Consider the following 56756-nt stretch of genomic DNA (forward strand, 5'->3'; position numbering starts at 1 on the left):
CTTCCACGTCAGCGGAATGGCGCCGCCGGTGTAGCCGGTGCCGCCCCCACGGGGAATGATGGTCAGGCCCAACTCGATGCAGCCCTTGACCAGGCCGGCCATCTCGACCTCGGTGTCGGGGGTGAGCACCACGAAGGGGTACTCCACACGCCAGTCGGTCGCGTCAGTCACGTGGCTCACGCGCGAGAGGCCGTCGAACTTGATGTTGTCCTTGGCCGTGAGGCGGCCCAGGGTTTTCTGGATCTGGCGGCGCAGCTGCGTGGCCTGCTCGAACTTGGCATCGAATTCGGTCACGGCGCGGCGCGCGGCCACGACCAGCTCGCCCACCAGGCGGTCACGCCCGGCGTCATCGGCCGGGGTGCGGCGCTTTTCGATTTCGGCCAGGCGGTGGTGCAGGGCCTCCACCAGCAGCTTGCGGCGGCCGGGGTTGTCCAGCAGGTCGTCCTGCAGATAGGGGTTGCGTTGCACCACCCAGATATCGCCCAGCACCTCGTACAGCATGCGTGCCGAGCGGCCCGTGCGGCGCTCCTTGCGCAGCTGGTCCAGCACATCCCAGGAGGCGGAGCCCAGCAGGCGGATCACGATCTCCCGGTCGGAGAACGAGGTGTAGTTATAAGGAATTTCACGCAGACGGGCGGGCTCGGCGGCCTGCGTCTGCAAGGCCGCCAACGCGATCGGTACATTCATGGGGGTCTACCTGGGGTGGGGGCGCGATTTTAAGCCACCGGCCTCCGCCCTGCCGGGCAGGGGGAAGCCACACAACGCCAAACGGCCGGGCAATGCCCAGCGCCAACGTCAGAACAGCACGCGGCTGCGCAGGGTGCCGCCGACCTTGGCCAGCTTGTCCAGCGCCAGGTCGGACGAGGCGGCGTCGATGTCGATCACCACATAGCCGATCTTCTCGTTGGTCTGCAGGTACTGGGCCGAAACGTTGATCTGGTTGTCCGAAAAAATGCGGTTGATTTCAGACAACACCCCTGGCACGTTGCGGTGGATGTGCAGCAGGCGGTGCTTGCCGGGGTGGGCGGGCAGCGCCACCTCGGGGAAGTTGACCGAGGACGTGCTGGTGCCGTTGTCGCTGTACTTCACCAGCTTCTCTGCCACCTCCAGGCCAATATTGGCCTGGGCCTCCATGGTGGAGCCGCCGATGTGCGGTGTCAGGATCACGTTGTCCAGCCCGCGCAGGGGCGACTGGAACTCGTCCTTGTTGGTGCGTGGCTCGACCGGGAACACGTCGATGGCCGCACCCAGCAGCTTTTTAGCCTTGAGCGCCCCGGCCAGCGCTTCAATATCCACCACCGTGCCCCGCGCCGCGTTGATGAGGATGCCGCCCGGTTTCATGGCAGCGATTTCGGCGGCGCCGATCATGCCCTCGGTGGACGGCAGTTCGGGCACATGCAGGCTCACGATGTCGCTCTGGCCCAGCAGGTCGTGCAGGTGTTGCACCTGGCGCGCATTCCCCAAAGGCAGCTTGTTGACCACGTCAAAAAAGGCCACGTGCATGCCCAGCGCCTCGGCCAGCACCGACAGCTGCGTGCCGATGGAGCCATAGCCCACGATGCCCAAGGTCTTCCCCCGGATTTCGTAGGCGTTGTCGGCGCTCTTGAGCCAGCCGCCCCGGTGCGCCACAGCGTTTTTCTCGGGCACACCGCGCAGCAGCAGGATGGCTTCGGCCAGCACCAGCTCGGCCACCGAGCGGGTGTTGGAATACGGCGCGTTGAACACCGCGATGCCACGCTCCCGCGCCGCGTTCAGGTCTACTTGGTTGGTGCCGATGCAAAAACAGCCCACGGCCACCAGCTTGTGCGCCTGGGCAAACACTTCTTCGGTGAGCTGCGTGCGCGAGCGGATGCCCACAAAGTGCACATCGGCAATCTTGCGCTTGAGTTCCTCGTCCGGCAGTGCGCCAGACACCGTCTCGATCTGGGTGTAGCCCGCTGCCCGGATCACATCCACCGCAGAGGAATGAATGCCCTCCAGCAACAAAAATTTGATCTTGTTCTTGTCGAGCGAATTGAGGGCCATGGCTTTAGAGGGATTGGTTTAAAAAAGGAGGCCGCAACCCCCGGGAAGGAAAAACGCGGCCCGTGAAATGGCGAACGCCACTATGCACCAAGCATGCTGCAACGCACAAAACCTTGCAGCACCGGGCAATTGGCTGCGAGACTGTCACAAAAGGGTCACAATCGCTCCCCTTGCGGGTACCCCACGGGGTTTCCCCCGTTGTTACAGGCAACTGCGTCTGCGACAACGACACACTCCCGTCACATTGGCTGCCTACCCTCCGGCCTTTGTGCATTTCGTCATTCTTGGAGATACATACATGCAACTCAAGCATCTGGCGCTCTCTGCGGCCATCGCGCTGTCCGTCTGTGCCCCGGCACAAGCACAGCAACAACCGGTAGAGATTCAGTGGTGGCATTCGATGAGCGCAGCGCTTGGCGAATGGGTCAATGACCTGGCCAAGCAATACAACGCCAGCCAGACCAAGTACAAGGTGGTGCCCACCTACAAGGGCACCTATGACGAATCCATGACAGGCGCCATCGCGGCCTTCCGCGCCGGCAATGCCCCCCACATCCTGCAGGTGTTTGAAGTGGGCACCGCCACCATGATGGCCAGCAAGGGCGCCATCGTGCCCGCAGCCAAGGTGCTCAACGACGGCGGCTTCAAGTTCGAACCCACCCAGTACGTGTCGGCCGTGGCCGGTTACTACACCGCCCCCAACGGCCAGATGCTGAGCTACCCGCTCAACAGCTCCACCACGATCTTTTATTACAACAAGGACGCCTTCAAGAAGGCAGGCCTGGACGCCGACAAGCCGCCCAAGACCTGGCCCGAAGTATTCGCTGCCGCGTCCAAGCTGAAGGCCAGCGGCCACAGCTGCCCGTTCACCACCAGCTGGATCAGCTGGACACAGCTGGAAAGCTTCTCGCTGTGGCACAACACCCTGTTCGCCACCAAGAACAACGGTTTTGACGGCAACGACGCCCAACTGCAGATCAATACCCCCCTGCACGTGCGCCACTTCGAGAACCTGGCCAAGGCCTCCAAGGAAGGCAGCTTCGTCTACAAGGGCCGTGGCAACATTCCTGATGCCTCGTTCCCTTCGGGCGAATGCGCCATGATCACCGGCTCGTCGGGCCTGTACGCCCGCGTGGCCAAGGAAGCCAAGTTCGCCTATGGCATCTCCACCCTGCCCTACTACTCTGACGTGCAGGGCGCACCCCAGAACACTGCCATCGGCGGCGCCAGCCTGTGGGTGATGTCGGGCAAGAAGGCCGAGGAATACAAGGGCGTGGCCGACTTCCTGAACTTCCTGAACGACACCAAGGTGCAGGCCGCCAGCCACCAGCGCACGGGCTACCTGCCTGTGACCATGGGCGCCTACCAGCTGACCGAAGCATCGGGCTTCTACACCAAGAACCCCGGCACCGACGTGGCCGTGACGCAGATGATCAAGAAGGCGACCGAGAAGTCGCGCGGCATCCGCCTGGGCAACTTCGTGCAGATCCGCTCGATCATCGACGAGGAAACCGAGCAAATCTGGTCGGGCAAGAAGTCGCCTAAGGAAGCCCTGGACACGGCCGTGACCCGTGGCAATGAGCAGCTGGCCCGCTTCGCACGCGCCAACAAGTAAACGCTGCCTAGCATCTGCCGATACCGCCGGGCAATACTGCCAGGTGGCGTCGAAAGCCCGCCGCCCCGTCAACCACCATGGTTCACGGGGCGGCGGGGTTTTCTTTTTGAGAGTTCCGACATGGAAAAACGCGTACTTTTCCGCTCTGCATGGCTGCCGTGGGTGCTTCTGGCCCCTCAGCTGGTCATCATCAGCGTCTTCTTTTTCTGGCCTGCAGGCCAGGCCCTGGTGCAGTCCTTCCAGATGCAGGACAGCTTCGGCATGTCCACCGAATGGGTGGGGCTGGACAACTTCAAGCACCTGTTCGAAGACCCTGGCTACCTCGCCTCGTTCAAGACCACGGCCTTCTTCTCGATACTGGTGGCAACGGTGGGCATCTGCCTGTCGCTGATGCTGGCGATCTTTGCCGACCGCATCATCAAGGGCGCCATGGTCTACAAGACCGCGCTCCTGCTGCCTTATGCCGTGGCACCCGCTGTGGCGGGCGTGCTCTGGATGTTCATGTTCTCGCCCTCGCTGGGGGTGGTGGCCTACATGCTGCGCCAGTCGGGCTTTGACTGGAACCACATGCTCAATTCCGACCACGCGATGGCGCTGATCGTGATTGCCGCCGTGTGGAAGCAGATCTCCTACAACTTCCTGTTCTTCCTGGCAGGCCTGCAGTCCATTCCCAAGTCGCTGATCGAGGCGGCCGCCATCGACGGCGCAGGCCCCTGGCGCCGGTTCTGGAGCATCCAGTTCCCGCTGCTCTCGCCCACCACCTTCTTCCTGCTGGTGATCAACGTGGTGTATGCCTTCTTCGACACCTTCGCCATCGTGGACGCCACCACGCAGGGTGGCCCGGGGCGCGACACCGCCATCCTGGTCTACAAGGTCTACCACGACGGCTTCAAGGCCATGGACATGGGCGGCTCGGCAGCGCAGTCGGTCGTGCTGATGGCCATCGTCGTCGTGTTGACGGTCATCCAATTCCGCTACGTCGAGAAGAAAGTGCAGTACTGAAATGGTTGAACGCAGTCCTTATCTCACCGCGTTCTCGCACCTCATCATGGTGCTGGGCGTGATCATCGTCGGCTTCCCGCTGTACCTGGCCTTTGTGGCCTCCACCCACACGGCGCAAGACATCGTGCAGGTGCCCATGCCCATGGTGCCCGGTGGCAACTTCTGGCAGACCTACCACGACACGCTGTTTGGCGGCGGCTCGGGCGCGGGCTCCACCGCGCCCGTGGCGCGCATGATGTGGGTGAGTTTTGTCACCGCCATCGTCATCACCGTGGGCAAGATCGCGATCTCGCTGCTGTCGGCGTTTGCCATCGTGTACTTCCGCTTCCCCTTCAAGGGCATCTGCTTCTGGCTGATCTTCATCACCCTGATGCTGCCCGTGGAAGTGCGCATCGGCCCTACCTACCAGGTCGTCTCCAACCTGGGCATGCTCAACAGCTACGCGGGCCTCACGGTGCCGCTGATCGCCTCGGCCACGGCCACCTTCCTGTTCCGCCAGTTCTTCCTCACCGTGCCCGACGAGCTGGTCGAAGCCGCGCGGGTGGACGGCGCGGGCCCCATGCGCTTCTTCAAGGACATCCTGGTGCCGCTGTCGCGCACCTCGATCGCTGCGCTGTTCGTGATCCAGTTCATCTATGGCTGGAACCAGTACCTGTGGCCGCTGCTCGTGACCACGTCGGAAGACATGTACCCCGTGGTCATCGGCATCAAACGCATGATTGCTGGCGGCGACGCAGGGAACGAGTGGAACATCGTGATGGCCACAGCCCTCCTGGCCATGCTGCCCCCGGCCTTTGTGGTCGTCGTGATGCAGCGCTGGTTCGTCAAGGGTCTGGTGGATACGGAAAAATGACAAAAACACAAGCCAAAACAGCCCCTACCGCCTTATCCATCTGCGCTAGCAGCTACTAATTTAATAGCAAAATGGCATCTCTCTCTCTTCGCAACATCATCAAGCGCTACGGGCACGGGCCCAAGGCCAACCAAGTCATCCATGGCGTGAACGCCGAGATCAAGGACGGCGAATTCGTCGTGATCGTCGGCCCCTCGGGCTGCGGCAAATCCACGCTGCTGCGCATGGTCGCGGGCCTGGAAGAAATCTCGGGTGGCGAACTGCGCATTGGCGACCGTGTGGTGAACGACCTGGAACCCGCCCAGCGCGATATCGCCATGGTGTTCCAGAACTACGCGCTCTACCCCCACATGACGAACTTCGAGAACATGGCCTATGGCCTGAAGATCGCCAAGGTGCCCAAGGATGAAATCCAGCGCCGCGTGGACAAGGCCGCCAAGATCCTCGAACTCTCGCACCTGCTGGAGCGCAAGCCCCGCGAACTGTCCGGCGGCCAGCGCCAACGCGTGGCCATGGGCCGCGCCATCGTGCGCCAGCCGCAGGTGTTCTTGTTCGACGAGCCCCTGTCGAACCTGGACGCCAAGCTGCGCGCCCAGACCCGCCTCGAAATCCAGAAGCTGCACCGCGAACTGGGCATCACCAGCCTGTTCGTGACGCACGACCAGGTCGAAGCCATGACGCTCGCGCAGCGCATGATCGTGATGAACGCGGGCAACATGGAACAGTTCGGCACGCCCGAAGAGGTCTACCACACGCCCGCCACCACCTTTGTGGCCAGCTTCATCGGCTCGCCCCCCATGAACCTGCTCAAGAACGCGCCCGGCGTGCAGCCCGGCACCATCCTGGGCATCCGCCCCGAGCACCTGGACGTGCGCAGCGAAGGCTGGGCCGTGACGGTGGAAACCGTGGAACTGCTGGGCGCCGAGCGCCTGATCTATGGTCGCATCAACGGCGAACAGGTCATCGTGCGCGTGGAAGAAGGCACCCATGCCCCGGCGCCCGACACCGTGATCCACGTGCAGCCCCGCACCGACCGCCTGCACGCGTTTGACGCCACCACGGGGAAGCGCAAGTGACAACCCCCTGAGCGGCTGCGCCGCTTCCCCCTTCTCTCGGCTGCGCCGGGAAGGGGGACGACGCCCTCGATGCGGGGCGGCCCTTTCTCGGCGTCCCGCGCCATGGTCCGCGCCAGTATCCACAGCAGCGCGCCGCGCACATTACAAGGTACAAGGCAATTCGACGATGTCCCCCAACTGGCCCTACCCCCGCTGGATCGCCCACCGAGGCGCTGGCAAGCTGGCCCCTGAAAACACCCTCGCCGCGTTCCGCCTGGGTGCGCAGCATGGCTACCGCATGTTCGAGTGCGATGCCAAGCTCAGCGCTGACGGCGTGCCGTTTCTCATGCACGACGCCACGCTCAACCGCACAACCAGCGGCCACGGCACCGGTGGCGACCAGCCCTGGAGCCAGCTCGCGCAGCTGGACGCGGGCAGCTGGCATTCCCGCAGCTACGTGGGTGAGCCCCTGCCCACGCTGGAGAACCTGGCGCGCTACTGCATCGCCAACGGGTTCCTGCTGAACATCGAGATCAAGCCCACGCCGGGGACCGAAGCCACCACCGGCAAGGTGGTCGGCGAACACGCCGCGCGCCTGTGGCAAGGCCAGGCCGTGCCGCCGCTGTTCTCGTCCTTCCAGCCCGATGCGCTGGAGGGTGCGAAGGCCGCCGCGCCCCACATCCCGCGCGCGCTGCTGCTGGACACCCTGTGGGAGGGCTGGGCCGATGTGGCCCAGCGGCTGGGCTGCGTGGCCATCGTCTGCAACCACGCCTTGTGGGACACAGCCCTGGTGGCCCAGATCAAGGGCCTGGGCATGCGAACCCTGAGCTACACCGTCAACGACGACTGGGCCGCACAGCGGCTCATCGCGCTGGGCACCGACGGCATCATTACCGACCGCGTGGACTTCTTTTCGCCCGCCACGCTCTAGGGCGCGCCTTCACGCCAAACCCGCGCCAAGCCAGCGCCACAGTGGAAACGGCTTTGCCGGGCCAGGGGTGGCGTCCCCCTTCAGGGGGAAGGCGCGCAGCGCCTCAGGGGGTCAATCGAGTTTTGCTCCCGACTTCTTCACCGCATCCGCCCAGCGCGGCATCTCGGCGGCCAGGAACTTCGCGAAATCGTCCGCACCCAGAAACGCCGGGTCGGCCCCCTGGCTCACCATGCGGCTCTTCACATCGGGCGACTGCATGACCTGGCCGAAGGCATCGCTGAGCTTGGCCACCACGTCCTTGGGCGTGCCTGCGGGCGCCAGAAAGCCGTAGAAACCCACCACCTCGAAGCCCTTGATGCCGCTCTCGATCACCGTGGGCACATCGGGCAGCGCAGGGTTGCGTTCCTTGCTGGTCACGGCCAGGGCGCGCACCTTGCCCTGCTTGTGGTACGCAGCGGCCTGCGGAATGCTCTCGGCCATGAACTGCACCTGGCCGCCCATCAGGTCGGTGAACGCGGGCGCGCTGCCCCGGTAGGGGATGTGCACCATGAACAGGCCCGTGGCGGTCTTGAACATCTCGGGCACCAAGTGGCTGATGCCACCGTTGCCCGCCGAGCCAAAGTTGACCTGGCCGGGCCGCGACTTGGCATACGCCATGAACTCCTGCAGGTTCTTGGCGGGCACGCTGGGGTTAACCAGCAGCGCCAGCGGCTGCATGGCGGTGCGCGCAATCGGTGTGAAGTCCTTGAGCGTGGCATACGGCAGGCGGCTGTACAGCGCCGGGTTAATCACCATCACGCCCGTGTTGGCCAGCATGATGGTGTGGCCGTCGGCGGGGGCCTTCATCACATCCTGCGCCCCCACGGTGCCGCCCGCGCCCGCCTTGTAATCCATCACCACCGGCTGGCCGAGCACGGCCTGCAGCCGGTCGGACAACAGGCGCGCATGCTGATCCAGCGGGCCGCCCGCCGGGAAGCCGACCACGATGCGCACGGGCTTGGACGGAAAGCTGGCAGCGGTTTGCGCCGATGCCGCCACGGAGAGCAGCAGGCCAGCCGCCAGGGTCCAGCAGGTTTTCAGCGCGATCTTGGATTTCATTGTTGTGTCTCCGGAGTTGGGGAAAAAAGCACCGGGCGCGCGTTGCGCGGGCCCCGGGGGCATGCCCCGATTCTCATCGGCATTTGGCCCCCGAAAACTCCCTGAAAACACTGGGCCTCTCCGGGCCCGGCAAGACACCTGGGGCACTCAGCCCTTCCAGCCCCGCAGCAGGCACCATTGGCAGGTGGCCGTGGCGACCACCAGCGCGGCATAGGTCAGCATCTTGCCGTCGCGCCCCCACAGGGCCAGCCCTGCGGCCAGCACCACCAGGCCCACCACAAACACCGCAGCCCACTGCCGCCAGATGGCCAGGGCTGCGCCCTTGGCGCCCAAAAGCCGCCCGCCCCACACCAGCAGCAGGGCCACAAAAGCGGCGGGCGCCACAAAATTCAGCAGGTGGTTGAGGATGTCGAGGGGACCCATGAATTGACCCAAATCAAGGCATGAACAGGCAAGGCCACCTGTCCGGGCCAACAATTTTATAATTGGCGGCTATGGCAGTCTGGGCCCTCGGCATCAACCACACCACCGCGCCGCTCGATCTGCGTGGCCGGTTCGCGTTTGCGCTCGACCAGATCGCGCCCACGCTGCAGGGCTTGCGCCAGTCGCTGGGCCACTCTGGCGGCGGTGCCAACCGCCATCCCGGGGTAGAGACCGCCATCATCTCCACCTGCAACCGCACTGAAATTTACTGCGCAGGCGACCAGCCCGCCATGGACCACACGCTGGGCTGGCTGGCCCACAGCGGCGGTGTGAGCCCCGCGCTTTTGCGCTCGCACTCCTACACCCTAGAAGACAGCCTCGTCGCCCGCCACGCCTTCCGCGTGGCCAGCGGGCTGGATTCCATGGTGCTGGGCGAGGCGCAGATTCTCGGCCAGATGAAGGACGCGGTGCGTGCTGCAGAAACCGCAGGCGCCCTGGGCACCACGCTCAACCAGCTGTTCCAGCGCAGCTTTGCCGTGGCCAAGGAAGTGCGCAGCAGCACCGAAATTGGCGCGCACAGCATCAGCATGGCCGCCGCTGCCGTGCGCCTGGCCGGGCAGCTGTTTGAAGACCTGGGCAAGATCCGCGTGCTGTTTGTGGGCGCGGGCGAGATGATCGAACTGTGTGCCACGCACTTCGCGGCCAGGAACCCCAAGCAGATCGCGATTGCCAACCGCACGCTGGAGCGCGGCGAAAAGCTCGCTACCCGCTTTGGCGGCGAGGTGATGCGCCTGGCCGACCTGCCCGAGCGCCTGCACGAATTCGACGCCGTGATCAGCTGCACGGCCAGCAGCCTGCCCATCATCGGCCTGGGCGCCGTGGAGCGTGCACTCAAGAAGCGCCGCCACCGCCCCATGTTCATGGTCGATCTGGCCGTACCGCGCGACATAGAACCCGAAGTCAAGGCCCTGGGCGATGTGTACCTGTACACCGTGGACGATCTGGCCACCGTGGTGCAGACCGCGCAAGCCAACCGCCAGGCCGCCGTGGCACAGGCCGAAGCCATCATCGACGCAGGCGTGCAAAGCTTCATGCACTGGATGGAGCTGCGCAGCCCCACCGCCGCCGAAGGGGGCGTGGTGCCGCTGATCCAGCAGCTCAACGCCCAGACGGACGAGTGGCGCGCGCTGGAGATCGCCCGCGCCAAGAAGCTGCTGGCCAAGGGCGAGGACGTGGACGCCGTGCTCGAAGCGCTGTCGCGCGGCCTCACGCAGAAGATGCTGCACGGCACCTTGGCCGAGCTGCGCGCGGGCGACGCCGAGGTGCGCGCCCAGACGGCCCAGACCGTCTCGCGCCTGTTCCTGCGCTCGCAGAGCAAGACCACCAACAACACCAACGGGCTGTAGCGGCGCTCGCCCGCTCCCCGCCCGCCCCGATTTCAAGCCAAATCGGCCCCTGGCGCCTGATGGATCAGCGCCAGAAGCTACAAAAATTGTAGCAAATCATTTTTCCATATCCCATGAAACCTTTTCTCCGAAGCCAGCTGGAGCGCTACGCACAACGCCTGGGCGAACTCGACTTCCTGCTCTCGCGCGAAGACATCATGAGCGACATGGCGCAGTACCGGCGCATCTCCGTCGAACATGCCGAAGTCACGCAGGTCGCAGGCCGCTACGCCCGCTACCTGCAGCGCGAGGCCGACCTGGCGGGGGCCCGCGAGATGCTGGCCGACCCTGACATGACAGAGATGGCGCAGGAAGAAATCACCAGCGCCGAGGCTGAGTTGCTGCAGCTCGAAGACGAACTGCAGCGCCTGCTGCTGCCCAAGGACCCCGACGACACCCGCAATGCGTTTGTCGAAATCCGCGCGGGCACGGGCGGTGACGAATCGGCCCTGTTTGCAGGCGACCTGACCCGCATGTACACCCGCTACGCCGCCAACGTGGGCTGGAAGGTGGAGGTAGTGAGCGAGAACGCGGCCGAGTTGGGCGGCTACAAGGAAATCGTGCTGCGCATCGAGGGTGACCATGTGTACGGAGCGCTCAAGTTCGAATCCGGTGGCCACCGCGTGCAGCGCGTTCCCGCCACCGAGACGCAGGGCCGCATCCACACCAGCGCCTGCACCGTGGCCGTGATGCCCGAGCCCGACGAGCACGAGGCCATCAAGCTCAACCCGGCCGACCTGCGCATCGACACCTTCCGCGCATCGGGCGCGGGTGGTCAGCACATCAACAAGACCGACTCGGCCGTGCGCGTGGTGCACTTGCCCACCGGCATCGTGGCCGAATGCCAGGACGGCCGCAGCCAGCACAGCAACAAGGCCAAGGCGCTGCAGGTGCTGCAGGCGCGCATCCAGGAAAAGGAGCGCAGCGAGCGCGCCGCCAAGGAGGCCGCGCTGCGCAAGGGCCTGATCGGCAGCGGCGATCGCAGCGACCGCATCCGCACCTACAACTTCCCGCAGGGGCGGCTCACCGACCACCGCATCAACCTCACGCTGTACAAGCTGCTGTATGTGATGGAAGGCGACCTGGGCGATGTGCTGCAGGCCCTGCAGCATGCCCGCGAGGCCGAGCAGCTGGAAGAGCTAGAGATGGGCGCCACAGGCTGAGCGCCGTCCAGAATTTGAGTCAAATAGGCCTTCTGCGCGCGACCATCAAGCCCAAGCAGCTATCAAAACCATAGTGACCTCTGCCACCCCCACCCTCGCCCAGGCTTTGGCCCAGGCCCACACGCTGGGCCTGGCGCGCATCGACGCGCAACTGCTGCTGCTGCACACCCTGGCACGCCCCGACGCGGGCCGCGCCTGGCTGCTGGCCCACGACACGGACGCGATGGACGAAGCCGCACACGGCCAGTTCATGGCCCTGTGCCAGCGCCGCCTGGCAGGCGAGCCCGTGGCCTACCTCACGGGGCGCAAAGAGTTCTACGGCCTGCCGTTGCAGGTGGACGCGCGCGTGCTGGACCCGCGCCCCGACACCGAAACGCTGGTGGACTGGGCGCTGGAAGTCATCGCCCCACTGGCATCGCCGCGCGTGATGGACCTGGGCACCGGCAGCGGCGCCATCGCACTGGCGCTGCAAAGCCAGCGCGCCGACGCCCAGGTGCTGGCCGTGGATGCCAGTGCCGATGCCCTGGCCGTAGCGCAGGCCAACGCTGAGCGGCTGGGCCTGCCCGTGCAGTTTCAGCCAGCCAACTGGCTCACTGGCGTGGAGGGCCTGTTCGACGCCATCGTCTCCAACCCCCCCTACATCCCCAGCGCCGACCCGCACCTGGCCGCGCTGACGCACGAACCGCTGCAGGCCCTGGCCAGTGGCGCAGACGGGCTCGACGATATCCGCACCATCATTGCCCAGGCGCCAGCCCACCTGCAGACCGGCGGCTGGCTGCTGCTGGAGCATGGCTACAACCAGGCCCAGGCCGTGCAGGCGCTGCTTGCCGCCCACGGCTTTGCCCAGGTACAAAGCCGCAATGACCTCGCTGGCATTGCGCGTTGCACGGGCGGGCAGTGGCCACCAGGGCGTGCCACCCTTTAATTTCCCCACGCGCTGGCTGCGCAATGCGGATGGATGCGCGAAGGGCGGCGCAGCCAATAGCGGGCTATTGGCAAGCCGCCCGACAAAGCAGACGCCGCATTGCGTAGCCAGCCCGAAGGGAAAGCCATCCAGGCCGCGCAATGCGTCGTTGCCCTTCGCTTGTGTAGCCAAGGCTACACGGTACTCAGGGCGCCTAGCACTGCACGGCCTGGATGGCTTTCGCGTGGGGAAATTAAAGGGTGACACGCCCTAACGCAGACAGTGAAATAATCCACCCCATTGCGGGCCCTCCCCCACCCAGGCCCGCCCGCCTCTTTCAAGGAGTTTTACCCATGAGCGACACCCAACAACGCATCGACGCCCTCGTCAAATCCAGCGAGGTCCTGCTTTTCATGAAGGGCAGCGCCAGCTTCCCCATGTGCGGCTTCTCGGGCCGCGCGATCCAGATCCTCAAGGCCTGCGGCGTGGACCCCAAGAGCGTGGTCACCGTCAACGTGCTCGAAGACGACGCCATCCGCCAGGGCATCAAGGAATACAGCAACTGGCCCACCATCCCCCAGCTGTACGTGAAGGGCGAGTTCATTGGCGGTTCGGACATCATGATGGAGATGTACGAGTCGGGTGAACTCAAGCAGGTGCTGGGCACCGAAGGCTGATCGACGCAGCTGTTGCACCACCCGCCATCAGGCCGCCTTCGGGCGGCCTTTTTGTTTGCCCGCAACAGAGGCACCAATCAGGGGCTTTTCCGGTGGAGCGGCGGGCATGTTGTGTGCTTGAATAATTGCGTGACGTAACCCTCACAGGAGCATGCAATGACCAGCCATAGCCTTGTTCCCCAGTCTCCCGCCCTGCGCCTGCCGGTGGCCCAGATGCGCAACGTGTTCCATCCGGGTGATGTGGAACGCAAGCTGGCCCGGTTGCAAGAGTCGGGCAACCAGCGCGAATACGAAACCCTGCGCACCGTGTACGAACGCATGCTGGAGCGTGGCCCGGAGCGCTTTCAGGTCAAGCCCTCGGGCATCCCCGACATGGCCAGCCTGTATGAGCAGTTGCCCAACTTCACCGAGGTGCTGGACGACGTGAAGCGCCACGTGGCGCTGGCGCAGGACAGCAGCGACGGGCTGGAAGTCACGCCCATGCTGCTGCTGGGCCCGCCCGGCATCGGCAAGACCCACTTTGCACGCCACCTGGCCGAACTTTTGGGCACGGGCATGAACCTGCTTCCCATGAGTTCCATGACCGCTGGCTGGCTGCTGTCGGGCTCGTCTGCACAATGGAAAGGCGCCCGCCCCGGCAAGGTGTTTGAGGCGCTGGTCGAGGGCGAATACGCCAACCCGGTCATTGTGGTGGACGAGATCGACAAGGCCAGCAGCGATGCACAGTACGACCCGCTGGGCGCGCTGTACAGCCTGCTCGAATACGACACGGCGCAGAGCTTTACCGACGAGTTTGCCGAGGTGGCCATCGACGCGAGCCAGGTGATCTGGATCACCACGGCCAATGACACGCGCGGCATTCCCGACCCCATCCTGAACCGCATGAACGTGTTCGAGGTGGAGGCGCCCACGCTGGAGCAGGCCCGCACCATCGCCCGCAACCTTTACCTGGGCATCCGCGCGGGGCATGACTGGGGCCGCCTGATCGACCCCGAGCCGCTGGACGACGTGCTGGACCACCTGGCCCAGATGCCCCCGCGCGAGATGCGGCGGGCGCTGATGACGGGCTTTGGCAACGCGCGGCTGGACCGGCGCAGCACGGTGGAGATCACCGATCTGCCCAAGGCGGCCTCTGGCCGCAGCCGCATCGGCTTCGTGCAGTAACCCACAGCGGGTGCTTGGCCCCAGCGCACGGTGCGCTGCGGGGGCCGCCCGCAGGGCGCACAGATACACTCGGGTGGCCGCTGTGCCTTGGCCTGCGCTGCCCTCCCTCTTCATGACCCTGTCCCAAAGCCTTTTTGTCATCGGGCTGCTGATCGCAGCCAGCGCCTTCTTCTCCATGGCCGAGATTTCGCTCGCCGCTGCACGCCGTTTGCGCCTGCGGCAGATGGCCGACGAGGGCGACGCGCGCGCAGGCCGCGTGCTGCGCATGCAGGAGCAGCCGGGCGACTATTTCACCGTGGTGCAGGTGGGGCAAAACGCGGTGGCCATCCTGGGCGGTATCGTGGGCGAAGGGGCGCTGAGCCCGCACTTCAACGCGTTTTTTGGACTGTGGCTGTCCGAGTCCACCGCAGAAAAGACAGGTTTCCTGGCGTCCTTTCTGGTCATCACCTCGCTGTTCATCCTGTTTGCCGACCTGTTCCCCAAACGCCTGGGCATGGCAGAGCCCGAGCGGCTCGTGGTGCGCCTGGCACAGCCCATGGCCTGGTGCACCACCTTGTTGCGCCCGCTGGTGTGGTTCTACAGCCGGGGGGCCGATGCGCTGTTCCGCGTGCTGGGGCTGTCGTCGCTGCGTGACGACCGCATCACCTCGGACGACATCCTGGCCATGATGGAGGCCGGTGCGCGTGCCGGCGTGCTGGCCGCGCGGGAGCAGCAGGTCATCACCAACGTGTTCGAACTGGACACGCGCACCGTGTCCAGCGCCATGTCGCCCCGCGACCGGGTGGCGTTCTTTCTGCGGGACGAGCCCGACTCCGTCATCCGCCTGCGCATTGCGGCCGAACCGTTTTCGACCTACCCCGTGTGCGAGGGCGACATCGACCATGTGGTGGGCTATGTGGATGCCAAGGACCTGTTCCAGCGCGTGCTGAACAACCAGCCCATCTCGCTGGCCGACGACAGCCTGGTGCGCAAGGTGCTGATCGTGCCGGACCGCCTGACCTTGTCGGAGGTGCTGGAGCAGTTCCGCCAGGTGCACGAGGACTTTGCTGTCATCGTGAACGAATACAGCCTGGTGGTCGGCGTGGTCACCCTGAACGACGTGATGAGCACCGTGATGGGCGACCTGGTGGGCCCGGCGGACGAGGAGCAGATCGTGCGGCGCGACGAGGATTCGTGGCTCATCGATGGCGTCACGCCCATTGAAGATGTGCTGCACGCGCTGTCGCTCGATGAACTGCCCCACACCGGCGAGTACGAGACCCTGGCGGGGTTCCTGATGGTGATGCTGCGCCGCGTGCCACGACGCACCGACAGCGTGAGCTGGGGCGGCTACAAATTCGAGGTGCTGGACGTGGACAGCTACCGCATCGACCAGGTCATGGTCTCGCGCGTGAACTCTGCCAGTGGCAGTGGCAACCCGCCCACCCCACACGCGGAGCGTGCCTTGGGCGCTGGGGGCTGATCCAGGGTGTCAGGTTGTGTGCGCGCCCGCTGGCTGCCATGCCAGCCAATGCCCACCCGTCATACGGCAGGCGCCCCCGCAGGCCTGTCGGCAAACGCCCAACTGCGCTGGGCACCAAACACCGCATCCGGGTAGGGCGAGCGGCCACGGCTACCGTTGTAACGACCCAGGGCCATGAAGAGGTTGCCCTGCTCCCGGTCAATGTAGTGGCGCAGGATCACGCAGCCAAAACGCAGGTTGGTCTGCATGTGGAACAGCTTGCCCGCATCGCCATCGCCGATCACCCGCGTCCAGAACGGCATGACCTGCATGTAGCCCCGGGCACCAACGCTGGACACGGCAAATTTGCGGAACCCACTCTCCACCTGGATGAGCCCCAGGACCAGCGACACATCCAGGCCCGCACGCTTGGACTCGTACCAGACCGTCTGCAGAAAGTCGCGGCGTACCTCCCACTCGGGCTTGCGGCGGCGCAGCCGGTCGCTCTGGGTGCCCAGCCAGCGCAGGTAGTGCAGGCGGGCTTCGGTGGTGAAAAACTCGGGCTCGGGCGGCGCCTGGTTGGCAATGGCCGAACTCAGCGCCGTGCGCACGGAATCCATCAAGGGCTCTTCCTGCTGCCCTCCAGCGTGCGCCACCTGCGGTGCGGCCAGCCAGGCAACAGGCGCTGCGAGCGAAGCAGTGGCCAGCAGGCATGCGCGCCGCGAGAGTCCTGCCGCCGCGCCAGGTAGCACCACGGAGGATGCGTGGGCGTCCCGCTCGCTCATGCTCATACCACCATGCGGCCCTTCACATGGGCCAGGATGTCTGCCACCGCCACCTTGGTGGCGGCCGTGTCACGGCGGTTCTGGTACTCGACCATACCCTCCTTGAGGCTCTTGTCGCCAATGGTCACGCGGTGGGGCACGCCGATCAGCTCCCAGTCGGCAAACATGGCGCCGGGGCGTTCACCACGGTCGTCCAGGATCACATCCACACCGGCTGCCAGCAGGTCGGCATAGAGCTGCTCGGCTGCAGCCTTGACGGCCTCGCTGCGGTCCATGCCCACGGGGCAGATCACCACGGTGAAAGGCGCAATCGCGTCGGGCCAGATGATGCCGCGCTCGTCGTGGTTCTGTTCGATGGCCGCCGCAGGCAGGCGCGTCACGCCAATGCCGTAGCAGCCCATCTCGAAGAACGCGGGCTTGCCGTCGTCACCCAGGAAGGTGGCGTTCATGCCCTTGCTGTACTTGGTACCGAGGTAAAACACATGGCCCACTTCGATGCCGCGCTCGATGGCCAGCTCACCCTTGCCATCGGGGGAGCGGTCACCCGCCACCACGTTGCGCAGGTCGGCCACCGCATCGGGTTCGGGCAGGTCGCGCCCCCAATTCACGCCGGTGATGTGGAAGTCCACCTCGTTGGCGCCGCAGATCCAGTCGGCCATCTGTGCCACTTCGCGGTCCACCACAATCTTGAGGGGCTTCTTCAGGCCGATGGGGCCCAGATAGCCGGGCTTGCAACCAAAGTGGTCCTCGATCTCGGAGAGCGTGGCAAAACGGAAGCCTGCCAGGCCAGGCACCTTACCCACCTTGATCTCATTCATATCGTGGTCGCCACGCAGCAGCAGCAGCCAGACCTGGCTCTTGACAATCTCGCCTGCCTCGTTGGTTTCATCCGTGGCCAGGACCAGCGACTTCACGGTGGTGCTCAAAGGCACACCCAGCAGCTCTGCCACGTCGGCGCAGGTGCTCTTGCCGGGCGTCGCCGTCTTTTCCATGGCCTTGGCGGGTGCAGGGCGTGGACCGGCAGGCGCCAGGGCCTCTGCCTTTTCCATATTGGCGGCGTAGTCGCTCTGTGGGCAGTAGACGATGGCGTCTTCGCCCGTAGCGGCGATCACCTGGAACTCCTCGGACAGGTCACCACCGATGGCGCCGCTATCCGCCGCCACGGCACGGTAAGTCAGGCCGAAGCGATCAAAAATGCGGCGATACGCCTGGGCCATCACCTGGTAGCTGGCCTTGGCGGCCACCTGGTCGCGGTCGAAGCTGTAGGCATCCTTCATGATGAACTCACGGCCGCGCATGAGGCCGAAGCGAGGACGGCGCTCGTCGCGGAACTTCGTCTGAATCTGGTAAAGGTTCTTCGGCAGCTGCTTGTAGCTCTTGAGTTCCTGGCGAGCGATGTCAGTGATCACTTCTTCGCTGGTCGGCTGTACCACAAAGTCACGGCCATGACGATCCTGGATGCGCAGCAACTCAGGGCCCATCTTGTCGAAGCGGCCCGTCTCTTGCCACAGCTCTGCGGGCTGCACCACGGGCATGGTCAGTTCCACGGCACCTGCGCGGTTCATTTCCTCCCGCACGATGGCCTCCACCTTGCGGATGACCCGCAGGCCCATGGGCATGTAGTTATAGATACCCGCGCCCAGTTTCTTGATCAGCCCTGCCCGCGTCATGAGTTTGTGGCTGACCACTTCTGCGTCGGCCGGGGCTTCCTTGAGGGTGGAGATAAAGAATTGGGAGGCTTTCATCGGAATCGATTTCAGGCGGAACGGGGCCGTCCACTTGCTGCGCGCTAGGCGCCGTGCATAATGGACACAGTTTAAAAATTTGGGGTTTGATTATGCTTGACCGGGACGGCTTTCGGCCGAACGTCGGCATCATCCTGCTCAACCAGAAAAACCAGGTGTTCTGGGGCAAGCGCATACGCACCCACAGCTGGCAGTTTCCGCAGGGTGGCATTGACCGGGGCGAAACCCCTGAGCAGGCCATGTTCCGCGAGCTGCACGAGGAGGTGGGATTATTGCCTGACCACGTGCGCGTGGTGGCCCGCACCCGGGACTGGTTGCGCTATGAGGTGCCTGACCGGTACATCCGCCGCGATGCGCGCGGACATTACAAGGGCCAGAAGCAAATCTGGTATCTGCTCCAACTGGTGGGCCACGACTGGGACTTGAATCTCCGCGCGACCAACCACCCCGAGTTTGATGCCTGGCGCTGGAACGATTACTGGGTGCCTCTGGATGTGGTGGTGGAGTTCAAGCGCGGGGTCTACGAAATGGCCTTGACCGAACTGTCGCGCTATCTGCCGCGGCACGAACAACGCAACCGCTATCTCCGCAGTGGCATGCGGACACGGGAAGGCGAACACACAGGGACCAGCATGTACCGCACAGGGTCCATGCTGATCAATCCGGGCATGGAGCTGCCACCCGGCGCCAGTTTTGACCCCGACCCACAGAACAGCATGCCCGGGGAGCTTGATGGGATTCCACCCCTGACCACCACACCCCGTTGAGCTCCTCGGCCACCAATAAAAAAGCCTGCAATTGCAGGCTTTTTTATTGGCTGGACCGCAATGCGCCGGAGCACACAAGCATTCAAGTGGGAGGTTCTGGCGCTCAGGCGATCAAGCCCCCGCAGCCAAAACCAGGTTGTCGCGGTGGACCATTTCTGGCTCGGCCGTATAACCAAGCAGCTTTTCAAACTCGGCCGAAGGCTTTCGGCACAGCAAGCGCGCCTCAGCAGCCGCATAGTTGGCCAGGCCACGTGCAATTTCAGCCCCGGAGGCATCCCGCACGGCAATCACGTCACCCCGCGAAAAGTCGCCCTCCACCGCCGTCATACCAATCGGCAACAGGCTCTTGCCTTCGTCGCGCACCTTGGCGGCGGCCCCGGCATCCACCACCACCGAGCCCCGCAGTTGCAGGTGGTCGGCCATCCATTGCTTGCGGGCCTGTTTCTTCTGGGTTTGTGCGACAAGCAGCGTCCCCAAGGGCTCGCCCCCAACCAAGCGCAGCAGCACATCCGGCTCTCGCCCCCAAGCGATCACAGTAGACGCGCCCGAACCTGCAGCCCGCTTGGCCGCCAGGATCTTGGTGATCATCCCGCCCCTGCCAATGCTGGAGCCTGCGCCCCCGGCCATGGCCTCCAGGGCCAGATCCCCCGCCTTGGCTTCGTGCACAAATTGCGCGGAGGGATCGCGGCGCGGATCGGCGGTGTACAAACCTTTCTGGTCCGTGAGGATGATCAGCGCATCGGCCTCGACCAGATTAGCCACCAGCGCCCCCAGGGTGTCGTTGTCGCCAAACTTGATCTCGTCGTTGACGACCGTGTCGTTCTCGTTGATCACCGGCACCACGCCCAAGCGTAGCAGCGTGAGCAAAGTAGAACGCGCATTCAGATAACGTTCGCGGTCGGCCAGGTCGGCGTGGGTGAGCAGCACCTGGGCACTGCCCATACCCTCCTCGCGCAGCTTGGTTTCGTACATTTGCGCCAGGCCCATCTGCCCTACGGCCGCTGCAGCCTGCAGCTCGTGGATTTCCTGCGGGCGCGTGGTCCAGCCCAGGCGCTTCATGCCCTCGGCGATGGCACCACTGGACACCATCACCACCTCGCGCGCCGCCCCGCCTTCACCACGCACCAAGGCGGCCAGCTGGCGGCTCCATTCACCAATGGCGGTTTCGTCCAGGCCACGGCCTTCGTTGGTCACAAGGCTGGAGCCCACCTTCACTACGATGCGGCGGGCATCTCGCAATACGCTGGAAACCATTGTTTCAATCAATTTGGGCCACTACCGCGCGCTCATCAAGCGTTAGCAGCTATTAAAAATATAGCAATCCCACGACGGAACCCGCAGCACCCGGCACTAGGCAGGCGCGTCTCCGGCAAACCGGGGATCCACTTCCACGGGCTCGTTCTCCGTGCGCTGTTCCGACTGCACATGGCGGAAGATCGCGTGGATCAAAGGCTCGCAGCCCTCACGCGTCAACGCAGAAATCTCAAACACCGGCCCCTTCCACTTGAAGCGCTTCACAAAGTCTTTGACACGCGCCTCGCGCTCGTCGGCGGGCACCATATCGAGTTTGTTCAACACCAGCCAGCGGGGTTTGCTATAGAGCTGTTGGTCGTACTTCTTCAGTTCGTTGACGATGGCCTTGGCCTGCGCCACCGGATCCACAGCGTCATCAAAGGGCGCCAGATCAACGATATGCAACAACAGGCGCGTGCGCTGGAGATGGCGCAAGAACTGGTGACCCAGCCCCGCCCCCTCCGAGGCCCCTTCGATCAGGCCAGGGATGTCTGCCACCACAAAACTCTGCTCGGGGCCCACACGCACTACGCCCAGGTTGGGATGCAGCGTGGTGAAGGGGTAGTCGGCAATCTTGGGCCGGGCATTCGAAACCGCTGTGATGAAGGTGGACTTGCCAGCGTTGGGCATGCCCAACAGGCCAACGTCGGCCAACACTTTCAGCTCCAGCTTCAGATTCTTTTTCTCACCCGGCCAGCCCGGCGTTTTCTGCCGGGGTGCACGGTTGATGGCACTCTTGAAGCGCAGGTTGCCGAACCCGCCATCCCCGCCCTTGGCGATGGTGATGACCTCGCCCGGATTGAGCAACTCATACAGCACCTCACCCGTTTCCGCGTCAGTGATGATGGTGCCCACGGGCATTTTCAGGGTGATGTCGGCGCCAGCCGCGCCAAACATGTCAGAGCCCATGCCATGCTCTCCGCGCTTGGCCTCGTGCCGGCGCGAGTAGCGAAAGTCCACCAAGGTGTTCAGATTGGGATCGGCAACGGCAAACACATGCCCCCCACGCCCGCCATCGCCCCCATTGGGCCCGCCGAACTCCTTGTATTTTTCGTGCCGGAACGACACGCAGCCATTGCCACCGTCACCGGCAGCAATGTCAATAAAGGCTTCATCGACGAACTTCATGGAATATCCAGTTTACAAAAAGGCGCCGGACCGACCGACAGCCAACGGCCGATTGTGGCGGAACAACGGAGCGCCTTCCAGGCGCCTCAGGCGGACGGCATGCAACAGCCACCCGTACAGACCAAACAACAAAGCCCCGGCAAAGCGGGGCTTCGTTGCTTGCCGGAGGAAAATTCCTCAGGCGGGAGTCACATTGACCGTGGACTTGGACAATGCACCCTTGGTGCCGAACGACACGTGGCCGTCCACCAGGGCGAACAAGGTGTGATCCTTGCCGACACCGACGTTGTTACCGGGGTGGAAACGCGTGCCACGTTGACGCACGATGATCGAGCCTGCGCTGATCAGTTCACCACCGAACGCCTTGACACCCAGCATCTTTGGCTTGGAGTCGCGCCCATTTCGCGTAGAGCCGCCGCCTTTTTTCTGTGCCATGACTCAGCTCCTTCGCTTAAGCAGCAATCGCACCGATTTGCAGTTCGGTGAACTGCTGGCGATGGCCTTGGCGTTTTTGATAGTGCTTGCGACGGCGCATCTTGAAGATGTGCACCTTGTCGTGCTTGCCGTGGGCCACAACAGTGGCTTTCACGGTTGCGCCGGACACCAGGGGCGTACCAACCTTCAGTTCAGCGCCGTTGCCGACAGCCAGAACCTGGTCGATCACGATCTCCTGGCCTACGTCCGCAGCAATCTGTTCTACTTTAATTTTTTCGCCGGAAGCAACGCGATACTGCTTGCCGCCGGTTTTTATGACCGCGTACATGTTGACCTCTTAATATGAGTTCCGCAGACGGATTTCTGCAGAGCCAATGAGTATAGCGCATCGCCAGAAAAGCGTCCAGCCCCTGCACAGACCAGCACAACAAGCAACGCCTGCGCTGCAATGACCCCGCTCAGGCCTTCCTATAATCCGGGCACTTCCTGTGACCGCCATCTTGACTGACCATACCGCCCCCACAGCCTCCCCCCTCACGCTCGTTGCCGATGACATGCACGAGGTCGATCAGGTCATTGGGCGGCGCCTGACGTCCAGCGTACCGCTGGTCGCCCAGATATCGCAGTACATCATTGCCGCCGGAGGCAAACGCCTGCGCCCTGCGCTGCTCCTCATGGTGTGTGGCGCACTGGGCTATCGCGGCGCCCATCGATTCAGCCTCGCAGCGGTGGTCGAGTTGATTCACACCGCTACATTGCTGCATGACGATGTGGTGGACGCATCCACACTGCGCAGGGGCCGCCCCACGGCCAACGAGACATTCGGCAATCCAGCCAGCGTGCTGGTGGGCGACTTCCTGCACACCCGCTCCTTCCAGATGATGGTGGAAGCAGGAAGCATGCGGATCATGGAAATCCTCTCGGAAGCCACGAACGTGATCGCCGAGGGCGAGGTACTGCAGCTCATGAATATGCATGATGCCTCGCTGGACGAAGCGGGCTATTTGCGTGTGATCCGCTCCAAAACAGCCAAGCTGTTCGAAGCCAGCGCCAGACTCGGCGCCGTACTCGCCGACAGCACACCCGAAATCGAAGAAGCATGCGCCACCTACGGGCAAGCGCTGGGTACCGCCTTCCAGATCATTGACGACGTCCTGGATTACGACGGCGATGCCTCGGAAATGGGAAAAAACCTGGGCGACGACTTGCGCGAAGGCAAGTCCACGCTGCCATTGATTGCCGCCATGGAGCGAGGAACCCCCAGCCAGGCCCTCATTGTTCGCCAGGCCATCGAACAAGGTTCAACAGAACAATTGAGCGAGATCATCCTCATTGTTCGAGCCACCGGAGCCTTGGATGTAACTCGCGCAGCCGCATTCGCAGAAGCACACCGAGCCATGGCTGCCGCAGAGCGACTTCCAGCCAATGCGCATTCAAAGGCCTTGCTAGAATTAGCCGCACAATTGTTAGCTCGGCGCAACTAAAACGCCCACTCCGCTCACAAACGGATGTATTGCAATTCACGGGGTGTAGCTTAGCCTGGTAGAGCGCTACGTTCGGGACGTAGAGGCCGGAGGTTCGAATCCTCTCACCCCGACCAGGAATAAAACGGAAAAGCCCAAGTGAATCAAGCACTTGGGCTTTTTTGCTTTTGGTCGTCATGAATGACGATTCAGAGTAAATCTTGGTCCTCGATGGCCCAAGAATGGCCCACGTCGGCATGCAGGTTGCGCGCGGTAAAGTGCAGCTCTACACTGATCGCACTGACTGACCTGTGTGGCTGGTGCGGTGGATGTGGAGTAGTGCCCCTCCACCCGGTGTAATTTAAGGGAAGCGCCAGCACGTTCCTTGGGCGATTTAGCGATAGCCCGACACGCCAAACACAGTGCCCGGAAATCCCCGAGGCCGCGACGCATGCGGACAGTCTTTTAGCGCCACGATGGCGAGTTGAGTCTGGGATGGGATTGTGTGACTCCCCTTAGCCCATAGTTCCAGACTCAAAAGGGAACCTGCTCTCATCTGATTTGAATCGCTCAACGAACCGGCCACCGGTTCGCCGATGTCGATTGGAAGAGTCATGGAGATCCCTGTCCTGCCAGAAGCACACTCTGGCCATTACCTTGTCAGCGCCCTCCTCGCTGAGCCCCCTCCACCCGTTCGCATCCTCTTCATCGAGCAGCTCTCGCTGCTGATCGGCAAGAGCTGCACCACCATTCGGACCTTCGCGACCTGCGAAAAGTACAAGGACCGGAACTTGATCCCCCGGCCTTTCAAGATGCCGGGCTCAAGGCGCCTGTGCTGGTATGAACGCGATGTCCTCGCGTGGATCGAATCCACTCGCCCTGCGGAGCCACCCCCGCCACGCCGCCCTCGCGGCCGCCCGACCAAAGCCGAACAACTTGCTCGACAGCGCTGGGCCAACTCGGCGGGAGGGCGCTGAACCATGGCAGCGCTTTCCTCCAACACCCAATGCAGCCCGCAATCACAGCAACACCGTCTGGATCAGGCTCTCGGCCGGTTACGCCAGCGCGTCCTTGAGCGGTCTGCCGCGGCCTCGGCGACGCCGCGTGCGACCAAAGAAGCAGTCGTCCAGCTTCCGTGGTGGCATGACCTGGATCGCGCGATTCCAAACCACATTGCGCGGTCAAGCCTCTTTGCCCCAGTGGCCCGAGGCCGCAGAGCTACCCACGAGGGAAAGGTGCTCACCAGCCGATCAGATGTGCAACTGCGGTACTGGGGCGTTCAGCTCGATGAGCCCGACTCCGATGTCTGGATGCAAGCCCTTCACGAGGCACGTCGTCATCCTGTTGGTGCGCCAGTGCCCGTCGTTCGCTCGCACTTTCTGAAGTCCTTGGGGCGACACATCGGGAGCACGGATTACGGATGGCTGCATGAGTCGTTCTTGCGGCTCAGCCTCGGCATGTTGGAGATCAAAACGCGGAAGTACACCGTGGGCGAAGTTCCGGGCGACGCCGCGCCGAGCAAGGGCATTCACCGCGTCCTGCACCTGATCGACGGCTTCGATTTGGACGAGGAACTGGACACCTACGTTCTGCGCATCGACCGTCGCATGGTTCGCCTGTTCAGCAACCGTGAGTTCGCGCTGATCGATTGGGAGAAGCGATTGCAGATCAAGGTCCAGCGGGACATGGCAAAGGCGCTGCAACGCCTGGTCGCCACCTCGTCAGACGCGACCCAGCGCCACAGTCTTGCCTGGCTGAAAGACAAGCTGCAATACAGCAGCCCGATTTCCAAGTTCCGTCAACCAGTGCTGGCTGCTGCAGCTGAGTTGGAGCGACTGGGAATCATCGCTGGAGCGCGCCTGGAACAAAGCACCCACGGGAAGGAGCAGATCGTATGGACGAGGCTGTGATTTCCAGCGCCACCGATCAACCCCGACCGCAGTCCGACGAAGACGCAGCTGCAGCAGAACACCTGCCCGAGGTTCAGCGCCTCGTGGATGCCGTCCGCGCGTGCCTGAACGCTCTGCCTGCGATCAAGTCGAAGGGGGAGCCAACAAGCAAATCCGCAGCCACGCAGGAGGAGTACCTGAAGCTGGCAAGGCAGCTGCTTTATCGCGGCAACACCGGCGAGGACGACCTCGTTTCAGTGGTGAGCAACACTGGCCGCTCAACCACGTTCTACAAGCGCTTGGCCGCTCTTCGGTATCACTGCCTCTGGAGCGTCGGTGCGATGTCATCGGCTCTGCCACAGGCATGGGACACATCGACCCGCGAACGGTTGATGGCCTCGTGCAGCCAACTGTTGATGACCATGCGGGCCCTGGTCCGGCTTCAGCAGCAAGGGATGACGCAGCCAAGGTCCAAGCGCCGAAGCAAGCGCCAGGCGCTGCGTGGACTGCCATCCACGTGGAGGGAAGACATTTGCGCACGCGGCATGCATGGCAAGTACGCCGACGCGCTCTTGATCTCCGCGCTGACTGGCGCCCGCCCTTCCGAGCTGGCGACAGGAATCGATGTGTGGGTGGAATTCGACGACCTGCTGCGCAAGCACATCCTCTGCTTGCATGTGATTGGCGTCAAAGTCAAAGCAAGCCAGGGCCAACCGAATCGCTTTGTGGCCTACGCGGAGGACGACGCCCATCCACTGGTTGCTGCCCTTGCACGGCGACTCAGGATGGAGCCTGGAAAAAAGCTGCATGTCCAGATTGCCAGCGCTGCCAACTTCACAACCGAAGTCCGACGGCTCGGGCACGCCCTCTGGCGGGACCACGCTCACACAATCACCGCCACCTGCTTTCGACACCAGTGGTCCGCAGACCTTAAGGCGTCAGGCGACGGAGATGCCGCCAGCCGTGGTCTTGGCCACCGCAGCAGCAAGACACGCCGCAATTACGGCACAGCGCACCAGGCGAGCAGCGGGCGCGTCTTGCGCCCGGTTCGCGTCGAAGCGGAATTGCCCGTGAAGACGCAGCAATCCTGGCCTCGCCTCGAAGCTAAAGCGCCGCGACTGGAATGAGGGAACGCGAACGACGAATGGGGCAATGACGCCAGTCATTGCCCCATTTCTGTTTGGATATCCAGCCGTGATCTACGACCCCCTGCCACTGCGCCCGGCCTGGTGCAACATTGCATTGCGCTATTGCATGCAAAGGCAGTACATTTACCAGACACCATTGACGAGACGCTGCCATGTCACGCCTGAAGGACGAAACCCTTTCCATCCGCACCTCCGCCGAGATCAAGCAGCTTTTGCGCTTGGCGGCTGATCGCGAGCGTCGCTCGGTGGCGTCGATGATCGAAATTTTGGTGTTGGAGTACGCGCGCAGCCATGACTTGAGACTGGACCGCCCGAACGGAGAACCGGCCAAGGCGAGCGCTTGACGTGGCCACCCTAGCCACAGGGAGCCGCCTGCCCGCAAACCACACATATCCATGACGGCAGGAACAGATTCATGACGACCACAGAACACCAAATCGAGCTTGACCTGATCGCCAAGCTCGGTGACCTCAAATACAGCTACCGCCCAGACATTCGCGACCGAGCTGCGTTGGAAGCTAACTTCCGCACCAAGTTCGAAGCGCTCAACCGAGTGCGGTTGACCGACAGCGAGTTCCTACGCCTGTTGGACAGCATCATCACGCCCGATGTCTACAAGGCGGCACAAACGCTGCGCAACATCAACGCCTTCGAGCGCGACGATGGCACGCCGCTGAACTACACCCTGGTGAACATCCGGGACTGGTGCAAGAACGACTTCGAGGTCGTCAACCAGCTGCGCATGAACACCGACAACAGCCATCACCGCTACGACGTGATGCTGCTCATCAACGGCGTGCCGGTGGTGCAGATCGAGCTGAAGACGCTGGCGGTCAGCCCGCGCCGTGCCATGCAGCAGATCGTCGATTACAAGGGCGACCCCGGCAACGGCTATGGCAAGACGCTGCTTTGCTTCTTGCAGCTCTTCATCGTCAGCAACCGCACCGACACCTGGTACTTCGCCAACAACAACGCCCGGCACTTCAGTTTCAATGCCGATGAGCGCTTCTTGCCGGTCTACCAGTTCGCCAGCGAGGACAACAAGAAGGTCACCCAGCTCGATAGCTTCGCCGAGAAGTTCCTCGCCAAGTGCACCCTGGGCCAGATGATCAGCCGCTACATGGTGCTGGTGGCCAGCGAGCAGAAGCTGCTGATGATGCGGCCGTACCAAATCTACGCCGTCAAAGCCATCGTGGAGTGCATCCACCAGAACTGCGGCAACGGCTACATCTGGCACACCACGGGGTCAGGCAAGACCCTGACCTCGTTCAAGGCGTCCACCCTGCTCAAGGACAACCCGGACATCGACAAGTGCCTGTTCGTGGTTGACCGCAAGGACCTGGATCGCCAGACACGTGAAGAATTCAACCGGTTCCAGGAAGGCTGCGTCGAAGAGAACACCAACACCGAGGCGCTGGTGCGCCGCCTGCTGTCTGACGACTATGCCGACAAGGTGATCGTCACCACCATCCAAAAGCTCGGCCTGGCGCTGGACGAAAACAGCAAGCGCAACAAGCAGAAGGAAAAGCAGGGCCAGGAGACCTACAAGCAGCGTTTGGAGCCCCTGCGCGAGCAGCGCGTGGTGTTCATCTTCGACGAGTGCCACCGCTCGCAGTTTGGCGACAACCACAAGGCCATCAAGGAGTTCTTCCCGAAGGCCCAGTTGTTTGGCTTCACTGGCACCCCGATCTTCAAGGACAACGCGACGGCCGTACAGATTGAAGGCCAGCAGGCCAGCTACCGCACCACGGATGACCTGTTCCAGCGATGCCTGCACGAATACACGATCACGCACGCCATCGAGGACCAGAACGTCCTGAAGTTCCACATCGACTTCTTCAAGCCCGAGGGCAAGAAGCCGCCCAAGCCGGGCGAGGGCTTGCCGAAAGCCAAGGTCATCGAGACCATCCTGGCCAAGCACGATGCTGCCACCAACGGGCGCAAGTTCAATGCTGTGCTGGCCACCGCCAGCATCAATGACGCCATCGAGTACTTCGAGGCCTTCAAAGAACTGCAGGACAAAAAGCAGGCTGAGGATGACGGCTTCGTCCCGCTGAACGTGGCCTGCGTGTTCTCTCCCCCTGCCGAAGGCAACAAGGACGTGCAGCAGATTCAGGAAGACCTGCCGCAGGAGAAGGCCGACAACCAGCAGGACCCCGAAGGCAAGAAGGCCGCGCTCACGCGCATCATGGCCGACTACAACGCGCGTTTCGGTACCAACCACCGCATTGCTGAGTTCGACCTGTACTACCAGGATGTGCAGAAGCGCATCAAAGACCAGCAGTACCCGAATGCCGATCTGCCGCACAGCCAAAAGATCGACATCACCATCGTGGTGGACATGCTGCTCACCGGTTTCGACTCCAAGTACCTCAACACGCTGTACGTGGACAAGAACCTCAAGTACCACGGCCTGATCCAGGCGTTCTCCCGCACCAACCGCGTCTTGAACGACAGCAAGCCCTACGGCAACGTGCTCGACTTCCGCCAGCAGCAAAAGCCCGTGGAAGAGTCCATCGCGCTCTTCTCGGGTGAGAAGACCAACAACCCGCGTGAAATCTGGCTGGTAGATCCAGCGCCCAAGGTCATCGACACCTTGCAAGCCGCCACCCAGAAGCTGGCGGACTTCATGCAGTCACAAGGCCTGACGAACGCCCCAGAGGAAGTCGCGAACCTGAAGGGCGACGCCGCCCGCAGCCAGTTCGTCAACCTCTTCAAAGAAGTGCAGCGGCTTAAAACGCAGCTGGACCAATACACCGACCTGTCGGAAGAGCAGAAAACGCAGATCACCCGGATCGTGCCGCCCGACCAGATGCTGGGCTTCAAGGGCGTATACCTGGAGACCGCCAAGCGCTTGAAGGCCCTGCAAGACCGCGACCAAACGCCGCCCGAAGTGCAGCAGCTCGACTTCGAGTTCGTGCTCTTCGCCTCGGCGGTGATCGACTACGACTACATCATGGGCCTGATCGCGCGCATGACGCAGCAGAAGCCCGGCAAGCTGACCTTGAACCGCGAGCAACTCATCGGCCTGATCCAAGCCGATGCCAAGTTCATCGACGACCGCGACGACATCGCCGAGTACATCCGTGGCCTGCCCGTGGGACAGGCGCTGGACGAAGACGCCATTCGCAAAGGCTTTGATCGTTTCAAGGCCGAAAAGAAGAGCCGGGTGCTGTCAGAGGTGGCCCTACGCCATGGCCTGGGAGCTGATGCGCTGCGAGGCTTCGTCGATGGCGTGCTGCGCCGCCGCATCTTTGATGGCGAAGCGCTGAGCGAGTTGATGGCACCACTGGATCTGAGTTGGAAGGCCCGCACACAGAAGGAATTGGCGTTGATGGAAGAACTGACGCCGCTGCTGCACAAACTGGCGCAAGGGCGAGAGATTTCAGGTTTGAGTGCGTATGAACAATAAGGAAAAGAGCGCCATGCGCGAAGACAAGAACGGGCCAGGACTGGTCCCTCGGCTGCGGTTCCCGGAATTTTTGAATGCTGGGCAGTGGAGTGCGCCAACGCTCGCAGACATTTCCACGCCAGTCGAGGAGCGCGTCGGCGACAGAACCCTCACACCAGTCAGCATCTCGGCAGGTATCGGATTTGTCCCGCAGGCCGAGAAGTTTGGCCGCGACATCTCGGGCAACCAATATCGGATGTATACCGTGGTACGAGACGGTGACTTTGTTTACAACAAGGGAAATTCACTCAAATTCCCTCAAGGATGCGTATACGACCTTCAGGGCTGGGGTGAAGCAGCTGCGCCTAACGTATTTATCTGCTTCCGACCAAAAGCCGGGTATGAAAATAGCTTTTTGCGGCAGTGCTTTGAGCAAAATATTCATGGGATCCAGCTCAAAAAGAAGATTACCAGCGGCGCTCGAAGCAATGGCCTACTAAATATTAGCAAGGAAGCGTTTCTTGGGATAAAGATTCCGACACCCAGTCAAGCAGAACAGCGCCACATTGGTGAATGCCTGTCTTCGCTGGATAACACGATTGCCGGAGAAGTCAAAAAGCTCGAAGCCCTCAGGCTGCATAAAGATGGCTTGATGCAAAGGCTTTTCCCGAGCACTGAAAGATCTATCCCCGAGCTACGGTTTCCGGAGTTTGATGACGGTAGTGCCTGGCCAAAAGTTCCAGCTGGAGATGTTTTCACCAATCGGATCGAGCGCGGGAGATCTGATCTTCCAATTTACTCGGTAACGATGACTGACGGGATGGTCCCGCGCGCCTCGCTAGATCGAAAAATTGAAGATACAGCAGTGGCTGGAGTCAACAAGACGGCACGCGCAGGCGATATTGCTTACAACATGATGCGGATGTGGCAAGGCGCTTTAGGCGTTGCCCCTGAGAATTGCATGGTTAGCCCCGCGTACATTGTTCTTGAGCCACAAGGCATCAATCCATTCTTTTACTTTTATCTATTGAAGAAACCTCAACTCCTTCATATTCTAACTGCCCATTCAAGAGGCTTGACGGAGGATCGATTGCGGCTTTACTACGACGATTTTGCGAAGATTAAACTACCATGCCCCCCACTAGCTGAGCAAAATCGAATCGCGGACTGCCTGCTATCAGTCGACCAACTCATCACCGCCCAAATTAAACGAGTTAATGCGATCAAAACTCAAAAGAAGGGACTGATGCAGCGGCTCTTTCCCGACCTAAGCCGGGTGGGTGTATGAAACAGGGCCAAACCTTCGCCGACTTGCCACAAGTGGCCTCGCATCTGCGCCGAGAACTGGAGAATAAAAAGACTATCGTCTTGTATGCCTACAACGGCACTGGCAAGACGCGCCTGTCCATGGCCTTCAAGGACATTGGAAAACAAGGCGGCGCCAACGCAGAAGCGCGTGACACCCTGTACTTCAATGCCTTCACCGAGGACCTGTTCCACTGGGATAACGACCTAGAGGGTGACAGCGACCGCAAGCTGACGCTGAACGCCAGCTCGCGCTTCTTCGCCGGCTTGGCAGAGTTGGAGATGGACAACCGCATCCGCCCGTTGCTGCAGCGCTATGCGGACTTTGACTTCCGCATCGACACCCAGGAATGGGCGGTGCGGTTTTCGCGCACAGTGGACGGGCAGGTCATCGACAACATCAAGGTCTCTCGTGGGGAAGAGAACATCTTTGTTTGGTGCTTCTTCCTCGCCGTCATGCGGCTGGCGATGGACCCGGAGATTGAGGCTTACCGCTGGGTGAAGTACGTCTACATCGACGACCCGATTTCGTCGCTCGATGAGCACAACGCCATTTCGGTGGGCAACCACTTGGCGCAGCTCTTGAACAAAGCAGACAACCCGCTGAAGGTCGTTATCTCGTCGCACCATCCGCTGTTCTTCAACGTGATGCACAACGAACTGGATGCGCGCAAGTCGAAGAAGGTCTCGGCGCACTTCTTGTCGCGATCCAAAACGGATGGTTCATACACCTTGGCCTACACCGGGGCGACCCCGTTCTTTCACCATGTGGCGGTGCTGACGGACCTGTACCAGGCGGCGCAATCGGGCGAGCTGTACACCTACCACTTCAACATGCTGCGCTCGGTGCTGGAGAAGTCAGCGAGCTTCCATGGCTTCTCGAAGTTCTCGGCCTGCATCCCAACCGACGATGCGGACGACCCGGAAGGCGTGCTGCATGCCCGGCTCATCAACATCCTGAGCCACGGCGACTATTCCTTGTTCGAACCCAAGCCGATGGGGGACGAGAACAAGGAGCACTTCAAGACGATTCTGAATGGCTTCCTGAGCCGTTACCCATTCAACCCCGATTTGTTCTCCCAGCCTGCTCCGGCTGCCGCACCCGCAGGTACACCATGACCGATTACGAAAAGCAAAAACTAGGCAAGACCCTTTGGGCGATTGCGGACCAACTGCGCGGTGCCATGAACGCGGACGACTTCCGCGACTACATGCTCGCCTTCCTGTTCCTGCGCTACCTCTCGGACAACTACGAGGCCGCCGCAAAGAAGGAACTGGGCCAAGACTACCCGAAGCAGATCGACGGTTCAGTCACTACGCCGCTGCAGCTTTGGTACGAGGCCAACGAAGGCGACGTGAAGGAGTTCGAGAAGCAGATGCGCCGCAAGGTGCATTACGTGATCGAACCTCAATACCTATGGGGCAACATCGCCGAGATGGCACGCACCCAAGATGCGATGTTGCTGAACACGCTTCAGCGCGGGCTGGGCTACATCGAGACTGAATCCTTCGCCAGCACGTTCCGGGGCTTGTTCTCTGAGATCAACCTGGCCTCGGACAAGCTGGGCAAGACGTACACGGAGCGCAATGCCCAGCTGTGCAAGATCATCAAGGAGATTGCAGACGGGCTGAGCCAGTTCTCGACTGACAGCGATACGTTGGGCGATGCCTACGAGTATCTGATCGGCCAGTTCGCAGCAGGCTCAGGCAAGAAGGCGGGCGAGTTCTATACCCCGCAGCCCATTTCCAGCATCCTGTCAGCCATCGTCACGCTGGACGGGCAAGAGCCCGCCACGGGCCAGCGCTCGCACCTGGACAGCGTGTTGGACTTTGCCTGCGGGTCTGGTTCGCTGCTGCTGAACGTGCGCCACCGCATGGGGCCGCACGGCATCGGCAAAATCTATGGGCAAGAAAAGAACATCACCACCTACAACCTGGCGCGCATGAACATGCTGCTGCATGGGGTGAAGGATTCGGAGTTCGACATCTTTCACGGCGACACCCTGCTCAACGAGTGGGATGACCTGCGTGAGACCAATCCGGCCAAGATGCCGAAGTTCGATGCGGTGGTGGCCAACCCGCCGTTCAGTTATCGCTGGGAGCCCTCGGAATCGCTCAGCGAGGACATGCGCTTCAAGAACTATGGCCTGGCGCCCAAGTCGGCTGCGGACTTCGCATTCCTGCTGCATGGCTTCCACTTCCTGAAGCAGGACGGCGTGATGGCCATCATCCTGCCGCACGGGGTGTTGTTCCGTGGCGGCGCCGAGGCACGCATCCGCACCAAGCTCCTCAAGGATGGGCACATCGACACGGTGATTGGCCTGCCGGCCAACCTGTTCTTCTCCACGGGTATCCCGGTCTGCATCCTGGTGCTGAAGAAGTGCAAAAAGCCGGACGACGTGCTGTTCATCAATGCCGCCGAGGAGTACGACAAGGCCAAGCGGCAGAACGTGCTCCAGCCTGAGCACATCAACAAGATCATCGGCACCTACCAGTTCCGCAAGGAAGAGCAGCGCTACTCGCGCCGGGTGAGCATGGAAGAAATCGAGAAGAACGATTTCAACCTGAACATCTCGCGCTATGTGAGCACTGCGGAAGACGAAGAAGAGATCGACCTGGCAAAGGTGCACGAGGAGTTGGTGGCTTTGGATCGGAAGATCAAGACCGCCACACAGCAGCACAACGAGTTCCTCAAGGAGCTGGGGCTGCCATTGCTGCCCTGACTCTCCGGAAAGGCCGACCGCGTGAGCTATCCCAAACCCTGGAAGAGCTATGCCGATCAACTGGACCAGTTGATCGGCCGGGGCATGGTCGTCACCGACCGTGCTCGGGCGCTGGACTACCTGGAGCGCATTGGCTATTACCGCCTCAGCGGCTACTGGTTCGCGTTCCGCGAACGCAGCGAGCCGTTATGCCTGTTGGATGAGCACGGTCGCAAGCCTAAGAAGGTGCGCGAAGAGCGCATCGCCCTTGATGCCTTCCGGGCTGGGACCACCTTCCAGAATGCGGTGGACCTGTACGTCTTTGACAAGCAGCTTCGGCTGCTGGTCATGGACGCATTGGAACGCATCGAAGTCGCGCTGCGCGTGGACGTGTCCCACACCCTTGGGCAACTTGACCGCTTTGCCTACCTCAAGCCCGAGCTCTTCCACGACGAGTTCAGCGTCAAGCTGGACAAGGATTCCGGCCTCACCCGGCACCACGAGTGGCTGGGCAAGCATGCCCAGTTGATCGGCCGCTCCAGGGAAGAATTCGTTCGGCACAACCGGACGAAATATGGCCTACCACTGGCAATCTGGGTGGCCTGCGAGGTGTGGGACTTCGGCACGCTTTCGACGCTGTTCAACGGCCTTCGCGAGGCCGAGCAAGACGCGATTGCCAGCCAGTACGGCGTGAGCAACGGCCGGGTGTTCGCGACATGGCTGCGAAGCCTGAACTATCTGCGCAATGTCTGTGCGCACCACAGCCGTCTCTGGAATCGGAACATCGTCGATCAGCCGAAGCTGCCGTCGTCTGCAGAGCAGGCCTGGGTCACACCGTTTGAGACCGATGCGCACGCGCGGGCGCGCTGCTTCTTGCTCTTGAAGATCACCCGACATCTGCTGGGCGTGGTCAATCCTCGGTCGAGCTGGCCTGATCGGATGAAAGCGCATCTGCTCGCCTTCCCCGATCTCTCTCACCTCGGCCTGAACCTGGCGGGCATGGGCGCCCCTGGTGCGTGGGAGGCAGACTGGTGAGCACAGGCAATAAAAAACCCCTCAGCAGCTTCTCTGCCGAAGCAGAGTCACCGAGAGGGGCCGTGTTGATACGAATTCTAGGCTACCGGGCCGGTACCGTCAACGCCCGTACTTGTCCGCAGACGTGCGCCAAGGACTAGGAAAGCGCGCAATTAGGGAGGAAAAGATGGCAATTTGGTTGATTCGCGCTGGATCTCACGGCGAATACGAACAGAAGTTCATCCAGGAAGGTAGGGTCTATGTGACCTGGGATGAGCTGAACCTGGATCTGTCTAAGCTGCAGCAGCGAAGCGAGTTGACCGCTGAAATGACCCAGCGCTACCCGGAGGCTAAGCCCAAGGCTGTGCTGAACTGGGTCAGTCAGGTCTGGCCCTTCGCCCACGAGATGCAGAAGGGCGACCTCGTAGTGTTGCCCCTGAAGACGCAGCCTGCGGTCTACATCGGTGAGATCACGGGGGACTACCACGCCGAGACGGCTGGCCCGAACCCCTTCTTCCACTGGCGAGCTGTGAAGTGGATCGGCGAAGCCATCCCCCGGACGCACTTTGGCAAGGACCTGTTGTTTTCCTTCGGGGCGTTTCTCACCATCTGCCGTATCCAGCGCAACAACGCCGAGCAGCGCATCGCTGCCATGCGCGCCCATGGGTGGAAGGCAGAAACGCTGGCAGCACCTGCCAAGGCAGCGACGGCAACGACCGCCGATGTCGAGGCCGCAGATGCCGACCTGGACGAGTTGGCACGCGACCAGATCGCCGCTCTTGTTGCTGCTCGCTTCAAGGGGCACGGCTTGACCCGACTGGTTGAGGGCATCCTGAAAGCCCAAGGCTACACCACCTACCGCAGCCCGGAAGGAGCAGACGGCGGTGCAGACATCCTTGCAGGCTCTGGCCCCTTGGGGTTTTCCGCGCCGCGTCTGTGCGTGGAGGTGAAGTCTGAGGACTCGCCGATTGGCCGCGAGCCGGTGGACAAACTGCTGGGCGCCATGACCAAGTTCAATGCTGATCAGGGCCTGTTCGTGGCCTGGGGTGGCTTCAAGGGCAACGTGCAGAAGGAGCTGGCCTCCCAGTTCTTCCGGCTCCGGCTCTGGACGCAAAAGGAGCTGCTCGAACAGCTGTTCGAGCAGTACGAGCGTCTGGATGAAGACCTCAAGGCCGAGCTGCCACTGAAGCGGGTGTGGATGGTGGCATCGCAAGATGAGGTGCTTTGAAAGCCAAGCAAGGCGAGGTGTTCGCACCTTGTTCGGCCGGATGTCACCACACTGTTCGCACAGTTCACGGCACGCTGTCGCCAACGTCTTTGCACATTGCCCCCACCTGCTTCGCACAAAGCAGGCACCGGTCTTCGCGCAAGGGTTGGCACCGTCTGTCGCACATTCATGTTGGACGCACGGTCGCAGGGAGGCTGTCCCCACCGCATTCGACACATTCTTTGAGTTCGCTTCTTCGAGCTCAAAGAATGTGGCCGCTGGACGCCAAGCCGACAGGTTTGGTGGGCAGCGGCAGCTGGGGACACTGCAGAGAAAGGCTGCGTCCAGATCAGGCAGCAGGCTGAATCCTCGCTGCGGCCACGGGCCGGATTGCCGCCATGGGCGGCAGTGGGGGACAGCACGAGGCATGGGTTCGCACCCCGTGCGCCGTGCCAGCATTGCAGCTAGGTTGACCTGACATGGCCAATCCCCGTTCGTTGGTCTACGCCTTGTACAACCATTGGGACACCGTCGAGGTCCTGGTGAGGTTGTCCCGCGAGTTTGCGGTGCTCACCACCGAACAAGTGCTGGGCTGCATCGCGAAGGTGGCACCGCAGCTGGATGCCGAGGCACAGGGGGCAGCCCTTCGCGCCATGGTGAATGCAGACATCCTCCAACCCTGCGCCCGCAGCAGCGACCTGCAGCTCAATGCGTACGTGCTGGACTTCGTGCGCGGGCTGACTCGCGAGCACGAGCTCGGTCTGGCTGCGGTGCTTCAAGCACGCGTTGCTGCCATCCGCGAGGCCACGGAGGCTCTCAACGAGGGCATGCAGGCTGCCGACATGGATCGGACGCGGGGGGCTGCCAACAAGCTCGCTGAACTCTTCCGCCAGATCAGCCTGCAACTGGATCAAGACCGCCACGCACTGCTGGAACTTGCCGAAGACGCCAAGAGCGCCGACGCCAGCATGCCCATCGCCCAGCGCTACCGGCGTGTGCTGGAGGCCTATGACCACTACGTGGAGCCGATGAACCAGATGATGGACACCGGCCCGCAAGGCACGTTTTACCGTTACCTGGAAGACGCCGAACGCTCGCTCGATCTCGCCTTTGAGCAGCTGTCGGTTCAAGGCGGGCTGTACTCGCATCGCCTGCAGCTCAGGCAGGTGGCGCACCAGGCCAAGGAGCTGCGGCGATTTGGCCGTCTGATCGCTCAACAGTGCGCCGACACGGTGCTGCCGTTGCGCGAGGAGATGCGTCAACACAATGCGCTGACCAGTGCCGTCAGCCTGCTGCTGGGCCAAGTTCGCAAACGGGGCCTGCGCAGAGCCTTGTCGCGGCATACCGTCGGCACCGAGATGCCCGTTTGGCGCAATGAGCGGGGCTTCCGCCTGCAGCTGGGCGATGAGGTGCGCACCGTGATGGCCGCAGCGCAGCAGTACCAACCGCAGTCGGTGGCCTTCCCGCAAGATGACCCTGGCAACGCCCCGCCGCTGCTGGAGCACGTGGACGAGGTGGGCATCCGGCAGCAGCTGAGAAGCAGCCTCCCGGTGGACAACCTGCTGGACTGGCTGCATACCCATCACGGTCATCTGCAGGATGCGACGCTGCTGCGGCTGTTCCATGAGCTGCAGCACGAGGGCAGTTGGCAGATCGAAGCCAGTGCGCATCCTGAGACCACCACTTTGCAGACCATCCGCGTGCTGCACCATCCTCACCGCGTGAGCATTCCGGAATGACAACGCCTCATCCACTGACGCCGCAACTGGCGCAGATGCCAGCACTGGCCGAGCTCTTCCGCTTGTTCATGTCCGGCAAGCACCTGAACCGCATGGCCGAGCCCGCACTTTGGGCCGAACTTGAGCAGCACGAACCGGCCTACGCAGGTCTTTTCGCAGCGCTGGGCTTTGAGCTGCGCGTGGATGCGCGAGGCTTTGCTTGGTTCCACAGCACCGATGCCAGCAGCAACATCGGCAAGGTCAGCCGTCAACTGGCGCTGCTGTTCATGGTCATCTTCGACGCCCAAGCCAATGCCGGCAAAGCGCTACAACGCTTCACTGACTGGCTCGTTGATCGGGAATGGCTGGCCGAGGTGCACGAACAGCAGAAAGACCTACTGGACGCCGAAGGGCTGTCTCCCGATGGGCTGATCGATCTGCTGGGCCGCGCCTGCACGCTGGGATTCGCAGTGGCGGAGCCGGCAGGCTGGCGCCTGTTGCCCGCCGTCTGCCGCTACCTGGACCACTTTGAGGGCCTGGCCGCAGCCTCCCGAGATGACGACAACGAGGCGGACGCTGCCCCTGAGGAGAGCGGCGACGAGGTGCTGAACGACGAGGAGGGCGACTGATGCAGCACGGCTTTCAACGCCTGGTTTTGCTTGGCAGCGCAGGCTACTCCCGCGCCGAGCTTCCGCTGGATGGCGCAGTCTCCCTGGTGGCGCCCAACAACACGGGCAAGACCAGCCTGATCAATGCCCTGCAGTTCCTGCTGATCATTGACCGGCGCCGCATGGACTTTGGCGCGCACGACGTGGAGAAGAGCCGGCGGTTTTACTTCCCCAACAACAGCGCCTATGTGCTGCTGGAGGTGTCGTTGCCGGAATCCGGCACCGTGGTGCTCGGGTGTGTCGGCAAGGGTGTGAGCTTCGAGTACGAGTACTTTGCCTACGCCGGCCCGCTCAAGGTGGAAGAGTTCTGCCTGCCCGATGGCTCGCTTGTGGCACAGCCCAAGCTGGCCAGCCATCTGGCCACCCATGGGCGCCGCGTGTTCAGCTACAGCGGCAGCGAGTTCGCCGACATGGTGTATGGCGGCCGGAATCGCAAGCTCAGCGGATCACAAGACTTCTGCGTGTTCCGCCTGGAGCACGCCAGTGACGCCAGCGTCTTCCAGCGTGTGCTCACCCGGACGCTGCGGCTGGACAAGCTGCGGTCCAGCGAGGTGAAAGACTACCTTCTGCAAATCTTCCGGCGTGATCTGCCGGATGCCAGCATCGACTTCAAGGCGGAGTGGGACAAGGCCTTTGCCGACCTCAACGCGGAGCGCAGTCAATACCTGGCCGCCGAACGCCTCAAAGGCAGCCTCGCTGAACTGGAGCGCAAGCAAGATGCTCGACTGACCCTGCGCGGCAAGCTGCTGTGCTGGCGGCCCATGATCGACGAGGCCCTGTGCCAGTGGCAGCAGCACTTCGAGTCACGCCAGCAAGCCCTTCAGCACGAGCTGCAGCAGTGCGATGGCGAGCTGGACCGCTTGCGAGAGCAGGATCGCCAGGCCGTGCGGGAGCAGAGCCAGTGGGAGCTGGAGCAGAAGCAACTGCGCCAGGAGCGCCAACAGCTGCAAGCATTGCAACAGCGATTCGCTCTGGTGGAAAGCCGGGCGGTTCTGGAGACGTGCCGCCGCGACGTGCAGGCACAACGAGATGCTCTGGTGGTCCGCTTGGGCCAAGCGCAAAGCCGGCCACCGGCATCCATCGAACGCGATCTCTCCCGTGTGGACAGAGAGCTGGCCCAGCTGACACAGGAGATGCGCACCCAAGGCCACAACCTCTACCAGCAGCTGGCAGGCGCTTTGCCGCCCGATCAATTGGCGGCGCTGAACAAGGTGCTGGCCAGACCCGTGCTGACCTTGGGCGCCGAAGACTTCCAGCTCGATGGCCAGGCGCTCTCCAAGGCTTTGGGAGATGCCAATGGTGAGCATGCTGGCCTGCCGGGCCTGCAGCTGCGCGTCGCCGCCCTGCCTGAGCAGCACCAACAGCGCGGCCTGGCCGAGCTGGGCGAGCTGCTGCGGGATTTGCAGCAACAGCAGGTGCAGCTGAAAGAGCAGCTGGAGACGGCACAAGCGCTGGCACTTGTCCAACGCGAACGTGATGGATTGGAACAGCAGCTTGTGCAGCTGGACGCCGAGTTGCGGGACTACAGCCAGTTGCAGGCCCTGCAAGGCAGCGACGCTGCGCGGCAAGCACGGCTTGTGACACTCGACCAGAAGCTCGCCGAGCTGGCCACCAGTTTGGCGCAATCGGCTGCCCGGTACCGGGCGCTGGATCAGCAGCGTCAACAGAGGCAGAAGGATCTGGATTCACTCGGGCAACAACACCGGCAGATCGAGCAACGCCGCAACCAACGCATCGATCAGGAAGGCCCGTTCACCTGGCTGTCCGACTCACCCCACCACCCCTGGTTGGCGCAGCCGGAGTTCGCGCTGGAACAGCTGGCCGAGCGCCTGCAGACCTATCAGGCTGACTGCCGCCAATTGCTGGAACTGGACGACCAGATCCGCCGACTGCTGGGCGAAATCCACACGGGCGGGCTCACCAAGTACCAGTTCGTCGGTGAGCCCGAGGCAGAAATCGCGCGCCTGGTGGAGTTCGCCCATCACCTGCCTCAGGAGGCTGAGGCCCTGGAAAAGAAGGTGCGGTCGGCGGTGGTGAATGTGGCCGCTTGCCTGCGCGAACTGCGCGATGGCTTGGCCGCCTTCAAACGCCGGATGCGCGAGTTCAACCGCAAGATCAGCGGGCGCCAGCTCTCCGATCTGGCGGTCTTCAAGATCGAACCCGAAGACGAAACCGCGCTTGTCGAGGCCATCGAGCTGCTCATCAGCACGGCTGCCACAGTCGGCAATGGCGAGACCTTCGAGCTCTTCAACCAGCAGAGCGTGCTGGATGATGACCAGCTCAACCGTGCCAAGACCCTGCTCATCGAGGAAGGCAACGCCCGCCACGGTTTGCGCGTGGCCGACCTGTTCCGTCTGCGCTTCTGGGTGGGCAAGGCGGGTCGCGAGCCGGAAGCCTTTGATGACCTCGACAGCGCCGCCTCGAACGGGACGGTGCTGATGGCCAAGCTGGTGACGGGCTTGGCGATGCTGCACCTGATGCAGGATCAGCGGCGCCCGATCCAAGGCATTTGCTATTTGGACGAAGCCCTGGCGCTGGATGCGCGCAACCAGCGCAGTCTGATCGAGACCGCTGCCGAGTTCGGCTTCTCGCTGATCTTCGCCTCCCCGGCGCCGCTGACCACCGTGCGCTACTGCGTGCCCATTCATCATCGGCAGGGCAGCAACCAGATCAGCCGCTTCAGCTGGCAGATCATCGAACCCGTGGAGGCCTGATGACGGAGCAGGCCCTGCGCGCGGCGTTGCTCAAGCTGCAAGGCAAAAGCACCTTACCCGCCAGCCAGTTCACCGCTGCACAGCGCATGGCTCTGGATCAATTTGCCCGGCGAACAGGTGCCGTGAACTGTCTGCGCCAGGGCCGAGGAGACGTGTACAGCGTTTGCGATCAGGCGGTGTTCGACACTCACGTCTCGCAGCTCTCTCCTCGGCTTGAGCCGTCTATCGCCGAACAACTGCCTCTGCGCGCACAGCACGTGGCCCATGCCCGCGACAGCAAAGCCCGGCGTCATCAACACGGCAGCTATTACCCGCTGCTCAAGGCGGTCGGCGACGCGGTCAGCTGGCATGAGGCCGAAGGAGGCTCGGAGTTGGTACTGAGTGCTGCCACACGCGACTTCGGTGCGGCCTCACTATGCATTCAGTCAGATGACGCTTGGCACTCCGAGCAAGCGCTCTGGCTCGTCGAGAACCAAGCCTTGTTTGATCGCACGGACTGGCTGCCCGAAGGCACGCAGGCCTCGCTGCTGTACTACGGAGGGCAGCTCGACGGCAGGCTACTGTCGTGGCTGGGTCATCGCCCCCGTGCCAGCCAGGTCATCCTTTTTGCCGACTATGACGGCGTGGGCCTGAGCAATTTCGCGCGACTTCGTGAAGCGCTGGGCGATGCTTGCGATTTCTGGCTGATGCCGCAGTGGGAAGCCAAGCTGGCGCGCTATGGCAGCGTGCAGCTATGGCGGGACACCTTGCGCCACTTCACCAAGGCCGTGGCGCAACTACCAGCGCCCGTGCGCGAGCTGACCGAGCAGATGCAACACCTGGGGATGGCACTGGAGCAGGAAGCGGTCTGGCTGCCCTCGTCCTAGTCGCGTTCGTTCGGCAGTTCAGCCAGGTTTGGCTTTGCCTGGACGGGGGAAGTCGTCTTCATCGAGACGCATCGTCTCGATCTTTAACGCCAATTGCGTGGGGCTCAACCCCCTGCGCATCGCACTGCGCAAGCTCACCTCCAAGATGCGCCAGCCCAACGAGTCGCCGTTCGTGAGCACAAAGTCCTGCCCAGGCGGCGCTCCAAGGCGTTGCATGAAGCCATGGGCCAGTTCGCCAGTGGGGATCTCCTGCCCACCCTGCTCGGCGAGGCTCAAGAGCGCAGAAGCGGTCGCTTGCGGGTCTTGCGTGGGGATGCCTTCCAGCGCAACGGGCAGCACGATCATTCGGTCGGGGCTGACCATCGCGGCCAAATCGTCCTGCGCAGTCGGCCCCGGCGTGAGAGACAGCCGAACCCATGCCTCGCCCCACTGCAGGAATCTTGTATGGGACATGCCAGGATGCTCATCGAGAAACAAGCATCGGGGCGCCACTGGCGCCTGGAGCAGGTTGAAAACGGTGCGCAGGTGTGCCCATTCACCTTGGTCGCTCCAGGTGTGCACCATGTCCGACCGAAGCTGCCCCCCTTGGACACCCAGGTGGTAAAGCAACGCCGTCACGCGCGCCGCAGAGATGACCTGCGGTCTGCCTTTAAGCCATGCAGACAGGTTGGCCGCGCGAATGCCCGTGGCGTCAAACACCGCTGCCAACGTGAGGCCTCGCAGACGCAAGAGCGCGCCGGCCAGTATGGGGAGTTGCTCGCTGCTCAAGGCAGACATGTCCGCCTCCAAAAGAATCACAGTAAATCACTATAACCAAGACTAACGCGGCAAGCGAACACTGGATCATCGCGCCTGACATTGTTATAGTAATTTATAGTTAATCAAAAGAGGCCGCCATGACTCGTCCTAACAGCCGTCGCCCCATGAGCCGCGCCGCCTACCAAGCGAGCCTGGCAGCCTTGAAAGCCGAGCACCCATGGCTGGACAAGCAGGTGGTGGAGCCCGCCCCTGGCCACCTGGCGGTACTGGCCCATTTCGTAGGTCAGTGCGAGCTGCTGATGAAGCCGGCCGACTACCGCCACCTGCCGCTGTTTTGCGCCACCAACCAGCGCGACAAGCTCAGCCTGCGGGTGGAACTGGTGGGCGCCAGCGTGAACAGGGACAGGGCTTTGTTGGATCTGATCGAGGCCGCCCGACATTCCGCCCAACAACATTGCCCGGTTTGCTCGGCGCCCGTGATTGGCGGCGATGCGAACGCAGGCCTGGGAGTCCGCTGCAAGCAGCACGAGGCCACCATCGGCCTATTCGCCGAAGACCTCAAGCGCAATCACAAACTCGCGGTAGCGGCAGGGCTACTGCCGGCCGCCACCAAGCCCGAGAAGTCGGTACGTGGCGAGCCGCTCGATCCGTCCATCGACGATGCAGTACACGCGCTGGTGCAGTCGCTGCCCGACATGAAGCCACCGGCAGCGGCGCCGGATCAGCCCGCGCCGCAGGCACCTCGGGCAACACCCCAAATCGCGTTTCTTGACGCCGCAGGCCTGCGCAGCTTTGTCGAGCGCCACCGCGCCAAGCCCGACGAGAAGGCCAAGCGGGCCCAGTACATCGCCGAGCGCATCAGGGCCGCTGGCCACGAACGCCGCAAGCTGGGTGAGCTACCCGATGACTGGACAGAGCTGATCGAAGACTTCCAGCGCGACTTCCCCAACTTCGCTGAGCTGGCCGAGGTACTGCACGACCACTTCGCCCTGCATGCGATGGGCGATGGCCGCGTGGCATGGTCGCCTATCCTGCTGGTCGGAGCTGCCGGGATTGGCAAGACAGAGGCCGCCCGCTGGCTGGCTGCGCGGCTGAGCCTTCCCTTCCGTGTGATCGACATGGCCAGCACCCAATCCAGCTCACCGCTGGCGGGATCGGAATCGTTCTGGTCGAACTCGGAGCCCGGCGTGGTGTTTGAGCTGCTGGCCTACCAGCCGCTGGCCAATCCGGTGATCGTGCTGGACGAGCTCGACAAGACCGACCAGCAACGTCAGTACGACCCGCTCGCGGCGCTCTACACCCTGCTGGAACCTCGCAGTGCACGCGACTTCATCGACCTTTCGATTCGCGACTTTGCCATCGACGCCAGCCACGTGAACTGGATCGCCACGGCCAACAGCATCGAGAGCATCCCTGCACCGCTGCTGTCGCGCATGACGGTGCTGCATGTGCAGGCCCCGACGGCCGCACAGATGGCTCACATCGCTCAACAGATTTATGGGCGCATGCGGGCTGAGAGTCCATGGGGTGGGGCCTTTGAGCCAGCACTGGATGAGCAGGTTGTGGATCGACTCAAAGGACTTCCGCCGCGTAGCCTTGGGATGACGCTGAAGCGAGCACTCGGCAAAGCAGCCCGCGCCGAGCGCTGCCGGATCTTGTCTGAAGACCTCCCACAGGCATCGTGTGAGGTGAGGAGAAGCATTGGGTTTACGGCGGTAGTCTCCAAGCCAGCCTAAGGGCAGGCGCAACAACTCCATGAGCGGATCGCCATCACAAGGCTGGAAGCCTCAAGCTTTTAGGAAGACCGGCTTTTAAACGAAACATTTTTGTGGCATACTCAGCGATAGCGAAATAAACTCAGATGCCAGGACTGACCATGCGTCACCAAGACTCGATCCACGAGCTTCTCGTGAAGAACATACCGCGTCAGCTTCTTCTGGGGCTTGAGGAGGCCAAACTGGTCGGCGCTCAACGTGCCTATGCTGCAGCGCGGGGGATGGACGACGGGCACTTGCCCAGTGTGGTGGGGCAGCTGCGCCACTTCCATATGAATGAGTCCTTCCATCGCGCACTCGCCGTTGCCGACGCATCTCCTTCACCGCTACGCGGCAATCAGATCGTCACAGGCCGGTCAGGGATCTTCACCTTGGCACGGTTCAACACCAAGTATGGGGTCTGGAACAGCGGGCGGCGTAGCGAAACCCGAAAACAGATGTCCCTGGCGAACGCAGCCATCGAGCCACTGGTTCAACCCGGACTCTTTTCAGGCTACGTGGAGCCATCCCAAGCGGTTGTGTTCGTCGTGGCCTGCTTTGCAGGGTCGCTTCACAGCCAGCCGGACACACCCGTCTCCATCGAAATCGCGGTTCCAGATCGCCACATGCAAGGCTGGCTTTTCCGGGAACCCATTGATGCATTCATCAAGCGCTACGACCAGCAGCCGACAGCAGGCCAGGACGATTTGGCTGTGCCGAAGCTGAAGAAGAACATCGGCAAACAACAAGACAAAGACGGAACAGGATCATGAGCAGGGGCGGTGTACAAGGATTTCAGAAGGATCGACTCAGCCAAATTCTTGCGGCCCGTCGCCTGACTCAAGTCCAGCTGGCCTCAATGGTCGACGTTTCGCCGGCGACCGTCAGTAAGTGGCGCGCAGGAACGCAAGCGCCCGAGCGTGACGCGCTTGAACGCCTTGCTGGCGTGGTCAACGTTACGCCGGAATGGTTTACGCGTGCGCCCGGGGCGAAGTTGTCGTTGCCGCTTTTTCGCAGCAACGCTTCAGCGCACGTCGCTGCACGAGCCATGCTGGAGGCCCGCCTTGAATGGGCCCAAGACGTGGCGGCTGCCTTGATGGAGTACGTTGACTACCCCGATGTCAATTTGCCATCGCGTAATTACACCGAGCCGGAGCAGATAACTAACGAGGACATCGAGAAGGCTGCCTGCGAATGCCGGGATCTTTGGCGTCTGGGCCGCTCGGCGATTCAAGACTTGGCTCTGGCCGTGGAAGGCGCTGGGGTCATCCTCGTTCGGGAGGAAACCGGCGTTGCCCAGATTGAAGGGCTGTCGGCTTGGAGTGAGGTACTGGGCAGACCGTTGATCCTCCTGTCCGCCGACAAGGACAATGGTTACCGCAGTCGCTTCGACCTTGCCCACGAAATCGGGCATCTTGTACTGCATCGTCATATTCAGCGCACGACTGACAGCGCACGCCACAAACTGATGGAGCAGCAGGCGCACCGCTTCGCAGGCGCATTTTTGCTGCCAGCCGAAACGTTCGCCAGCGAAGTTCGTGTGCCACCGACTCTGGATGACTTGTTGCTGCTCAAGCGCCGTTGGGGCGTATCGGCGGCGGCGATCATCATGCGGCTCAAGGCTCTTGAGATGCTGGATGAAGATGGCGCTCTGATGCTTTTCAAGCGTCGCTCTGCGCGGTGGGGTGCGAAATCGGAACCCGGAGACGAGGATCGCCGACCAGAGCAGCCACGCCTGCTTCGTCGCACCATTGATCTGTTGGTCGAAGAAAAGGTCATGCCCTTAGAAGCCATCCCGAGGCACATCGGGCTGGCGGCGGGAGACGTGGAAGCACTCGCCGGATTGCCCGAAGGCTACTTCCAGGGCAAAACCAATGTCGTGGAGTTTGCGCGACTGAAAGCAACCCAGAAGCACGTTGATGACCAACCAGCCCAAGGCAATAAGGTGGTGCCATTCCGGCCCGTCTCCAAATCCTGATGTGAAAGGAGCAGCGATGTCCAAGAACACTAAGCAGACGTCCTCACGAATTGGTCGGCTGGCGTCGGAAACGCTGCAAAGCAGCAGTTCGTCGCAAGTGGCCAAGAGTCTGGCTGCTTCGGCACTGTCTCAGCGCAGCGGCGACAAACAGACCGGTGCCCAGATGGAAGACAAGGCCGCACGCGTTCTGGCCAGCGACCGATACGCCAAAGAGACGAAAGAACTGGCGGCCTCGGTCCTGTCCCAAGCCAACAAGCAGCGCTGAGCCAGGGAGTCGAGTCCCCCATGTCACAGGATCTGAGCGACTCGCAACTGAAGGATCTCTGGCGGCAGGGAAGAATCCCGGTCATCTTTAAGCGCAATAAGCCACTCCCGGCCTTGGCGCGCGTTCCGTTTGACCAAGGGAACATGGAGTGGCTGCGGGATGGCCGACGCCTGAAGCCAGATTGGTGCGCGCAGTTCAAAGCCTGGGAAATTCCGACGGCGTGGTTCGACAGCGTGATCAAACTTGCGCTGAGGCGACACCAAGAGGTCTACGTGATCCAGTTGTACCGGGAGCACCAGAAATGCGCTTCAGCATGCTGGAACGCTGGGGGTTTTCATTGCGAATGCTCCTGCATGGGGGAGAACCATGGCGGTGGTCATCCGGGTGGCAAGTGGTACGAGGTTTCAGAAACCTTCGCCGTATCCTGGGGCCAACAGCGCTATTCATGCCGCCATCTCCGGGTGCGTGCATAGGGCTGCAGTTACCGTAATTACGGTAGTTACGGTAATCCGACTAGATCCGTCATCCCCGCTGGTGTGCCTGCCCACAGGTATGGCAGAACCAAGTGTTCTGCCACTGGCGCTTCGCGGCACTGTATGCCTTCGCCTGGGCATGCCAGCCCTTCATCAGCAGCCAGCCCAGCGCGATGAGTCCCACGCCGACTGCCGCTTGCTTCCAGTTGTAGCGCAGGCCCGCCAGTCCGACGTACACGCACTCACGCGCCAACAACGGGCACACAGTCATCGACATGTAGATGATGATGCCGCCAATCCCATAGGCTCCAATGAACGGCAGAGGTGATGGCGGCGCAGGTGGAGCGCAGTGCTGGGCCAGCGCCGTGGACTGCGAGCCCTGGCTGCTACCTTGAACGAACTGCCCATCTGAAGTGACCGCCGTGTGCGTTGCGTGGAACTGCTGCGTGCCGCCTGCATGCACGACAGCCATCGGCTGAATGTGCGTGCCGCCACAACTCGGGCATTGCATCGCCATGGTCAGCCCTCCGAACCTTCGGTGTTGACTGTGCAGGTCAGCGTGGCCTCGCCGCCGTCCATGCCCGCCGAAAGCACGCCGACCTTGGTCAAACGGCCATAGGTCTTGCCGTCCTTGCCCAGCTTCAACGAGCCTGATTTCGCAAGCTGCTGGACCGTAAGGCCGGGCAAGTAGCTGCGGTAGGTTTGCTCACCCCCGTCACGTGACACCGCTACCTTGCGGACGCTGAACCCATAGACCTTGACGGGCTCGGCGAGCGTGACCGGCGTTACGCCTTGATCTGGATTCCATCCCGACTGCTTGAGCAGCGACTCAGCCAGTTCAAATCGTGGACCGATGGCCGTGCAGCTCAGCGCCTGTTCGAGCTGCGCCTTGGTCTTGGCGTCCACGGGCTGCAACGCTCCGTTGCTGGAGGCAGGAGGCACGGTTGGCTTGATGACCACGTTGGCGTCATACCCTACCAACCAGAGATTGGTCGGGGCGCCCGGCTGCCATCCGGTGTCGAGCACCAGTTGCTGGATAAACCCCTGGAAGGCGAGCTGCTGCCCCTCACTGATCGGCTGCCGGTCGGGAATGGCCAGCATGGGCGGCTTGGGGCCAACGGTGCGGACATTGCCGCTGTGCTCGACCGCCGTCTGCTGCATGAAGAGGTGCAAGTTGGCGGCGTTGTTGACCGCGTACCCCACTGACTGCCCCCAGCACACCGAGAAGGCGGGCACAGCTTCGGACTTTCTCTGACTCCACCAGATGGTGGCCGTACCGATCCAGCAGTCGTTGCGAGACCAGTCCGTGACCGTGACAGCCACGCGGGGGAAGTAGCTCTTGGGCGTTCCGTCGTAGGGGTACTTGCTGAAGACGCCTGCCAGTGCTGTCGAACGGATGCCGGCGAAATTGGAAGAAACGCTCGGGGCTGTCCTCGGCTGCTCGGCAACCGGCGCCGACCGGACCTTTGGGGTCAAGACTTGAGCGGGGAGATCGCTGCCCTGACTGGCTTCAGGTGGCACACCGAGTGAGATGCGCACCTTCGTTGAGCCATCAGTCTGGGGCTGTGTCGTGACGCAGCCGCCCATGCCGATCACTGCCGGGACGATCATGAAGGCCCTCTTCGCCATGGCGCCAACAGCGCTCAACGGGACGGTGAGTCCGGTGCTCCGCGCCAACAAGGTGTGTAGGTGCTTCATCTGCCTCCCCCAAAAAATTCGATAGCAGTTCGATTGTTATCTATAGACACGTGTCAATAGTAAACCAAACCCGAAGACTTTGGGCCTATGCGTCCAAGTCGAAACCAACTGCTGATCAATGCCCTGGGGGTAGAGGTCAAGGTGCGCCGGTTGGAGTTGGCGCTATCCCAGGAAGATGTAGCGGGGCGTTGTGAGCTCGATCGCCCGTTCATCACGATGATTGAGAGCGGACGCAAGCAGCCCACCATCAGCGTCCTGCACCGCCTGGCGGGGGCCCTGGATCTGTCGTTAGGTGAGCTCTGTCAAAGGGTGGAAGGGCGCTATCGCGCAGAGGCGGCTGCGGCAGCCGCAGCTGCCAGCCTATCCACAGGCCGGTCCGGTAGATGACTGGTAGAAGACGGTAGAGGCTGCGCGGCCAGCCGGAAACCGTTGTGCCAGTTGGTCTTTCAGCAAGCGTGACGGAACGCCATCCCGACGGATCGGAAAGTCATCCCGATGGCGCGGCATGCCATCCCGAACAGCATGGAACGCTATCCCGATGCCTGCCCCCGAGTTATCCACAATCAGCCGAGTTTCTTCGCGAGGTCCTCGGCTCTGGGGTGGTAGTAGCGCTTGAGCATGCGCAAATCCTTGTGGCCGGTGACAGCAGAGAGCTCCAAGACGTTGTTGAGCCTCTCTGCCAGGCGTGATGCAGCCTCGTGGCGAGTGTCATGAAAGTGAACATCTTCCAAGAAGCCTGCAACGGGCCGGAGCTTGGCCTGCTTGCAGTCAGCACGGTACTGTTCTTGCGCACGCTCAATAGCCCGCGCAAATCCCTTTCGCAGTGCTAGTGCTGTTGTCCGGAAGACGGGCCCAGAACGTTGAACCTCGGTTCCGTCCTCAACATCCTCTTTGGCCTCTGGTGCAGGCAGCGCCTTGAGGATGGCCACGGCCCGAGTAGACAAAGGCACCGTTCGTGCGTCACCGTTCTTCGTCAGAGGTAGGTGGGCCGTCTGACGCTCCAGGTCCACGTTCTCCCATGTCAGCGATAGCAGCTCACCGCGCCGCATGGCCGTCTCAATGGCGAGTTGAACGAGCGGTAGCAACCATGGATTGCGTGCTCCTTTGCTGAACGTACCATCGGCCAGACGCTCGCCACCCGTCAGCGCGGCCAGCAAGTAGGACTCCTCCTCGGCCGAAAAGCGACGATCACGCGCTCGCGCCTTCTCCGGTCGTTTAATGAACGGGATCGGGTTCTCAACATGGATGCCCCACTCCCGACGTGCGTGGTTGAGCACTGCGGACAGCACGTCGATCTCGCGGTTCACAGTGGCTCCGCTAACTTCCTTGAGTCGGCGATCTCGCCAGCTAGCGATGGCGCTGCCCGCAAGTGCCGACATCTTGAGCTTTGGCAGCACCGCATCCTTCATGATCACGTCGATCTTGACCGATTCGATGGAAGCGGACCTCTTGGTGGGGGTCACCTCTTGCTGGTAGCGGCGGAGAACTTCCCCTAGCGTGTTCTTGTCCGCCTCGCGGCGATCCACGAAACCAGAGGTCTCCAGCTCCCGCTCGACGGTCCGGATCCACTTCTCCGCGTCCTCCCGGTAGGTGAAGGTGCGCGACTGCTCCGGGAAGCCCTTGCGCCGAACCTTAGCCCGCCACTGGTACTCGCCGCGCTTCGTGATCTGTCCCATACGTCTCCCTGATGGCCCAATGGCCCAAGAATGGCCCAAATAATCAGGAACCACGTTAAACCACCAGTAAAAACGGCACAAGGGCCAAGCGTTCGGGACGTAGAGGCCGGAGGTTCGAATCCTCTCACCCCGACCACAAATCAATCGCACGCGCATTTGCGCCGCCTGTGGCGCGGTTACCAATATCCAGCGCTGTACACCCTCTGTGCGATCGGTGATGATAGGATGGTTTCTTCTCCACACCTAACACATATACCGGTTACATGGCCGCTGTTGATACTGTCCCCAAAGAAGCCTCTGCAGTAGCCCTGCCCGGACTGGGTCGGGCTTTGATGTCTGCTGGCAAACTGACCCAAAAGTCAGCCGAGGACATTTACAAAAAATCACAAATCAGTCGCACCAGTTTTATCGCCGAACTGACGGGCTCTGGTGCGGTATCTGCAGCTGATTTGGCCCACACCGTTTCTGCCGTGTTTGGCGCGCCACTGCTGGACTTGGATGCTATTGATCCACTTCGGCTTCCCAAAGAGCTGCTGGACGGGAAAATATGCCAGGCCTACCGTGTTGTAGTGCTCAGCAAGCGCAACAACCGGCTGATCGTCGCCACGGCCGACCCCACCGACCAAGAAGCTGCCGAGAAAATCAAATTTACCACGCAGATGGGCGTGGATTGGATTATTGCGGAATATGACAAGCTGAGTCGCTTGGTTGAATCATCGACCAAATCCACGAGCGAATCCATGGATACGCTGGTCAGCGGCGGCGGCGATTTTGAATTTGATGATGTTTCCATTGAGGAAGCGCCAGACGAAGCCGACACGGGCGTCACTGAAGTCGAAGACGCCCCCATCGTCAAGTTTCTTCACAAAATGCTGCTCGATGCTTTCAATATGCGGGCATCTGATTTGCACTTTGAGCCTTACGAGCACCAGTACCGCGTACGCTTTCGGATTGACGGCGAACTGCGCGAAATAGCCTCCCCTCCGATCGCCATCAAGGACAAGTTGGCTTCGCGAATCAAAGTGATTTCGCGATTAGACATCTCGGAAAAGCGCGTGCCGCAAGATGGCCGCATGAAGCTGAAAGTGGGCCCCGACAGGGTCATCGATTTCCGCGTCAGCACGCTGCCTACTTTGTTTGGTGAAAAAATCGTGATCCGTATTCTGGATCCGAGCAGCGCCAAACTAGGTATTGACGCACTGGGCTACGAGCCCGTGGAGAAGGAACGACTCCTTCAAGCCATTGGTCGCCCTTACGGCATGATTCTTGTTACTGGCCCTACAGGGTCCGGCAAGACAGTGTCCCTTTACACCTGCCTGAATCTTCTCAACAAACCGGGCGTCAATATTGCGACAGCTGAAGACCCCTCGGAAATCAACTTGCCTGGCGTCAATCAGGTCAATGTGAATGAGAAGGCTGGCCTAACATTTGCTGTCGCACTCAAATCCTTTCTCCGCCAGGATCCTGACATCATCATGGTGGGTGAAATCCGGGATCTGGAAACTGCCGACATTTCGATCAAGGCAGCCCAAACCGGTCACTTGGTGTTGTCCACCCTGCACACAAACGATGCACCGACGACGCTGACACGGATGCGCAACATGGGCATAGCGCCCTTCAACATTGCCTCGAGCGTGATCTTGATCACCGCCCAGCGGCTGGCGCGCAGGTTGTGCCCTGCATGCAAGGCCCCTGCCGATATTCCCCACGAAACACTGGTGGAAGCCGGCTACAAGGAGGACGACATCGACGGCTCCTGGGTCACCTACCGCCCCGTCGGCTGCTCTGCCTGCAACAACGGATACAAAGGCCGAGTCGGCATTTACCAGGTCATGCCGGTATCCGAGGACATCCAGCGCATCATTCTTCGCGATGGAAGCGCCCTGGAAATTGCGGAACAAGCGCGGGCCGAAGGCGTGCGTTCGCTGCGGGAGTCTGGGCTCCACAAAGCCAGGCTCGGAATGACTTCACTCGAAGAAGTCTTGGCAGTTACCAATGAATAGCATCCACTGACGAGGGCAGTATGGCGACCGTAGCATCAAAAAGAGATATCAAGGATTTTGTCTTCGAATGGGAAGGCAAAGATCGCCACGGAAAAATTGTTCGCGGCGAAATTCGTGCTGTTGGTGAAAATCAAGTACAGGCTACCTTGCGGCGTCAGGGGGTTTTTCCGACAAAGATCAAAAAGCGCCGGATGCGTTCTGGCAAAAAAATCAAACCGAAAGATATTGCCCTTTTCACCCGGCAACTTGCAACCATGATGAAGGCTGGCGTCCCTTTATTGCAAGCATTTGATATTGTAGGAAGAGGCAATACAAATGCCAGTGTCACCAAGCTTCTTAATGATATTCGTGCTGACATCGAGACAGGGACATCATTGAATGGCGCCTTTCGAAAATATCCTATGTATTTCGATAGCCTTTACTGTAATTTGGTCGAGGCAGGGGAAGCTGCGGGTATTTTGGAAGCACTTCTGGATCGCCTTGCCACTTACATGGAGAAGACGGAAGCTATTAAATCAAAAATCAAATCGGCCTTGATGTATCCGATATCGGTGATCATTGTTGCTTTTGTGGTTGTGACAGTGATCATGATTTTTGTGATTCCGGCATTCAAGGAAGTTTTCACATCCTTTGGGGCAGACTTGCCCGCGCCTACACTTTTTGTGATGGCCGTAAGCGAAATTTTTGTTAAATGGTGGTGGCTGATCTTTGGCGCCATAGGCGGCGGGTTTTTCTTCTTCATGCAGGCGTGGCGCCGCAACGAAAAGATGCAAATGTTCATGGATCGGTTGCTGCTGCGCATGCCCGTCTTTGGAGCGCTCATCGATAAATCATGCGTCGCGCGCTGGACCCGGACTTTGTCCACGATGTTTGCAGCGGGTGTCCCCCTTGTAGAAGCACTCGACTCTGTGGGGGGGGCAGCAGGCAACTCCGTCTACGCCATGGCTACCGACAAGATCCAGCAAGAAGTGTCCACCGGCACCAGCCTAACCGCCGCGATGGGCAATGCCAACGTTTTCCCTTCCATGGTGCTGCAGATGTGCGCCATCGGGGAAGAATCCGGCTCCATTGACCACATGCTCGGCAAAGCCGCCGATTTCTACGAAGCTGAAGTGGACGATATGGTGGCAGGCCTTTCCAGCCTGATGGAGCCCATCATCATTGTGTTCCTGGGTACCTTGATTGGCGGCATCGTTGTTTCCATGTATCTCCCCATCTTCAAACTGGGTCAGGTTGTGTAATGGAGTTCGAGGTCTGGTCGGGCGCTGCACTGGGCGGCGTCATTGGTTTGCTGATTGGCAGCTTCCTGAACGTCGTGATTTATCGGCTGCCCAAGATGATGGAGCGGCAATGGGCGGCAGAGCTGGCTCAGTTGGAGGCAGAAAAACAAGGCACAGAATCTCCTACGGGTACGCAGGAGCCCTTCAACCTCATGACCCCTCGGTCGCGTTGCCCAGGTTGCGGGCATGCGGTGCAGTGGTATGAGAATGTTCCCGTCCTGAGTTATCTGTTTCTGCGGGGCCGATGCTCGGCCTGCAAGACACGGATCAGCGTTCGCTACCCACTGGTCGAGCTGCTGACGGGGGCACTGTTCTTCTTCTGCATCTACCGCTGGGGTGTAACCCCGGCCGGTTTTGCGTGGTGCGGCTTTTCGGCAGCACTGGTGGCATTGGCCTTTATCGACTGGGACACCACGCTGTTGCCAGACGACATCACCTTGCCCTTGCTCTGGGCGGGCCTGCTCTCTGCCGCCTTTCAGTGGACTGCCGTTCCGCTGCATGCCTCCGTGGTGGGTGCTGCTGCCGGTTATTTGTCGTTGTGGCTGGTGTACTGGGGCTTCAAGCTGGCGACGGGCAAGGAGGGCATGGGGTACGGAGACTTCAAACTGTTCGCCGCGCTGGGCGCCTGGTTCGGCTGGCAAGCACTGGTGCCCATCATTCTGATGTCGTCGATCATTGGCGCCATCATCGGCATCGCCATGAAGATCTTCAGCAGCCTGCGCGAAGGTGGCTACATTCCGTTCGGTCCGTTCCTGGTGGGCGCTGGGCTGACGGCGATGGTGTTTGGCCCCAACGCTATCCTGAACACAGTGCTGAGCGCGCTGGGGCTATAGCGTTAGCTCGACCATGGCAAACCAGAGGCGCCCGGTGCGCCTGGGCCTGACCGGCGGGATTGGCAGCGGCAAGAGCACAGTGGGCGGCATGTTTGTATCGCTCGGAGCCACCTTGATCGATGCAGACCAGATCGCACGCAATGTGACAGGCCCCCAGGGCGATGCCATGGATGCCATCCGCAGCACATTTGGCGACACGTTCGTGGATGACTCTGGCGCCTTGGACCGCACCAGGATGCGCCAACTGGCCTTCAGCGAACCCGAGGCCCGCACGCGGCTGGAGGCGATCGTGCATCCGCTCGTGACCCGCCACAGCCTTTTGCAGACGCAACAGGCCCTTGCCGCAGGCACCCGCATGATCGTGCACGACATTCCACTGCTGGCGGAATCCGGCCGGTGGGCGCGCCAGCTGGATGCTGTGGTGGTCGTGGACTGTCCCGTTGAGACGCAGATCGAGCGGGTTGTGCAACGCAATGGCCTCGCACGCGAGGTAGTGCAAGGCATCATCGCGTCGCAAGCCACGCGCCATGCGCGTCGGGCAGTGGCCGATATCGTGATAACCAACGGGCCTGGCTGTACGCTGCCCGCATTGCAGGCCCAGGTGCGGCAAGCAGCCGCCCTGTTCGGGCTATGATGCACCAGAGCCTCAAGAATCCGCCAGCGTGATCCTTTACGAATACCCCTTTAACGAGCGTCTCAGAACCTATCTGCGGCTTGAGCAGTTGTTCCGCCGGTTGGGGGAGCTGATTCCCCGCACCCACGCGCTGGACCACCACTTCGCCCTGGTCACGATCTTCGAGATCATGGATGTGGCTGCACGGGCCGACCTGAAGTCGGACGTGCTCAAGGACATCGAAAAACACAAGCACCAGCTCGATGGTTACCGTGGCAATCCTTCCATCTCGGAGGCGGCACTGGACGCTGTGATCGCGCAGCTCGACCGGTGCTTCACAGCACTGAACGGACAAAGTGGGAAATCGGGCCACGCGCTGACCGAAAACGACTGGCTGATGAGCATCCGCAGCCGCATCGGCATTCCCGGTGGTACCTGTGGGTTTGATCTGCCTGCCTACTACGCGTGGCAACACCACACCCCCGACGTGCGCCAGCAGGCGCTGGAGCAATGGGCGTCCACCCTCGCTCCACTGGCTGAATCGATCTATGTGCTGCTCAAGCTGCTGCGAGACTCAGGGGTCCCCCAGAAGGTGGCGGCAGAACGCGGCCAGTTCCAGCAGAATCTGCCACAAGGCCGCACGTTCCAGCTGCTGCGCCTGCGCATCGACCCCGCCCTGAACCTCATTCCCGAGATCAGCGGCAACCGGCTGATTGTTTCCGTGCGCCTCATGCGGCTTGAAGGAGATGGTCGCCTGCACGCCTGCAACGAAGATGCGGCCTTTGAACTCACACTCTGCGCCTGAGTCTTCGTTCAATGGCCTGCAACGCGCCAGGCCAAGCTGACTGACCCTGGCGACCCGGAGGCACAACCCGCCATGACCCGCCCCACGCCCACTGACCATCCAACCGCACGCACTGTGGCCTGCCCCAGTTGCGGCGGCGACAGCATCTATAGCCCCGCCAACGCCTACCGGCCTTTTTGCAGCGAACGCTGCAAGCAGGTCGATCTGGGCGCCTGGGCCAGCGAGGACTTCCGCATGCCCGCCGAGGCCCCGCCAGCGGACGCCCAGTATGGCGATCCGCGCCTGCAGCATTGATGTGGGCACCGGGCCATCAAGAATTACAGAAAATCGGCCTTCTGCGCCTGACTGCAAAGACTTTTAAGCTATTGAAAATATAGCAAACAGATCGGCCTTTCGACCACCCCCTGGCACAGCGGGCAGGTGGGCAGGTGGCGCGACTACCCGCCGAGCACTCACTCGGGGGTGAACACCAGGCCCCGCTCCTCGGCCAGCCATTGCAGCACCGGGTAGGCGCCTGGCAATACGGGGCTTACCGTCAGCGGCATCTGCTGCCAGGCCATGGACTGGCCTTCGCGCATCTCGAAC

At 61.8% G+C, this 56756-nt stretch carries 53 protein-coding genes and 1 tRNA gene (2 of these 54 only partly in view); 39 read left to right on the top strand and 15 right to left on the bottom strand.

The genetic code is table 11. The features are described 5' to 3' along the window. A protein-coding gene (locus AvAM_RS09090; protein ID WP_137746753.1) for an FAD/FMN-binding oxidoreductase crosses the window boundary here: on the bottom strand, nucleotides 1-687 show its start. The gene continues 3231 nt to the left of window position 1, outside the view; the window shows 687 of its 3918 coding nt (coding positions 1-687); its start codon is at nucleotides 685-687; its stop codon lies off the left edge, out of view. A gap of 108 nt (nucleotides 688-795) precedes the next feature. Continuing rightward, the gene (gene serA / locus AvAM_RS09095) at nucleotides 796-2025 is read right to left on the bottom strand and encodes a phosphoglycerate dehydrogenase (protein WP_137746754.1); all 1230 of its coding nucleotides are present in this window, start codon (nucleotides 2023-2025) and stop codon (nucleotides 796-798) included. A gap of 298 nt (nucleotides 2026-2323) precedes the next feature. Here serA and ugpB point away from each other — a divergent pair, with 298 nt between their 5' ends. The 5 genes from ugpB to ugpQ all read left to right on the top strand — a co-directional run bounded on the left by ugpB (nucleotide 2324) and on the right by ugpQ (nucleotide 7481). Continuing rightward, nucleotides 2324-3640 (top strand): sn-glycerol-3-phosphate ABC transporter substrate-binding protein UgpB, encoded by a 1317-nt coding sequence (gene ugpB, locus AvAM_RS09100; protein WP_137746755.1) that lies wholly within the window; start codon nucleotides 2324-2326, stop codon nucleotides 3638-3640. A 120-nt stretch (nucleotides 3641-3760) separates the two neighbouring features. Continuing rightward, nucleotides 3761-4642, top strand: coding sequence for a sn-glycerol-3-phosphate ABC transporter permease UgpA (ugpA, locus tag AvAM_RS09105; protein ID WP_137746756.1), 882 nt, complete (start codon nucleotides 3761-3763; stop codon nucleotides 4640-4642). Nucleotide 4643: 1 nt separating this feature from the next. Continuing rightward, entirely contained in the window at nucleotides 4644-5495 is an 852-nt protein-coding gene (gene ugpE, locus AvAM_RS09110) for a sn-glycerol-3-phosphate ABC transporter permease UgpE (protein WP_137746757.1), read from the top strand. A gap of 71 nt (nucleotides 5496-5566) precedes the next feature. Continuing rightward, entirely contained in the window at nucleotides 5567-6571 is a 1005-nt protein-coding gene (ugpC, locus tag AvAM_RS09115) for a sn-glycerol-3-phosphate ABC transporter ATP-binding protein UgpC (protein WP_137746758.1), read from the top strand. Nucleotides 6572-6737: 166 nt separating this feature from the next. Further along, the gene (ugpQ, locus tag AvAM_RS09120) at nucleotides 6738-7481 is read left to right on the top strand and encodes a glycerophosphodiester phosphodiesterase (RefSeq protein ID WP_137746759.1); all 744 of its coding nucleotides are present in this window, start codon (nucleotides 6738-6740) and stop codon (nucleotides 7479-7481) included. A gap of 111 nt (nucleotides 7482-7592) precedes the next feature. Here the strand turns inward: ugpQ and AvAM_RS09125 are convergent, their stop codons facing one another. Together AvAM_RS09125 and AvAM_RS09130 are read right to left on the bottom strand one after the other, a co-directional pair. Next, nucleotides 7593-8579, bottom strand: a complete 987-nt coding sequence (locus AvAM_RS09125; protein WP_137746760.1) for a tripartite tricarboxylate transporter substrate binding protein — start codon at nucleotides 8577-8579, stop codon at nucleotides 7593-7595. Nucleotides 8580-8726: 147 nt separating this feature from the next. Next, the gene (locus tag AvAM_RS09130) at nucleotides 8727-9002 is read right to left on the bottom strand and encodes a hypothetical protein (protein ID WP_137746761.1); all 276 of its coding nucleotides are present in this window, start codon (nucleotides 9000-9002) and stop codon (nucleotides 8727-8729) included. A 71-nt stretch (nucleotides 9003-9073) separates the two neighbouring features. Between AvAM_RS09130 and hemA the strand changes: the two genes are divergently transcribed. The 6 genes from hemA to AvAM_RS09160 all read left to right on the top strand — a co-directional run bounded on the left by hemA (nucleotide 9074) and on the right by AvAM_RS09160 (nucleotide 15817). Next, a complete protein-coding gene (gene hemA, locus AvAM_RS09135) occupies nucleotides 9074-10408 on the top strand; it encodes a glutamyl-tRNA reductase (protein ID WP_137746762.1) in 1335 nt (444 codons plus the stop codon). A 113-nt stretch (nucleotides 10409-10521) separates the two neighbouring features. Continuing rightward, complete coding sequence (gene prfA, locus AvAM_RS09140; RefSeq protein ID WP_137746763.1) at nucleotides 10522-11610, top strand: peptide chain release factor 1; 1089 nt, start codon at nucleotides 10522-10524, stop codon at nucleotides 11608-11610. A 73-nt stretch (nucleotides 11611-11683) separates the two neighbouring features. Next, the gene (prmC, locus tag AvAM_RS09145; RefSeq protein ID WP_137746764.1) at nucleotides 11684-12535 is read left to right on the top strand and encodes a peptide chain release factor N(5)-glutamine methyltransferase; all 852 of its coding nucleotides are present in this window, start codon (nucleotides 11684-11686) and stop codon (nucleotides 12533-12535) included. A 332-nt stretch (nucleotides 12536-12867) separates the two neighbouring features. Continuing rightward, a complete protein-coding gene (gene grxD / locus AvAM_RS09150) occupies nucleotides 12868-13191 on the top strand; it encodes a Grx4 family monothiol glutaredoxin (RefSeq protein ID WP_137746765.1) in 324 nt (107 codons plus the stop codon). A gap of 156 nt (nucleotides 13192-13347) precedes the next feature. Beyond that, a complete protein-coding gene (locus AvAM_RS09155; RefSeq protein ID WP_137746766.1) occupies nucleotides 13348-14355 on the top strand; it encodes an AAA family ATPase in 1008 nt (335 codons plus the stop codon). Between the two features lie 112 nt (nucleotides 14356-14467). Further along, a complete protein-coding gene (locus AvAM_RS09160; RefSeq protein WP_137746767.1) occupies nucleotides 14468-15817 on the top strand; it encodes a hemolysin family protein in 1350 nt (449 codons plus the stop codon). Between the two features lie 59 nt (nucleotides 15818-15876). Here the strand turns inward: AvAM_RS09160 and AvAM_RS09165 are convergent, their stop codons facing one another. Then, the gene (locus AvAM_RS09165; protein ID WP_137746768.1) at nucleotides 15877-16581 is read right to left on the bottom strand and encodes a lytic transglycosylase domain-containing protein; all 705 of its coding nucleotides are present in this window, start codon (nucleotides 16579-16581) and stop codon (nucleotides 15877-15879) included. A 2-nt stretch (nucleotides 16582-16583) separates the two neighbouring features. Next, entirely contained in the window at nucleotides 16584-18326 is a 1743-nt protein-coding gene (locus AvAM_RS09170; RefSeq protein WP_137746769.1) for a proline--tRNA ligase, read from the bottom strand. 92 nt (nucleotides 18327-18418) lie between these two features. Between AvAM_RS09170 and AvAM_RS09175 the strand changes: the two genes are divergently transcribed. Then, nucleotides 18419-19093, top strand: coding sequence for an RNA pyrophosphohydrolase (locus AvAM_RS09175; protein WP_137746770.1), 675 nt, complete (start codon nucleotides 18419-18421; stop codon nucleotides 19091-19093). Between the two features lie 111 nt (nucleotides 19094-19204). Here the strand turns inward: AvAM_RS09175 and proB are convergent, their stop codons facing one another. From proB to rplU, 4 genes are all read right to left on the bottom strand, one after another. Next, nucleotides 19205-20347, bottom strand: coding sequence for a glutamate 5-kinase (proB, locus tag AvAM_RS09180; protein ID WP_137746771.1), 1143 nt, complete (start codon nucleotides 20345-20347; stop codon nucleotides 19205-19207). Between the two features lie 96 nt (nucleotides 20348-20443). Next, complete coding sequence (gene cgtA, locus AvAM_RS09185) at nucleotides 20444-21514, bottom strand: Obg family GTPase CgtA (protein ID WP_137746772.1); 1071 nt, start codon at nucleotides 21512-21514, stop codon at nucleotides 20444-20446. A gap of 177 nt (nucleotides 21515-21691) precedes the next feature. Next, complete coding sequence (gene rpmA / locus AvAM_RS09190; protein WP_008905145.1) at nucleotides 21692-21949, bottom strand: 50S ribosomal protein L27; 258 nt, start codon at nucleotides 21947-21949, stop codon at nucleotides 21692-21694. Nucleotides 21950-21965: 16 nt separating this feature from the next. Beyond that, entirely contained in the window at nucleotides 21966-22277 is a 312-nt protein-coding gene (rplU, locus tag AvAM_RS09195) for a 50S ribosomal protein L21 (RefSeq protein ID WP_005794184.1), read from the bottom strand. Nucleotides 22278-22503: 226 nt separating this feature from the next. Here rplU and AvAM_RS09200 point away from each other — a divergent pair, with 226 nt between their 5' ends. The 15 genes from AvAM_RS09200 to AvAM_RS09275 all read left to right on the top strand — a co-directional run bounded on the left by AvAM_RS09200 (nucleotide 22504) and on the right by AvAM_RS09275 (nucleotide 42034). Further along, nucleotides 22504-23433, top strand: a complete 930-nt coding sequence (locus tag AvAM_RS09200; protein WP_137747082.1) for a polyprenyl synthetase family protein — start codon at nucleotides 22504-22506, stop codon at nucleotides 23431-23433. A 39-nt stretch (nucleotides 23434-23472) separates the two neighbouring features. Next, nucleotides 23473-23549: transfer RNA gene (locus tag AvAM_RS09205), tRNA-Pro, on the top strand. Between the two features lie 843 nt (nucleotides 23550-24392). Then, complete coding sequence (trfA, locus tag AvAM_RS09215; protein ID WP_137746773.1) at nucleotides 24393-25322, top strand: plasmid replication initiator TrfA; 930 nt, start codon at nucleotides 24393-24395, stop codon at nucleotides 25320-25322. Continuing rightward, entirely contained in the window at nucleotides 25307-26428 is a 1122-nt protein-coding gene (locus AvAM_RS09220) for a site-specific integrase (RefSeq protein WP_137746774.1), read from the top strand. The genes trfA and AvAM_RS09220 overlap by 16 nt, the downstream gene beginning before the upstream one ends. A gap of 173 nt (nucleotides 26429-26601) precedes the next feature. Beyond that, nucleotides 26602-26793: a hypothetical protein gene (locus AvAM_RS09225; protein WP_089460208.1), complete on the top strand. Its 192-nt coding sequence runs from the start codon at nucleotides 26602-26604 to the stop codon at nucleotides 26791-26793. Between the two features lie 71 nt (nucleotides 26794-26864). Then, a complete protein-coding gene (locus AvAM_RS09230; RefSeq protein WP_137746775.1) occupies nucleotides 26865-29861 on the top strand; it encodes a type I restriction endonuclease subunit R in 2997 nt (998 codons plus the stop codon). Next, nucleotides 29851-31128 carry a restriction endonuclease subunit S gene (locus AvAM_RS09235; protein WP_137746776.1) on the top strand — a complete coding sequence of 426 codons (1278 nt, stop codon included), beginning with the start codon at nucleotides 29851-29853 and terminating at the stop codon, nucleotides 31126-31128. Before AvAM_RS09230 ends, AvAM_RS09235 begins: the two co-directional genes overlap by 11 nt. Then, on the top strand, nucleotides 31125-32264 hold the full coding sequence (locus AvAM_RS09240) for an AAA family ATPase (RefSeq protein WP_137746777.1): 1140 nt from the start codon (nucleotides 31125-31127) through the stop codon (nucleotides 32262-32264). Before AvAM_RS09235 ends, AvAM_RS09240 begins: the two co-directional genes overlap by 4 nt. Continuing rightward, a complete protein-coding gene (locus tag AvAM_RS09245; RefSeq protein WP_137746778.1) occupies nucleotides 32261-33868 on the top strand; it encodes a type I restriction-modification system subunit M in 1608 nt (535 codons plus the stop codon). Before AvAM_RS09240 ends, AvAM_RS09245 begins: the two co-directional genes overlap by 4 nt. Nucleotides 33869-33889: 21 nt before the next feature. Then, nucleotides 33890-34882, top strand: coding sequence for an Abi family protein (locus AvAM_RS09250; RefSeq protein ID WP_137746779.1), 993 nt, complete (start codon nucleotides 33890-33892; stop codon nucleotides 34880-34882). Between the two features lie 166 nt (nucleotides 34883-35048). Continuing rightward, complete coding sequence (locus AvAM_RS09255) at nucleotides 35049-36089, top strand: restriction endonuclease (protein WP_137746780.1); 1041 nt, start codon at nucleotides 35049-35051, stop codon at nucleotides 36087-36089. Nucleotides 36090-36547: 458 nt separating this feature from the next. Continuing rightward, nucleotides 36548-37807 carry a hypothetical protein gene (locus AvAM_RS09260; RefSeq protein ID WP_137746781.1) on the top strand — a complete coding sequence of 420 codons (1260 nt, stop codon included), beginning with the start codon at nucleotides 36548-36550 and terminating at the stop codon, nucleotides 37805-37807. After that, nucleotides 37804-38415, top strand: a complete 612-nt coding sequence (locus AvAM_RS09265) for a hypothetical protein (RefSeq protein ID WP_137746782.1) — start codon at nucleotides 37804-37806, stop codon at nucleotides 38413-38415. The genes AvAM_RS09260 and AvAM_RS09265 overlap by 4 nt, the downstream gene beginning before the upstream one ends. Then, nucleotides 38415-41168 carry a hypothetical protein gene (locus AvAM_RS09270; protein WP_137746783.1) on the top strand — a complete coding sequence of 918 codons (2754 nt, stop codon included), beginning with the start codon at nucleotides 38415-38417 and terminating at the stop codon, nucleotides 41166-41168. The genes AvAM_RS09265 and AvAM_RS09270 overlap by 1 nt, the downstream gene beginning before the upstream one ends. Then, nucleotides 41168-42034 carry a hypothetical protein gene (locus tag AvAM_RS09275; RefSeq protein ID WP_137746784.1) on the top strand — a complete coding sequence of 289 codons (867 nt, stop codon included), beginning with the start codon at nucleotides 41168-41170 and terminating at the stop codon, nucleotides 42032-42034. Before AvAM_RS09270 ends, AvAM_RS09275 begins: the two co-directional genes overlap by 1 nt. An 18-nt stretch (nucleotides 42035-42052) precedes the next feature. Here AvAM_RS09275 and AvAM_RS09280 read toward each other — a convergent pair whose 3' ends face one another. Next, nucleotides 42053-42811, bottom strand: coding sequence for a helix-turn-helix transcriptional regulator (locus tag AvAM_RS09280; protein WP_137746785.1), 759 nt, complete (start codon nucleotides 42809-42811; stop codon nucleotides 42053-42055). 146 nt (nucleotides 42812-42957) lie between these two features. Here AvAM_RS09280 and AvAM_RS09285 point away from each other — a divergent pair, with 146 nt between their 5' ends. The 5 genes from AvAM_RS09285 to AvAM_RS09305 all read left to right on the top strand — a co-directional run bounded on the left by AvAM_RS09285 (nucleotide 42958) and on the right by AvAM_RS09305 (nucleotide 47263). After that, nucleotides 42958-44529, top strand: coding sequence for an AAA family ATPase (locus AvAM_RS09285; RefSeq protein ID WP_249368029.1), 1572 nt, complete (start codon nucleotides 42958-42960; stop codon nucleotides 44527-44529). Between the two features lie 140 nt (nucleotides 44530-44669). Beyond that, on the top strand, nucleotides 44670-45320 hold the full coding sequence (locus AvAM_RS09290) for an alpha/beta hydrolase (protein WP_249368031.1): 651 nt from the start codon (nucleotides 44670-44672) through the stop codon (nucleotides 45318-45320). Then, nucleotides 45317-46525, top strand: a complete 1209-nt coding sequence (locus AvAM_RS09295; RefSeq protein WP_137746788.1) for an XRE family transcriptional regulator — start codon at nucleotides 45317-45319, stop codon at nucleotides 46523-46525. Before AvAM_RS09290 ends, AvAM_RS09295 begins: the two co-directional genes overlap by 4 nt. Before the next feature lie 16 nt (nucleotides 46526-46541). Beyond that, nucleotides 46542-46790: a hypothetical protein gene (locus tag AvAM_RS09300; RefSeq protein ID WP_020200504.1), complete on the top strand. Its 249-nt coding sequence runs from the start codon at nucleotides 46542-46544 to the stop codon at nucleotides 46788-46790. A gap of 20 nt (nucleotides 46791-46810) precedes the next feature. Next, on the top strand, nucleotides 46811-47263 hold the full coding sequence (locus AvAM_RS09305; protein ID WP_137746789.1) for a hypothetical protein: 453 nt from the start codon (nucleotides 46811-46813) through the stop codon (nucleotides 47261-47263). Nucleotides 47264-47312: 49 nt separating this feature from the next. Here AvAM_RS09305 and AvAM_RS09310 read toward each other — a convergent pair whose 3' ends face one another. Continuing rightward, a complete protein-coding gene (locus tag AvAM_RS09310) occupies nucleotides 47313-47780 on the bottom strand; it encodes a hypothetical protein (RefSeq protein ID WP_137746790.1) in 468 nt (155 codons plus the stop codon). A gap of 2 nt (nucleotides 47781-47782) precedes the next feature. Beyond that, on the bottom strand, nucleotides 47783-48874 hold the full coding sequence (locus tag AvAM_RS09315) for a hypothetical protein (protein ID WP_137746791.1): 1092 nt from the start codon (nucleotides 48872-48874) through the stop codon (nucleotides 47783-47785). 174 nt (nucleotides 48875-49048) lie between these two features. Here AvAM_RS09315 and AvAM_RS09320 point away from each other — a divergent pair, with 174 nt between their 5' ends. Beyond that, on the top strand, nucleotides 49049-49348 hold the full coding sequence (locus tag AvAM_RS09320) for a helix-turn-helix domain-containing protein (protein ID WP_137746792.1): 300 nt from the start codon (nucleotides 49049-49051) through the stop codon (nucleotides 49346-49348). 176 nt (nucleotides 49349-49524) lie between these two features. Here the strand turns inward: AvAM_RS09320 and AvAM_RS09325 are convergent, their stop codons facing one another. Then, nucleotides 49525-50637 (bottom strand): site-specific integrase, encoded by a 1113-nt coding sequence (locus AvAM_RS09325; RefSeq protein WP_137746793.1) that lies wholly within the window; start codon nucleotides 50635-50637, stop codon nucleotides 49525-49527. Nucleotides 50638-50900: 263 nt separating this feature from the next. On the opposite strand from AvAM_RS09325, the gene pilB reads away from it, so the two are divergent. The 6 genes from pilB to AvAM_RS09355 all read left to right on the top strand — a co-directional run bounded on the left by pilB (nucleotide 50901) and on the right by AvAM_RS09355 (nucleotide 56465). After that, on the top strand, nucleotides 50901-52640 hold the full coding sequence (gene pilB / locus AvAM_RS09330; protein WP_137746794.1) for a type IV-A pilus assembly ATPase PilB: 1740 nt from the start codon (nucleotides 50901-50903) through the stop codon (nucleotides 52638-52640). 20 nt (nucleotides 52641-52660) lie between these two features. Continuing rightward, on the top strand, nucleotides 52661-53881 hold the full coding sequence (locus tag AvAM_RS09335; protein WP_137746795.1) for a type II secretion system F family protein: 1221 nt from the start codon (nucleotides 52661-52663) through the stop codon (nucleotides 53879-53881). Next, entirely contained in the window at nucleotides 53881-54753 is an 873-nt protein-coding gene (locus AvAM_RS09340) for an A24 family peptidase (RefSeq protein WP_137746796.1), read from the top strand. The genes AvAM_RS09335 and AvAM_RS09340 overlap by 1 nt, the downstream gene beginning before the upstream one ends. Nucleotides 54754-54766: 13 nt before the next feature. Further along, nucleotides 54767-55387 (top strand): dephospho-CoA kinase, encoded by a 621-nt coding sequence (gene coaE, locus AvAM_RS09345; protein WP_137746797.1) that lies wholly within the window; start codon nucleotides 54767-54769, stop codon nucleotides 55385-55387. A 28-nt stretch (nucleotides 55388-55415) separates the two neighbouring features. After that, on the top strand, nucleotides 55416-56171 hold the full coding sequence (zapD, locus tag AvAM_RS09350) for a cell division protein ZapD (protein ID WP_137746798.1): 756 nt from the start codon (nucleotides 55416-55418) through the stop codon (nucleotides 56169-56171). A 72-nt stretch (nucleotides 56172-56243) separates the two neighbouring features. Further along, complete coding sequence (locus AvAM_RS09355) at nucleotides 56244-56465, top strand: DNA gyrase inhibitor YacG (RefSeq protein WP_137746799.1); 222 nt, start codon at nucleotides 56244-56246, stop codon at nucleotides 56463-56465. Between the two features lie 158 nt (nucleotides 56466-56623). Here AvAM_RS09355 and AvAM_RS09360 read toward each other — a convergent pair whose 3' ends face one another. Next, nucleotides 56624-56756, bottom strand: the 3' end of a protein-coding gene (locus tag AvAM_RS09360) for an NUDIX domain-containing protein (RefSeq protein WP_137746800.1). It continues 305 nt past the right edge of the window; 133 of the gene's 438 nt are visible here — the last part of the coding sequence; its start codon lies beyond the right edge, outside the window — the gene reads right to left on this strand; the stop codon is at nucleotides 56624-56626.

Origin of the sequence: Acidovorax sp. NB1 (genome assembly GCF_005405905.1) — a bacterium.
In the GTDB taxonomy this organism is placed as follows: Bacteria; Pseudomonadota; Gammaproteobacteria; order Burkholderiales; family Burkholderiaceae_C; genus Acidovorax.

What these genes read in the sequence shown, in the direction of transcription:
- serA (WP_137746754.1), bottom strand. Translation starts at nt 2,025, where the DNA reads ATGGCCCTCAATTCGCTCGACAAGAACAAGATCAAATTTTTGTTGCTG.
- ugpB (WP_137746755.1), top strand. Translation starts at nt 2,324, where the DNA reads ATGCAACTCAAGCATCTGGCGCTCTCTGCGGCCATCGCGCTGTCCGTC.
- ugpA (WP_137746756.1), top strand. Translation starts at nt 3,761, where the DNA reads ATGGAAAAACGCGTACTTTTCCGCTCTGCATGGCTGCCGTGGGTGCTT.
- ugpE (WP_137746757.1), top strand. Translation starts at nt 4,644, where the DNA reads ATGGTTGAACGCAGTCCTTATCTCACCGCGTTCTCGCACCTCATCATG.
- ugpC (WP_137746758.1), top strand. Translation starts at nt 5,567, where the DNA reads ATGGCATCTCTCTCTCTTCGCAACATCATCAAGCGCTACGGGCACGGG.
- ugpQ (WP_137746759.1), top strand. Translation starts at nt 6,738, where the DNA reads ATGTCCCCCAACTGGCCCTACCCCCGCTGGATCGCCCACCGAGGCGCT.
- AvAM_RS09125 (WP_137746760.1), bottom strand. Translation starts at nt 8,579, where the DNA reads ATGAAATCCAAGATCGCGCTGAAAACCTGCTGGACCCTGGCGGCTGGC.
- AvAM_RS09130 (WP_137746761.1), bottom strand. Translation starts at nt 9,002, where the DNA reads ATGGGTCCCCTCGACATCCTCAACCACCTGCTGAATTTTGTGGCGCCC.
- hemA (WP_137746762.1), top strand. Translation starts at nt 9,074, where the DNA reads ATGGCAGTCTGGGCCCTCGGCATCAACCACACCACCGCGCCGCTCGAT.
- prfA (WP_137746763.1), top strand. Translation starts at nt 10,522, where the DNA reads ATGAAACCTTTTCTCCGAAGCCAGCTGGAGCGCTACGCACAACGCCTG.
- grxD (WP_137746765.1), top strand. Translation starts at nt 12,868, where the DNA reads ATGAGCGACACCCAACAACGCATCGACGCCCTCGTCAAATCCAGCGAG.
- AvAM_RS09155 (WP_137746766.1), top strand. Translation starts at nt 13,348, where the DNA reads ATGACCAGCCATAGCCTTGTTCCCCAGTCTCCCGCCCTGCGCCTGCCG.
- AvAM_RS09160 (WP_137746767.1), top strand. Translation starts at nt 14,468, where the DNA reads ATGACCCTGTCCCAAAGCCTTTTTGTCATCGGGCTGCTGATCGCAGCC.
- AvAM_RS09165 (WP_137746768.1), bottom strand. Translation starts at nt 16,581, where the DNA reads ATGAGCGAGCGGGACGCCCACGCATCCTCCGTGGTGCTACCTGGCGCG.
- AvAM_RS09170 (WP_137746769.1), bottom strand. Translation starts at nt 18,326, where the DNA reads ATGAAAGCCTCCCAATTCTTTATCTCCACCCTCAAGGAAGCCCCGGCC.
- AvAM_RS09175 (WP_137746770.1), top strand. Translation starts at nt 18,419, where the DNA reads ATGCTTGACCGGGACGGCTTTCGGCCGAACGTCGGCATCATCCTGCTC.
- proB (WP_137746771.1), bottom strand. Translation starts at nt 20,347, where the DNA reads ATGGTTTCCAGCGTATTGCGAGATGCCCGCCGCATCGTAGTGAAGGTG.
- cgtA (WP_137746772.1), bottom strand. Translation starts at nt 21,514, where the DNA reads ATGAAGTTCGTCGATGAAGCCTTTATTGACATTGCTGCCGGTGACGGT.
- rpmA (WP_008905145.1), bottom strand. Translation starts at nt 21,949, where the DNA reads ATGGCACAGAAAAAAGGCGGCGGCTCTACGCGAAATGGGCGCGACTCC.
- rplU (WP_005794184.1), bottom strand. Translation starts at nt 22,277, where the DNA reads ATGTACGCGGTCATAAAAACCGGCGGCAAGCAGTATCGCGTTGCTTCC.
- AvAM_RS09200 (WP_137747082.1), top strand. Translation starts at nt 22,504, where the DNA reads ATGCACGAGGTCGATCAGGTCATTGGGCGGCGCCTGACGTCCAGCGTA.
- trfA (WP_137746773.1), top strand. Translation starts at nt 24,393, where the DNA reads ATGGCAGCGCTTTCCTCCAACACCCAATGCAGCCCGCAATCACAGCAA.
- AvAM_RS09220 (WP_137746774.1), top strand. Translation starts at nt 25,307, where the DNA reads ATGGACGAGGCTGTGATTTCCAGCGCCACCGATCAACCCCGACCGCAG.
- AvAM_RS09225 (WP_089460208.1), top strand. Translation starts at nt 26,602, where the DNA reads ATGTCACGCCTGAAGGACGAAACCCTTTCCATCCGCACCTCCGCCGAG.
- AvAM_RS09230 (WP_137746775.1), top strand. Translation starts at nt 26,865, where the DNA reads ATGACGACCACAGAACACCAAATCGAGCTTGACCTGATCGCCAAGCTC.
- AvAM_RS09235 (WP_137746776.1), top strand. Translation starts at nt 29,851, where the DNA reads ATGAACAATAAGGAAAAGAGCGCCATGCGCGAAGACAAGAACGGGCCA.
- AvAM_RS09240 (WP_137746777.1), top strand. Translation starts at nt 31,125, where the DNA reads ATGAAACAGGGCCAAACCTTCGCCGACTTGCCACAAGTGGCCTCGCAT.
- AvAM_RS09245 (WP_137746778.1), top strand. Translation starts at nt 32,261, where the DNA reads ATGACCGATTACGAAAAGCAAAAACTAGGCAAGACCCTTTGGGCGATT.
- AvAM_RS09255 (WP_137746780.1), top strand. Translation starts at nt 35,049, where the DNA reads ATGGCAATTTGGTTGATTCGCGCTGGATCTCACGGCGAATACGAACAG.
- AvAM_RS09260 (WP_137746781.1), top strand. Translation starts at nt 36,548, where the DNA reads ATGGCCAATCCCCGTTCGTTGGTCTACGCCTTGTACAACCATTGGGAC.
- AvAM_RS09265 (WP_137746782.1), top strand. Translation starts at nt 37,804, where the DNA reads ATGACAACGCCTCATCCACTGACGCCGCAACTGGCGCAGATGCCAGCA.
- AvAM_RS09270 (WP_137746783.1), top strand. Translation starts at nt 38,415, where the DNA reads ATGCAGCACGGCTTTCAACGCCTGGTTTTGCTTGGCAGCGCAGGCTAC.
- AvAM_RS09275 (WP_137746784.1), top strand. Translation starts at nt 41,168, where the DNA reads ATGACGGAGCAGGCCCTGCGCGCGGCGTTGCTCAAGCTGCAAGGCAAA.
- AvAM_RS09280 (WP_137746785.1), bottom strand. Translation starts at nt 42,811, where the DNA reads ATGTCTGCCTTGAGCAGCGAGCAACTCCCCATACTGGCCGGCGCGCTC.
- AvAM_RS09285 (WP_249368029.1), top strand. Translation starts at nt 42,958, where the DNA reads ATGAGCCGCGCCGCCTACCAAGCGAGCCTGGCAGCCTTGAAAGCCGAG.
- AvAM_RS09290 (WP_249368031.1), top strand. Translation starts at nt 44,670, where the DNA reads ATGCGTCACCAAGACTCGATCCACGAGCTTCTCGTGAAGAACATACCG.
- AvAM_RS09295 (WP_137746788.1), top strand. Translation starts at nt 45,317, where the DNA reads ATGAGCAGGGGCGGTGTACAAGGATTTCAGAAGGATCGACTCAGCCAA.
- AvAM_RS09300 (WP_020200504.1), top strand. Translation starts at nt 46,542, where the DNA reads ATGTCCAAGAACACTAAGCAGACGTCCTCACGAATTGGTCGGCTGGCG.
- AvAM_RS09305 (WP_137746789.1), top strand. Translation starts at nt 46,811, where the DNA reads ATGTCACAGGATCTGAGCGACTCGCAACTGAAGGATCTCTGGCGGCAG.
- AvAM_RS09310 (WP_137746790.1), bottom strand. Translation starts at nt 47,780, where the DNA reads ATGGCGATGCAATGCCCGAGTTGTGGCGGCACGCACATTCAGCCGATG.
- AvAM_RS09315 (WP_137746791.1), bottom strand. Translation starts at nt 48,874, where the DNA reads ATGATCGTCCCGGCAGTGATCGGCATGGGCGGCTGCGTCACGACACAG.
- AvAM_RS09320 (WP_137746792.1), top strand. Translation starts at nt 49,049, where the DNA reads ATGCGTCCAAGTCGAAACCAACTGCTGATCAATGCCCTGGGGGTAGAG.
- AvAM_RS09325 (WP_137746793.1), bottom strand. Translation starts at nt 50,637, where the DNA reads ATGGGACAGATCACGAAGCGCGGCGAGTACCAGTGGCGGGCTAAGGTT.
- pilB (WP_137746794.1), top strand. Translation starts at nt 50,901, where the DNA reads ATGGCCGCTGTTGATACTGTCCCCAAAGAAGCCTCTGCAGTAGCCCTG.
- AvAM_RS09335 (WP_137746795.1), top strand. Translation starts at nt 52,661, where the DNA reads ATGGCGACCGTAGCATCAAAAAGAGATATCAAGGATTTTGTCTTCGAA.
- AvAM_RS09340 (WP_137746796.1), top strand. Translation starts at nt 53,881, where the DNA reads ATGGAGTTCGAGGTCTGGTCGGGCGCTGCACTGGGCGGCGTCATTGGT.
- coaE (WP_137746797.1), top strand. Translation starts at nt 54,767, where the DNA reads ATGGCAAACCAGAGGCGCCCGGTGCGCCTGGGCCTGACCGGCGGGATT.
- AvAM_RS09355 (WP_137746799.1), top strand. Translation starts at nt 56,244, where the DNA reads ATGACCCGCCCCACGCCCACTGACCATCCAACCGCACGCACTGTGGCC.